Here is a 56326-nt window from a genome sequence, read left to right on the forward strand (position 1 = left end):
AGGTGTCGTCGACACGTCGGACGAATGGATCGTCCAGCGTACCGGTATCCGGCAGCGCTACATAGCCGGCGATGGCGAAACGACGGCGTCGCTTGGCGAGGCGGCAGCGCGTGCGGCGCTCGCAAATGGTGGCCTGACGCCCGACGATATCGACGTCATCATCTGTGCCACCTCCACACCTGACAACACCTTCCCGGCGACGGCGGTCAACATCCAGTCTCGCCTGGGCATGGCGCACGGCTTCGCCTTCGACGTTCAGGCCGTTTGCACCGGTTTCGTCTATGCGGTGACGACGGCTGACGCCTATATCCGCGGCGGTCTTGCCAAGCGCGTGCTCGTCATCGGCGCCGAAACCTTCTCCCGCATCCTCGACTGGAATGACCGCACCACGTGCGTGCTTTTCGGCGACGGCGCCGGCGCGGTCGTACTGGAAGCAGCCGAAGGCGAGGGGACGACGGCAGACCGTGGCGTGCTGACCGCGCATTTGCGCTCGGACGGCTCGCACAAGGAAAAACTCTACGTCGACGGCGGTCCGTCCTCGACGGGTACGGTCGGCAAACTGCGCATGGAAGGCCGCGAGGTCTTCAAATATGCAGTGGGCATGATTACCGACGTCATCCAGGCCGCTTTCGATTCGACCGGAACGACCTCTGAGGATCTCGACTGGCTGGTCCCTCACCAGGCCAATCGCCGCATCATCGACGGTTCAGCCAAGAAGCTGAACATTGCCCCGGAAAAGGTGGTCGTCACCGTCGATCTGCACGGCAATACGTCCGCCGCCTCCATTCCGCTGGCACTTGCGACGGCAGCAGGCGACGGACGCATCAAGAAGGGCGACCTCGTGATGCTGGAAGCCATGGGTGGCGGCTTCACCTGGGGTGCGGTTTTGCTGCGCTGGTAGGCACGAATCCTAAAAAACTGGCGGCGAACAAGAGCTTGACCGTGAGGCACAAGACAAATAATCTTTGCCCACTTTCACAAAATATTTCTATTGGGCGGGGAAACCATGACCGGAAAGACAGTGACGCGAGCAGACCTGGCGGAATCCGTTTTTCGGAAGGTCGGTCTCTCCCGGACCGAATCTGCTGAACTGGTCGAAACGGTTATCGACGAGATCTGCAACGCGATCGTGCGTGGCGAAACCGTCAAATTATCCTCCTTCGCGACCTTCCAGGTGCGTGACAAGAACGAGCGTATCGGCCGCAATCCGAAGACCGGCGAAGAAGTTCCGATCTCGCCCCGCCGCGTCATGACCTTTAAGGCGTCGAATGTGCTCAAGACGCGCATTCTCAAGTCCCATATTGCCCGGAAGGGCAAAACTAAGCCGCAAAATCCTGCTGCCTGATCATCTTTTTCTCCGCTGAACGGAATTTTTTGCTGCTTGGCTCCTCCGGCTGTGCGCAACGCGAAGACGTGACTTGAATTCGCGGCTCCAAACCGTTGAAATATGATGAGTCGCCGTTTGGATCGATCCGCGAGGTCGCGTAGCAGTATGACGTTGGACAAGAGCCCGGATGCGTTTCGCACCATCAGCGAAGTTGCTGATGATCTCGACCTGCCGCAGCATGTGCTGCGTTTTTGGGAAACCCGCTTTCCGCAGATAAAGCCGATGAAGCGTGGCGGTGGTCGGCGTTATTACCGGCCGGAGGATGTCGACCTTTTGAAAGGCATCCGCCATCTGCTTTACGATCACGGTTATACGATCAAGGGTGTTCAGAAGCTCCTGAAGACAAACGGCAACAAATTTGTGGTCGCGGTCGGTCATGGTGATCTTGCAAGCGTCGAAGCACTCTCGGCCAGCGTGAACGACACCGTCGCGGGTGAACCGCGCGTCGCCATGGTGGAAGAGGACCAGATCGTTGGTCGCGCCAAGCCCCCGATCACGCGCCGCTTCTTCAATTTCGTCAGCGGTGAGGACGATCAGCCGGAAATCTCGGTCGGCAAATCGAGTGTCGGCAAGGAGGATCGGGCGCTTCTCCAGGAAGCACTCTACGATCTCCTGGAATGCAAGCGTCTGCTCGATCAGGTGCGCTAAATTACGTCGCGCAAACGTGCGTAGCGGTTTTAGTAACGACATACGTGAGACAAGAATTTAAAGCGCGGCGGATGAATCTGAAAGATCGCGATTCACCTCAGACCTGCATGTCCTTCAGCGCCTTTTCGAGATCGGAGATCTGGAACGGTTTTCTGAGGACAGGCTGGCCGGAACTGCTGCCTTCCGGCGCGCTGCCATATCCCGTCGCAAAGACATAGGGTTTGCCGAGTGCCTCGAGAAGCTTTGCGACCGGCAGCGAACTCTTTCCAGCCAATGATACGTCGAGGATAGCCGCGTCGAACTCCTTGTTCCGGGCTGCATCGAGCGCCTGCTCCAGATCCGGAACGCTGGCACTGACGCGGTAGCCGAGATCCTCGAGCATCTCCTCAAGCGACATGGCGATCAGCGCATCGTCTTCGACGATGAATATATCCTTCATAGTTCCGTCCGCCCTTTACCCTCGCTTAGACCCGCGCCAGGCCCTTTGCTCGGCATTACGGCTTATCTGTCCCGAGCCGGCTACTCGTCAAGGCTGGACCGCCGCAATGCAAGAGACGGCATATTGCCTGGCCGGATTCGATGTGCAAAAGCTGGGGGACCGTTTTCGTAACGGAAGGGATGAGGCTGGGAAATGGATTTGTTGAGCGCCACGGACTGGCTGCGTCATAGGCCGGTTTTGACCTATCCGCTCGCTGTCGCCGCCGTTGCGCTCACCTATCTGCTGCGTGTTATGGCCGGCGATTATCTCTCAGGCTTTCCCTTTCTGAGCTTCTTGCCCGCGGTGCTGATCGCAAGCTTCATCGGCGGTGCCGGGCCAGGGGCGGTCGCCGCCATCTTGTCGGGCTTTGTCGTCCAGCAGTTCTTCGTCGAGCCGCACGATATCTTCTGGCCCGTCACGTTCGGCCAATGGATCGGCCTTTCGACCTTCGTCGTCAATGCACTCATCATCGTCGGGCTGATGCAGGCGATCATCGTATCACACGGCCGGCAATCGCATCTGCGTGAAGCGCTCAACGATTTCAACAGGAAGCTGGAGGAGACTGTCGCTCAGCGCACCGGCGAACTCAAGCGGGAGATGGAAGAGCATGCCGCCGCCCAGGCCCAGGTGCGCCAGTTGCAGAAGATGGAAACCATCGGCCAGTTGACTGGCGGCGTCGCTCACGACTTCAACAACATGCTGGCGATCATCATCGGCAGCCTTGATCTTGCCCAGAGGCGGCTGAACGGTAGGGAGGATCCACGCCTCCTGAACTCGATCCAGAGCGCCAGGGACGGAGCGCAGCGAGCGGCGGTGCTGACCGCGCGCCTGCTCGCCTTTTCACGCCAGCAGCCGCTGGCACCGGAAATCATAGATGCAAACAAGCTGGTCGGCGGCATGTCGGAACTGCTGCGCCGGACGCTGGGCGAGCAGATCAGGATCGAAACAGTTCTGGCCGGCGGCCTTTGGCCGACCTTCGCCGATTTGAGCCAGCTTGAAAATGCCATCCTCAACCTCTCGGTCAACGCGCGCGACGCCATGCCGGACGGCGGGCATCTGACCATCGAGACGGCCAATACGGAGCTGGACGACCGCTACGCGCGCATGCACCAGGAAGTAGAGGCCGGCCAATATGTGATGATCAGCATTACGGACACCGGCATCGGCATGTCACCCGAGGTTCTGGAACGCGCCTTCGATCCTTTCTATACCACGAAAGGTTCCGGCAAGGGCACGGGCCTCGGCCTCAGCCAAGTCTATGGCTACGTCAAGCAGAGCAGGGGACACATCAAGATCTACTCCGAGATCGATCGGGGCACGACGGTCAAAATCTATCTCCCGCGCCGTGTCGGTTCCGGCGACGCACGTTTAACGGAGCCGTCGATGACACCGATCCCGCAGGGCAGCGCCGATGATACCATCCTTGTCGTGGAGGATGACCAGAGTGTGCGTGAAATGACGGCCGAGAGCCTGCGTGAGCTCGGCTACAGCGTGTTACAGGCCGGAGGCGGTCCCGAAGCGCTGGAGGTCATGCAGAGAGAACGCGTGGATCTCATCTTCACCGATATCGTTATGCCGCAGATGAACGGCCGCCAGCTTGCTGATGCCGTCATGGAGAAGTGGCCGGAAATCCGGATACTCTACACGACCGGCTATACCCGCAATGCTATCGTTCACAACGGCGTACTGGACCACGGCGTCTCGCTCCTTGCCAAACCCTTCAGCCTGGAGCAGCTCGCTCATAAGGTCCGCGAGGTGCTGAACAGCAAGCCTCCGGCGGGGTAGGCGTGAGGCCTTGCAAGACCTCATCACCCTGCCGAGAGCCTATTCGAGAACCTGAATGATGCGGCGTGTCTGTGGCTCGACGATCACGCGGCGCTCGTTGATGACGGTATAGCCATAGTCGTCCGCGTTGGGAACACTATGGATTTCCACGGTGTCGGGAAGAGTTGCGCCGACGGCGATGTCGCCGTCATAGACGACGGAAGGCGCGCTCTGCTCCATCACATAGGTGCGTACTTCCCCCGGAAGCACGACGGTCGAACCGGTCGGCGCCGGATCGGTTACGATGACGCTGCTCTGCGCGAAGGCGGCGGAGCTGACGGTCAGCATGAGGGCGGCCGTGGCCAGCATGGTCTTGCGCATGGATATTCTCCTCTTCCTACCCAGCCACGGGGAAAACGCCACCCATGCTTCATGGTTCCGCCGGCAAAGCGCAGGTGGTCGGTTGGAATCGGTTTGATCGGTCGTTGAGTTCGGCCCTGTCGTCCCCGCGACGGTGCCTCGCACCCTGCGCCTTTAAGGTGAAGGAGAAGAACGAGTCGAGCAAGATCGAGAGCCTCCAGGGCATCCTTTGCCAGCTGCCTTTTTTGTTGCGCCCGCAAAGGTGGAGCGTGCGCGCACTTCACCAGGTGCAACTGTGGGCGAGATGTTGACCATTTGTTAACCATAGGCATCGTTTATGCCTATGGATGAGATAGGGGTTGTTGATTCGGAAATTCGTCGCGCTTTGTCCCTCAGACAGAGATAAAAAAACGGTAGCAACGGCCAGGATATGCATTTTCCGAAGACGATATCGGTGGTGGCTATTTCGGCCATGATAGCCGGCTGCACGTCGACAGGTGAAGTGCGCCAGCCGGCCGGACCTGAGACCGTAGAGCCCGAAAAGGCCCTTGTGCTGCCACCTCCGGGCGGTCCGTCGATCGTCAGCGTCATTGAGCGAAAGCGCGGAAACGGCGTGGAACAGACGATATCGCTGTTTACTTCCTCCTCGGTCCCCGGCCAGAATTTCCTCAAAGCGCAGTTTCTCGGCGCGTCCGGCGTCAATTCGGGCGCCAGCAGCGATTCCTACAGGATGATCCGGCAAGGGGATATCGCCCGCGAGATGGCGCGTTCGGTTCCCGGGGTTCCGATGGCGACATCAGCGACCTTCCTGCAGAACAGTTACGGTCCCTTCGGCTATGCGTCGGGCCGCAGTCGCGCCGGCGATAGCTGCATTTACGCCTGGCAGCAAATCCGCTCCAGCCAGTCCGCGCAGACGCAGGCGCGCAACTTCGGCATGATCCAGATCCGCCTGCGCCTTTGCGATGCCCGGGCCACCGAGCGCCAGCTTCTCGGTATCGTCTACGGCTACACGGTCACCGGCACTTTCGACGGCGATATCTGGAATCCCTATGGCGCACCGCCGCCGGCCAATCCAGCGCTTGGCCAGACCGGCGCGCCGATCTATCCGGATGAGGGCGGTTATCGCCCGAATAGCATGCCGATCGGTTACGAACCTGCTCCGGCGGTACGCCAGCCGGGGACCGTGGCCGTGCGCCGCGCGCGGACGCAGCCGCCATCTGCCGCACCGGTCCTGCAGCCGCCCGTCGGCCCTCGCGTGCCGTTGCCGAATGACGACATACATACGAATGCGATAGAGTCGTCGGCAGAAACGCCGGCGCCGATCCAACAACCGGCAAGGCCGATCGGTGCGACCGTGCCTTCGCCTGATTGCATAGGGGACGCGGCCATGACGGCCGCCTGCCAGAAATAGCAAATATCCCAATGCACGGATGCGCAGCGGTTAAGCCATTTCGAAGGAACGTTCATGCGTAAGGCTGGCAGTGTTCTCATATGGGCTGTGGTGTCGCTTTGTGTGATCGCCCTGATCACGCTGCCCGTCAATCTGCAGACCCAACTCATCGCCAGCATCACCGTCGTCACGATCATGGCGCTCATAAAGGTGGCGAAGGGCGAGGGCACATGGCGTCTCGTGGCGCTCGCCTTCGGTACGTCCATCGTGCTGCGCTACGTCTACTGGCGCACCACCAATACGCTGCCCCCGGTTAACCAGCTCGCAAACTTCATTCCCGGCCTGCTGCTCTATCTCGCTGAAATGTACAGCGTGATGATGCTGGCGCTGTCGCTCTTCATTGTCGCGACCCCGCTGCCGCCGCGTCCTTCGCGCGCCGGCAAGCTTGAGCGCTTCCCTCATGTTGACGTCTTCGTGCCGTCCTATAACGAAGATGCCGGCCTGCTTGCCAATACGCTCGCCGCGGCCAAGGCGATGGATTATCCGGCCGACAAGCTGCACGTCTGGCTGCTGGACGACGGCGGTACGTTGCAGAAGCGCAATTCCGGCAAGCTGATCGAAGCGCAGGCCGCCGCCGCTCGCCATGCCGAGCTGAAGCAGCTCTGCGTCGATCTCGATGTCAACTACCTGACGCGCGATCGCAACGAACATGCCAAGGCAGGCAATCTCAACAACGGCATGCAGCATTCGAGAGGCGAATTGATCGCCGTTTTCGACGCCGACCATGCGCCGGCGCGCGACTTCCTTCTGGAGACGGTAGGTTATTTCGACGACGACCCGAAGCTTTTCCTCGTCCAGACGCCGCACTTCTTCATCAATCCGGATCCGCTGGAACGCAACCTGCGCACCTTCGACAAGATGCCGAGCGAGAACGAAATGTTCTACGGCATCATCCAGCGCGGTCTCGACAAATGGAACGCCGCCTTCTTCTGCGGTTCTGCAGCGGTGCTGAGCCGCCGCGCGCTACAATCCACCAACGGCTTCAGCGGCGTCAGCATCACTGAAGATTGCGAGACCGCGCTTGCCCTTCACGGCGCCGGCTGGAACAGCATTTACCTCGACAAGCCCCTGATCGCCGGCTTGCAGCCGGCCACCTTCGCAAGCTTCATCGGCCAGCGCAGCCGCTGGGCGCAGGGCATGATGCAGATCCTGCGCTTCCGCCTTCCGCTGCTCAAGCGCGGCCTCACGCTGCCGCAGCGCCTCTGCTACATGTCCTCGTCGCTGTTCTGGCTGTTTCCGTTCCCGCGTACGATCTTCCTCTTCGCGCCGCTCTTCTATCTCTTCTTCGATCTGGAAATCTTCACGGCTTCCGGCGGCGAGTTCCTGGCCTATACGCTTGCCTATATGATCGTGAACCTGATGATGCAGAACTATCTCTACGGATCGTTCCGCTGGCCGTGGATTTCCGAACTTTATGAATATGTGCAGACGGTGCACCTGTTGCCGGCTGTCGTTTCGGTCATGCTCAATCCACGCAAGCCGACCTTCAAAGTCACCGCCAAGGATGAATCCATCGCTCTCAGCCGCCTGTCCGAGATCAGCAGGCCCTTCTTCGTCATTTTCGCGGTCCAGATCATCGCTGTCGCGATCACCATCTACAAGATCTATGCCGAACCCTATAAGGCGGATGTCACCCTGGTTGTCGGCGGCTGGAACATCATTAACCTCATCCTTGCCGGCTGTGCGCTCGGCGTCGTCTCCGAGCGCGGAGAGAGGGCATCCTCCCGCCGCGTGCGCGTCAACCGCCGTTGCGAATTCTGCATCGGCGATCAGTGGTACACGGCCTCTATCGAGGATGTCTCCGTCCACGGCGCGCGTCTGCACATCTTCAGCAAGCATTTCGATGCGGTGCAGGTCGGCGCGCTCGGCGAAATCCGCTTCCGGCCCTATAGCGGCGCCGATCTCGAAACCCTCCCGCTTATCGTCCGCAACATCGAACCATCGGGCGATATTACCAATGTCGGCTGCCAGTATCAGCCGAAGAGCGCGCTGGATCACCGCCTGATCGCGGACCTGATCTTCGCCAATTCCGATCAGTGGAGCCAGTTCCAGGCTTCCCGCCGCCGCAATCCCGGTCTCATCAAGGGCACCGTCTGGTTCCTCGGCCTATCGCTCTATCAGACGAGCCGTGGCCTGGTTTATTTCTTCCGCAGCATGCGGCCGGAGCGCGAGGCGCATCGACAGCAGCAGGCCGCAAAGGCGAACGCCGGATGAGAAAGCTCTTCGTCGCGTCCCTCCTTCTGGTCGGCACATCAGTTTTTGCTTATGCGCAGATCAGCCCTTTCGACATGTCCGGCGAGCGTCCGGCGGGTACGCCGCCGGTCAAGCCGCGCCTGACGCTTCCGGCCCAGCCCGCGCAGCCTTCCCAGCCCGCACCGGCCCCTGTTCCCGTCGTTCCGCAGACTGTTGCCCCGCACCCGGTCCAGCCTTCCGCGCCTGCGCAGAGCCAGGCACCCACGCCCGCAGCGCCGCCGGTTAGCGTCATTCCAGCAACCCCTGCACCGGCGCCTGCACCTCAATCGGCGCCGGCGGTGCCCTCCACCCCGGTACAGGGCCAGCCGCAGCCGGCCACCCCTGTCGTCCGTCCTGCCGCGGCCGCTCCGCAGATCGGTGATTTCAGGCGCTACATCGTGCCCTTCTCCGAACTAGGCCTCGGTGGTGAATATGACCGCAGGTCATGGTCGATCTATCTGACGACCGAGCAGGCGGCGGCGAAAGCAAGGTTCACTTTCACCTATCAGAACGCCGTCGTCGTCGCTCCCGAGGTGTCGCAGCTGACCGTGTTCATCAACAACCGTGCCATCGGCCAGCAGCAGGTCGGTTCGCCCGACAGCCCGTCGGCGGTCAGCTTCGACGTTCCTCCGGGTCTCCTGCAACCCGGTGCTAACCTCATCACCTTCGAAGCCAATCAGCGCCACCGCACGGATTGCAGCATCGACTCCACCTATGAGCTATGGTCGAACATCGATCCGGCCGGCACCTATCTCAGCTTTGCCGGCCGCGATGCCGGCCAGCTTTCCGGCACGGATGCGATCCGCGCCATCGGCGTCGACGGCACCGGCAAGACGGAATTCGATCTGGTCGTTCCGGCGATGGAACAGCCTGGCACCGCCAAGCCGCTTCTGCGTCTGGCGCAGGGCCTGTCGCTCCTGAGTGGCATGCCAAACCAGATTTTTGCCTTCGGGACCAGCTCCCTGCCGGCAGGTGGTCCCGGCAAGATGGCGGTGCTCGTCGGTACCGCGGCCGAGCTGCGGCCGATCTTCCCGAGCCTTCCTCAGGGTGCTGAAAGCGCACCGCTTGCCGCCTTTGTCACTGACCCACGCAGTGGTTCGCCCATCCTTCTGATCAGCGGTCCGTCCTGGCAGGCGGTTTCGACCGCGATCGATACTATCGTGTCTCCGACCGACCGTGCCCCCGAAATACGCCGCGACGTGCTGACCACGCAGCGCTGGACGGCGCCCGACGCGCCGCTTCTCTTCGCCGATACGCGCATCCCGCTTTCGCAACTCGGCATACGCACCGTCGATTTCTCCGGCCGCCGCTTTCGCACAGGCTTCAATGTCGCCGTGCCTGCCGATTTCTATGCCAATGCCTATGGCGAGGCGAAAATCCTGCTCGATGCCGCCTATTCCGGCAAAGTGCTTCCCGGCAGCCATATCGACGTCTATGTGAATGGCAACATCGCCTCCACAGTGCCGATCGCCACGACCAACGGCGGTATTTTTCGCCAGCTTCCGATCCGCGTGACCATGCGGCACTTCAAGCCGGGCCTGAATTCGATCGCCATCGAGGCAGTCCTGATGACTGAGGACGATGCCGCCTGCGCCCCCGGGGCGACGGCGTCGCAGGCGCCACGCTTTGCACTTTTTGACACGTCCGAATTTCACATGCCGGATTTCGCCCGTGTCGGGCAGCGACCGAACCTCGCGGCCATGGCCGGCACATCCTACCCTTACGGACGCAATCCCGATCCGACGCCGCTGTTCATCGACCGTACCGATGCCGATACACTTTCGGCCACCGCGACCCTGCTTGGCCAACTAGCGATTACGGCCGGCCATCCGATCGCAATCGATACCGTCGCCTCGCCGAGCGTGATCGGCGATCGCAGCGCGATTTTTATCGGCTCGATTTCGCAGATGCCGGCAACGGCCCTCACCCAGGTCAATGTCGCAACTGCCAGCCAGGCTTCCTGGCGTCCGGTGACGGATTCGCAGCCGACAGAGATCGACAACGGCAAGGCACTGGAAGAGTGGCGCTCGCGCATCGGCGGTGGCGCGCTGCAAAGCCGCATCGCGGCGTTCAGCGATTGGCTGCGTCGAAACTTCGACATTACCGGCGCTTCGCTGCAATTCGTTCCCAATGCCGAGCAGGTCTTCACGCCTTCGAATGTGACCTCTCTGATGGTCGCCCAGGGCAAGAGCCCGGATGGCGGTGGCACATGGACCGTCGTGACCGCGCCTTCGGCCAAGGATCTGCGCGAGGGACTAAATTCCCTGGCCTCCCAGACGAACTGGCCGCAGATTGCGGGTCATGTTACCACCTATTCCAGCCGTACCGGCAAGATCGAGAGTGTGCCGGTCACGCGCTTCGATTTCGTACCCACTGCCGGCTTATCGATCGCCAACTATCGCCTGATCGCCGCCAACTGGCTGTCGACGAATATTCTCTCCTATTCCTTCCTTTTGGTCGTGCTGTCGCTGCTCATCGGTCTGGCCACGTCCAGAATGCTCTCAAGGCTCGGCAGGTCGAAATGAAGGCCTGGATTGCCGCAGTGTTGGCAGGCACGATGATGCTTTCGTTCGCCGGTAAGCCGGCCTTGGCCCAGCAACCGCGGATCAGCGGCGAGGCGTGGGCCGCCTATAAGGCGAAGTTTCTCGATCCGAGCGGCCGCATCGTCGATAACGGCAACGGCAATATCAGCCACAGTGAGGGCCAGGGCTACGGCCTGCTGCTTGCCTATCTCGCCGCAAGCCGGGCCGATTTCGAGCAGATCTGGTATTTTACCCGCACCGAACTGTTGCTGCGCAATGACGGCCTTGCCGTGTGGAAATGGGATCCCTCCGCCACCCCGCATGTAACCGATACCAACAATGCTTCCGACGGCGACATATTGATTGCCTATGCGCTTGCGCTGGCCGGCTCCGCCTGGAACCGCGCCGACTATATCACCGCGGCCACCCGCATGGCGCAGTCTACACTGTCGGAAACTGTGGCCGATTTCGCCGGCCGCACCCTGTTGATGCCCGGCACCGAAGGCTTCTCCGGCGCGGATCGCGACGATGGCCCCGTCATCAACCCGTCCTACTGGGTCTATGAAGCGCTCCCCGTCATGGCTGCACTTGCGCCGTCCGATCTGTGGCAGAAACTCACGGACGATGGCCACTCGCTGCTCAAAACCATGCAGTTTGGTCCGCGCAAGCTGCCCGCAGAATGGGTGAGTCTGAAGCGTCAGCCGCAGCCGGCCGAGGGTTTCGAAGCCGAGTTCGGCTACAACGCGATCCGCATCCCGCTTTATCTGGTGAGGGGCGGCGTGACCGACAGGGCGCTGCTGACGCGTCTCAAAGAAGGCATGGCCGCAAACGGCGTAACCGCCACTATCGATCTGACCACCGGGCGGCCAAAGACGGAGCTTTCCGACCCTGGTTATGAAATTGTTAACCACGTTGTGGCCTGTGTATTAGACGGAACGAAGCTTCCAGCCGAAGCGCTGCAGTTTGCGCCCGTCTATTATTATCCATCAACGCTTCAGCTTCTGGGGCTGGCTTATGTCGGGGAGAAGCATCCAGAGTGCCTGTGAAATCTTCTTTCGTGGCGATCATAGCAGCAGTCCTGGTGGCGACCCTCATTGCCGGACTGAAGGACCGCGAGGCATTGCAGCAACGTTTCGGCTTTGGTGGCAGGACCCCCGAACTCATGATGATGGGCCGCATCAAGGGGCCGGATAGCACGTCCAGTCAGCCGATCGATGTGCAGACCGTGGCGGAACGCATTCAGGCCGCGACACAGGATGATAGCGCCGATCAGACCCGGAACCCGGCCCGGACGGATATGGCCCAGACAAGCCCAGCCCCGACGAGCCAAGCCAAGAGAGGCCAAGCTGAGCCAAATCAGGCCCAAACCACTCCGTCTCAGCAGCCGGCTCCGGTTCCGGTCGTCCCGCAGACCGTGGCACCCGCGGCCCCTGCCGATGCCGCCACAGCGCCGTCCAATCCGGCCCCTACAGGCACGGCAGCAGGCCAGCAGCCGGTTGTCGATGTAAGCGCCCTTCGTTATTTCGCAAGCCGCGGTGACAAGGTTCGTCTGCAGGCTGAAATCTCCCGCCTTCAGGCGCTCTACCCGAATTGGGTGCCGCCCGCCGATCCGCTCGCCATTCCACAAAACGGCGACCGGCAACTCGAAAACATGTGGCAGCTTTATTCGGAGGGGCGTTATGCCGAACTGCGCAAGGCGATTGCCGATCGTCAGGCGGCCGAAAACTGGCGACCGCCAGCCGATCTGCTCGACCGACTGGACGTTGCCGAGTCCCGGACTCGGCTGGTCAATGCCTCCGATCTCAAGCAGTATGCGACGGTCATAGACATCGCAGCCGAGACGCCGAGCCTGCTGACCTGCGCTGAGATAGATGTGCTCTGGCGCGTCGCAGAGGCATTCGTTGAGACGAACAGGCAGAAGCGCGGGCAGGATGCCTATACCTACATCCTGAAGAACTGCACCGAGCCGGCCGAACGCGTGGCGACGATCCAGAAGGCTGCCGCTCTTCTGCCCTACGGACCAATGCAGGCGCTGCTTTCTCTCGAAAAACCTGCAGATGCCAATGGTGTTAGAGAATTCGACAGCCTGCGCGATGATCTTGCCCGCCGCTTTGTTGCCGATGGCAACGACGATGCCAAGCTCGACGTCGCTCCCGAGTATATCTCCCGTGTCGAGAGGCTTGCCGAAGAGCAGGGGCTGCCATCCGACGCTTTGCTGCTCGGCTGGTATCAGCTTCGCCGCAATAACGAGGCGGATGCCGAGAAGTGGTTCCGCATCGCCCACGCCAAACAGGATTCCGCTGTTGCCTCGCAGGGCCTGGCGCTGGCGCTCATTGCCCGCAAGTCGCCGCAGGAGGCGGAGGACGTCATGTATAAATGGCGTCACGATTCCAAGGATGCCACCGCCACCTATCTCGCCGCGACCGCCAATCTGATGGCCTTGCAGCCGCCGGCAGATCTGACCGAGGACGTGCTCGACCGTATCGCCGCCACGATCATTCAGCAGAAATACGTTCCGACGGCACAGCAGTTCGGTTGGTATGCCCGTTCGTTGAACCAGTTTCAGACGGCCGCTCGCTGGTTCGAGACGGGACTGCGCTGGAAGCCGGATGACGAACCCTCAGCCTATGGCCTTGCCGTTACCCGCCAGCAGTTGAACGACCGTGCCGGCGTTGCCGAGATCCAGCGTCTCTGGGCCGGTCGTTCGGCCCGCATTGCCACATTGAACGATACGCCTGCCGGCTCCCGAACCAACGCTCCATTGCCGGCCCCCGGCTCTGCGCCCGAGGCGCAGCCGGTAGTTCAGCCCGCAGCACCGAAAGTCCAGTCTGCGCCGACCGAGCGCAGCGCGGCCTTCCAACCGGAGCCCCGGTCCCCGGCGCAATTTCAATCCCAGCAGTCGCAAGTGCAGCTCCAGCCCGTTGCGCCGGCTCGGTCCGTTGTGCCAGGAAGGCCCGCGCGGGTCATGCAGACGGTCGCGGTCGAGCGCGGCCCGCGCCAGATTCGCGGCTGCTCCACCACCACAGATACCACCCGCCTCAACCCAGGCGATGCGCTGACACGCGGCTGGTGCCTGATGGACATCAATAGGCCTATGGAAGCGGTGAAGGCTTTCGAGGCCGCGCTCGCAAGTCCTGTGCGCAAGGAGCGTGAGGATGCCGCCTACGGTCAGAGCCTCGCCTATCTGCGCGCCGGCCTTTCCAATAGTGCAGCGGTCGCGGCCACCAAGGCGCCGCAGAACCGCGACCGCGCCTCCGAACTGCAGGTAGCGATCCTTGCCGATCGCGCGCTTGCCGCCTTCGAAGGTGGCCGATATCGCGAAGCGCTCATCTATCTCGACCAGCGCGCCCAACTGCAGCAGGAGCGCGTCGATCTCATGGTGCTGCGTGGCTACAGCTACATGAATCTGAAGATGTATGGCGACGCTACGCGCGTTTTCGAGGCTGCCGCGGCCACCGGCAATCGTGACGCCACGCGCGGCCTCGCGGATGTGAAGAACATCACCCATCCCGAGGTCAACGACTAAGCGCGTCGCGATCTTTTAGCGACATGCTTTAGATTGACGTCGCCCCTACGCTCGGCTAGTCGCGGAAGGCCTGACAGCTTTCCGCTTCGCAAGGAACCTTCCTTTGTCCGTTTCCCATCGCGTTCTCGATAAGACCTACGATGCTTTCCTCTTCGATATGGACGGCACGCTGCTGAACTCCATCGCCGTCGTCGAGCGCGTTTGGAGCGAATGGGCACTTCGCCACGGGTTCGAACCCGAGGTCCTTCTGAAGACCATCCATGGTATTCGCGCATCCGACATCATCCGCCAACTCGGCCTTCCCGGTGTCGATCCGGCTGCCGAAGCAAACCTCCTTCTGAAGGAGGAGATGGAGGATTTCGAGGGCATCGTCGAAATCCCGGGTTCCATCCGCTTTCTGAATGCGCTGCCCCCCGACCGCTGGGGGATCGTCACCTCGGCGCCGATCGAACTGGCCCTCCGCCGCATGGCCGCCGCAGGTATTCCGATGCCGAAGATGATTGTCAGCGGTGAAGAAGTCTCATCAGGCAAGCCGAGCCCGGAATGTTACTTGCTCGGCGCAAGCCGCCTTGGCGTCGATCCCGCTCGCTGCCTGGTGTTCGAGGACGCGGTTGCAGGCATTCTCGCTGGCGAGGGTGCCGGAGCCGATGTCACTGTCATCACCGAAACCCATACAACGCCCTTCGAGACGCCGCATTTCACGATCGTCAACTATGCAGCCTGGAAGCCGCTTGTGGCGGCGGATGGCAAGCTCGTGCTCTGCGCCGCTTAGTCTGCAGCCCGAATAGTCTTGAAGGCAGAGGGATTCAGAATTTATAGCCCACGCCGATCATCACCACATGCTGGTCGATGTCGCCATCGAGTCCGAGCAGATCGGCGCTGCCGTAATCATTGTAGCGATATTCCAGCCGGCCGAAGACGTTATTGGTGAAGGCGTAGTCGACGCCCGCGCCAATCGTCCAGCCCGACAGCGTATCCCTGTCGTCGCCGGCGGGACCGTCGATATGCACCTGTGCACCCGTCCAGCCGGCCGCGCCATAGATCAGAGCGCGGTCGATCGCGTAGCCGAGCCGGGCGCGGACGGAGCCGGCAGTTTCGAGCCCGACTTCAAACGGGCCGACATCGGACTTGTCCCAGTTATAGGAAATGTCACCTTCGATGCCGAAGACGAAATTATTGTCGAGTTGCCAGTTATAGCCGACGAAGCCGGTGATCAGGCCACCATTCATGTCTTCGGAAAAGACGTCGAAATCGCCATTGGCCCAGGTCGGCCCGCCGCCCAGACCGGCATAGAAACCCGTCCATGTGAAGACCGGCGCGATCTCGGCTGCCGGTGCGGCCGGTATCTCATCGATGGCATCAGCCGCCATGGCCGAGCCGGCGGCGAGGCCGGTAACCAGGAAGCTGGCGACGGCGGTGGATACGAAGTGACGTTTCATGATTTCCCCCTGCCGGAAAAATCCGGCTGAAAACTCGTTTGAGATCCGACTGCCTCGGACAAACCGCATGGCGCATCGCGGCTGCGGGTAAGCCACCCGCAAAATCATGGGTTTCTAACGCGGCTTTTGAGTAAAGGTTCCGGTGAAGGGGACGACCCGACTGGATGGATCCGATCTGCTTGGCAGGACAGAAGCGGGCAAGCCCTAAAGGCATGTAGCGCAAAAGTGCGCAGCGGCTTTGCGATAACGACATGCGAAAAAACCAAAGCTTAAAGCGTGGCAAGCGAATTTGAAAGATCGCGACACGCTTTAGAACTTGATGCGATTGCCCTTGTTGTCGATCATCTGCAGCACGTTGCCGTCCGTCTTGATCGAAATGCAGTCAGTCTGCTTGTTGGGGAAAAGAACGCAGATCTGACCGTTGGAAATTTTGTAGCCATTCTTATTGCCCGGACGGTACTCATAGCCGTTCGAGGCTTTCCGCAGGTCGCTGGCGCCCTTCAGAAGCTGACGGATTTCGTTTTCCTTGGCGTTCCGGAAGCGGACGTTTTCTGCCAATGCCATATGCGAGGAGGCCAGCGTCGCGATCACGCCGATGAGAAGTGTGCGGCTGGGCAGCATGTGATAAACTCCGGCAGATGTACGCAAGCAATTGAAGAGAATGAAATGATCAGGGTCGTCCTTGCCTTAGCTTTAGCAATGCCCGCCGGTAATGCAATGGCTGTCGATCCGAGAAATCCGCGTGTCAGCGAGCAAAACTACCAGGATTGCCGCCGCTTTCCCGAACGTTGCGCCGGTGACGACCGCAACCGCAATCGCCGCGATTACTACCGCGACAACACCCGCCAGGGCTCGGGCAAGTACATCTACCGCGGCGAGCGCCGCATATGGACGGATGAATCACGCTGACGCTTGTCAAAGACCGAAAGGAAAAGTTTCCGGACTGCCCCCGGCAGCTTGCTGTCGAGTGAGCGGCGTCAACGCATGGGTTTCGTCGAACCACAGGAAAGCGTCATATTGCTGGGGCAGGGAGGTCAGCATGTAATGGCTCATGCGTTCGGTTTCCGGCCTGTAGATGACACCGATGAAACGTTGAAGCCGCTGGTCTATGAGCCCGGCATGCAGATCCTGGTTGCGCTCGAAATCGAGGAAGAACCATTTCTTTTCGACTTGATGACACAGATGCTCGTAACTTTCTGCAAGTGCCGGATTGATCCTCTTCTTCTCAGCCCGCCCGTCCCAGTCGCTTGCCGCTAGGACCTCGCCGGAATGCGTCCCGCAGCCGATGAGGCTGGTCATGCCGTCGAAACGCTGCCGGCAGAGCTGGCCCAGATTGAGTTCATCGCGAGCGGCGGCCATTTCGGCAAAGCGTGCGTCACCGATGTGGGAATTATGCGCCCATACGATCATTTTTGCGTCCGGCCCGTGGAAATCGAGGAGATGCTCGACCGTTTCGGCCATATAGGTGTCACGCAGATTCCAGGCTTTCGAGCCGCCATAGTACATGATGCGGTAATATCGCTCTGCCGCTGCCAGGAGCCTCGCCGACTGTGTGGCGTCAAGAAAACCATCGTCACTGCCATCATTCTCGCCGAGAGACCGGGCCAGAAGCTCCTGGCATTGTTGCGATACGGCGTCCTCACAGGATTTGTAGGCGTCGCTGAGGATCGCGCGCCCATAGGTCGCCGGATTGTTCTGCCAGGGGCTGAGGCAGCCGTAGCGTTCACGGGCGACCACGGCAGCATCAGGGCTGACGCGCTCAAGATAATCGATCACCATACGAATGGACCCTGCCATGTTGTAGAGGTCGAGCCCGTAAAAACGGATGGGATCCATTTGCGAGGCCTGGCGCCGGACATTTTCTGTACGCATCCACCGGATGAACTCGAGGAACTCCTCGTTGTGCCACATCCAGACGGGAAAGCGCTCGAAGGGGCGGGCTTGCGAAAGGTTTCGGCCAGCGATCAGGCGATCGATGGCGGCCGCATCGGGCCAGTCGGCTTCGACCGCAATCAGGTTGAAGCCGTGGTGCTCGATCAGATGCCGGCTGATGGCGGCGCGCGCCCGGTAGAATTCGGCCGTGCCGTGGGTGGATTCCCCGAGAAGGACGATCCGGCTGTCGGCAAAGCGATCGAACAGGTGTGTGAAGCTTTCGTCGTCGATAGACGAAAATGTCTCGGCCGCGTCCGAGATCATTTGCGCGGGTGTTCTTTCGGGTTGGGCGGCAGGGGTGTAGAGCGGATGCGCCGCGGTCCAGGCATCCTCACCGATCAACGGAACGAAGAATACGCCGCCGAGATCTTCCTCTTCGAACGTGTCCGCACCGGTGCGGATGATGCGCTTGAGACGCTGTTCGTCGTCGCGGCCGACGGGGATGATCAATCGTCCCCCAAGATCGAGCTGTTCTTTCAGAGAGGGCGGCACTTCCGGTGCCCCGGCCGAGACGATGATGGCGTCGAAAGGAGCGGCCCTGGCCCACCCTTTGCTGCCGTCGCCGATGCGGACGTCGATATTGCTGTAACCGAGCCGGCCAAAGCGTTCGCGTGCTTGCTGTGCCAGCGCTCCATGGCGTTCGACCGTGTAGACATGTCCGGCTATGCGGCTGACGACTGCGGCCGCATAGCCGGAGCCGGTGCCGACTTCAAGCACCTTGTCCCCAGCATCGAGATCGGCCTTCTCGATCATCAGCGCGACAATGAAAGGCTGCGAGATCGTTTGGCCCTGACCGATGGAAAGCGGCGCGTCCTCATAGGCGAATTCTTCGAAACCTGGATCGACGAACATCTCGCGCGGTACGGTGCGCATTGCGCGGGCGACGGTTTTGTCCTGAATGCCGCGACGGACAATGTGCTGCTCCACCATGCGGTCGCCATTGCGGATTCGGTTCATGAGAGACCTCTCTTGCCGGGCAAGTCTGCATGGGATCGTCAGATGACGCAGCTGCAATCCGGCACGAAGCTGCGACCATCTAGGCACGAATGGTCACCCAAGCACGAGAAGAGCGACCTTTCCGCGAGCATATGGTTCTCGTCGATCGCCTCGATTTCAGGACTTCGTGAGCGCCGGCGCGATGAATGCCGACCGCGCGCATCGCATGTTTCCTTTCATATCGGGGGTAAGGGCAAGCTTCTTGTCATTCGAACAAAAGCTGCCGGAATAGGTTCCCTATTCGCCGACCAGGCGCGGTGAAGGCGGGAACTTTGGCACCTAGCCCACGTTGGATGCGCATGTAGCAATCCTCGGATTACGGTCCGGTGAACAGGCTTTACGGTTCTGGCAGCCGAAGGAGGTCTTCGTGTCATTCACACTCAAGAGTTCCGCTTTCGCGGACGGCTCCGCAATTCCGAGCAAGTACACGCGGCTCGGCGAAAACATCGCGCCGCGCCTTGAATGGTCCGGAGCGCCGGCCGCGACGCGGAGCTTTGTTCTCATCGTCGAGGACCCGGATGCGCCAAACGGAACCTTCAGTCATTGGGGCGTCTTCAACATACCGGCCGACCGCAATGAATTGCCGGAAAGCAGCGATACGGCGCCGAATGGAGGGCCACGCTTTTGCGACAACGATTTCGGCAATGGCCGCTATGACGGCCCGCAGCCGCCCAAAGGCCACGGCATCCATCACTATCACTTCAGACTGGCGGCGCTTGACGTCCCGAGCCTATCAATCCCGGCCTCGGCCGGTATCCAGGCGATGTGGCGAGAGGCACGGAAACATACGATCGCCGAAACCTCGCTGACCGGCACGTTTGAACGAAAGTGACCGGTTGTCGGATTCAACTTACTCGGCTCTCGCGCGCGGAGGATATGTTGGCTATTTATAAGCATTTCCAGGAAGGTCAGGAAAAGCAGGGCGACATGGTCGTCAAGCTCTATCATTCCGGTGATGAGATACGCGGATTCGTGCGCAAGGTGACCGGCCAGGGTAAGGACGACAGTGTATTTCCGGGCGAGGAGATGGAACCGGCTGCCGCGCTTCAGATTGCCCGCAGCCACCTGCACGGAGCCAGCGAGATCCTCATCGAACTGTGCGAAGGCGTCGAATGGGATGCGCGCTGGGGTACGCTGCACTAGGCGCATTCGCGGTCCCGAACCGCGTGCATCCTCTGGACGTTCTCTCGCAGAGATCGTCGAGTGCTCCGGCGAGACTCGGATTGCACACATCAGCCACTTCAGACCTTAGTCCGTGTCGAAAGCTCGGCGACTGTGGTATTTGGCCGCCATCGGGATGGCTGAAGAAACCGAGGGGAAAGAGGTGCAGGCATCGATCATCGCTGAACTGCAGACGGCTCGAAGCAATCTTACAACGCTTGGCGCACCCGACCGCCGTGTTCTCGTGGCGCGAATCCAAAACTACCTGCAGGAATACCGGGAAGACATTCTCGGTCATGTGCCTGCAGACCGATGCATGTGGATCGAGCGACTTATCGGATCCCTTTCGATCAAGGCTCCGCAGATCGCCTCGTTGGACAACGAGGAATTCCATTCGGTGCTTTCCGAATTCGAAAAACTCCTCGTCATACTCGAAGGCCTGACGTCCTCCTGGGATGGGTTGCCCCACACCGTCCACTGAATCCCGCTCTCGTTACGCGCTGCTTGGACGGCGAACATCGTCGGCTGCCAGGGAACAAGGAAGAGCCGGGAGCAATCGCAAGTCATGCGTCGACGGCGAGGGCCGCCACTTAAGCTCCGGTTGGCTGTCGAGCTATACTGGTTATTGGACTGAGATTTCAAGGGATTAAATGGTCGGGGCGACTGGACTTGAACCAGCGACCCCTTGACCCCCAGTCAAGTGCGCTACCGGGCTGCGCTACGCCCCGACCTGCCGAAACGGCTTGCTTCTGTTAGACTCTTCGGTTTTTGGACGCAAGGGAAAAATGTCCCCATGATCATAAAACGAAACTTGTCCAGGAGAATGTCTGCAGCGGAGCTTTTTCCTGCCCCTTCGGTGCGGTTTGATATTCTCGCACCCCGATCATGACCGTCGGAAAAGTCTGCGGCAATAGTCTGCCTACGCCGGAACAGCATGGAATCCTTCCACTCGCGAGCAAGTCGCGTCAGGTGAGGTCGGTACTTTACGCAAATTGCCTAGATCTTTTGTTGTAGTTTTTAAGGTGGTAAGCTAGCAGCGCAATACTTACATAGAATTTTCATCATATATCGCTGTTAAGAGAGGTTATTTATTTGAATTAACCTGAAATCTATCCGCGAATAAAGCTTATGTCTGCGATGCCATCGGCTTTGAGTTCTTGAAATTAGAATTTATTCGCAATTTCGCTGCTGGACATATAAGGAAGTGAAATCGTAGAAAAGCATAGTTTCAGGCTCATGACGATCGACAATAACGGACAGGACTGTCGGCAGATGCTTGCCACTGCATTTAAAGCTCTTTCCGACGAGGCTGTGAAAGCCGGTTGGCCGGAAGGGGAGGTTGCCCTTGCACTGGCGGATATTGCCGAAGAGCATGTGGCCGAGATCGGCGCCAGGGTAATCGTCGAAGGCTTCAACCAGTCGCAGCTTTATGCCGCGAGCGGTCGGCTGAAATTCCGGGGCGAACTCTGATCAGTCCGTCAATCCTCATGGCAGCAGCCGGGCTGTTCTGGCAGCCGTCATGAAAGACGCCCGTGCCGCGCGAGGAATTCTCATTCCATCCATTGCATCGAGACAGTGCTGGAAGGCAAGCGGTATCCACGGCCGCGCTTGGCCGGCAAGCGCCTGAGATATTCGACAGCTTCCCAGGCAGTTGAAACGAGGAAGCCGCTGCTTGGAGATTGACCCTCACGGGCGAGGGGAAGCGTTTTTCGCTCACGGCTCTCTCATTCCAGATGGATTTCCAAACGGCCCGCAACGCACGAGACAACAGATTGTTCCCGATTTTGATTTGCGTAGTTGCTAAAGTTTTGCGCCACGCGCATAATATTTGACAAGGCTGGCAGGGAGGGCGTCGGCTACGCAAAATGATGCGTTATGCCCTCTGAGGGAAATGCGGCGCGATGTTGAAATCGTCAGTTCATCCCCAGGATTTACCGCTCTTTTCGGAAGATATCGACCTGCTTTCCCAGGTCCTTACCCAGGTTTGCGATGAGAGCGGCATCGCTCCGCGCACGCCGGAAGCCGATAGGATCGGCGCGGCACTCATCCAGCTTTACAGACAAGGCGTGAAGGATAGCGGCAAGCTGACCACTCTCGCCAAGACCTATCTCTAAAGCTTCCCGGTTCGAATGCTTTAAGCTGTGCAGAAGGATGCCGAGCTCAGTTCTGCTCGATCGAGACACTGTCCTTGCCGATGCTCATCTCGATGCCCTCCGGCTTGCTCTCCTCATGGAAGATATAGACGCCGAGGCCGACGACCGCGGGGCGACGAGCACGCCGATAATAAGGTAAACACCGCCACAGCCGAAGCGCCTGAGATGGCGCTTGGTTCCGTCAGTCGTCGTTGGCTGCGTTGAGGTTTTCGGGCCGGATGCCGTCATCACTGGATGTGCGGGTGCGCAGACGTATGCCAGGGCCGCCCTCATCCTGATTGCCGCTGGCGATGAAGATGATGCCGTAGGCCTCCAGCGTGTTGCGCACATCGATCATGGCGCGGGTCTCGCCCGCCCATTCGCCGTTTTCCAGCGCAGTAACCGTTTCAACGGAAAGTCCTGCATGAGCCGCGAGGTCCTCGATGCTCATGCCGATCATGGCGCGCGCGCCGCGTATCTGTGCCCCAGTAATCATGCCGGAAATCTAGCGCGTTTGCCGAACTTCTCAAGTGTTTGTGAACGGCTCGAGCGCTTATGGCGAGCTTCCAGCGCGGCGCAGCCCCAGACTATGCCGAACAACAGGTAAACGTGGCGCCAGTGGTCGATGTCGATGACGTTTCCGATCGCCGCGTGGCCTAGAACTGAGATCCATGCGACCATAAGGAAAGGCTGCCATGGCCGGTCGAGTAATATGTTGCGGAAGCCGAGAGTGAGCGTCCAGCACAGCAGGCCCACATAGCTGACGAAACCCAGCCAGCCATAAGTGGTCAACGACTTCAGCCAGATATTGTGCTCGTCCTCTGGAAACATGGTGCCGAAGACAAGCGGCCCAATACCGAGTGGCCGTTCCATCATCATTTGGAAGCCGATACGGTGGCGGTCGAAACGACCGAGGTGCTCACCATCATATTGCTGCACGAGCTGCGCGCGCGCCGAGAAAAGCTCGCTGACCTTGGGAACCTGCAGAGCAATCAGTAGCGAGGCCGCCATCAGGATGATGGCGCCAAGTGACAGGACCAGCACTCTGAGCCGAAAGGCGCCGCTCCGCTCCTTCAGCAGCATGATGAAGATCAGTATCAACACCGTGACGGCGAAAAGACCCCAGGCCGCACGCGAAAAGGAGAGGAAGATGCCGAGCGCCAGGATGAGCAGCGCTCCGGCCTTGAACGGCGATGTTCTGAGATTCCCGGCGAGAATGCCATGGACGAGGTAAAGCGCCGGCGGCGCGAGAAAGGGACCGAAAACGTTCGGATCCTGGAAGGCGCCCTTGGCGCGGTCGTAGAGTGTGAAGACTTGCGAACCCGGAAAGGCGTGGAAATAGCCGAGAATGCCGAGCAGAGAAGTGATAACAGCCGCAAAGCTCCACGCATTGAAGATCAGCGGCAGCCGCTTGTGGCTGTCCTCGATGATTGCGGCATAGAAGATCGAGGTCAGCGCAAGGAAGGTGGAGACGGCAATATACATCGGGCCGGTCGCCAGGTCCCGCATCTGGGTGAGCGACAGCATGCCGCCGATATTGAAGGTCAGGAGCAGTGCCAGAAGCGGAGCGGTGGTGCGGGAGATTTTCAGGCCGAGGATGAACCAGAGGCCGATCAGACCTGCCATCCAGAGTTCGTAAGGCGCCGGCTCGTCAATAACGAAACCCGAGAGAAAGACACCGAAAGCGACCGCCGCCGAACCGATGAGGCGCAGCGTCAGCCGTTGCGGCTGAGCCACGCGCGCAGAGGAGGCGCCGATCGCGCTCAATAGGCGTTTTCCGTGTTGAGTAGCCGGACGGGTGTCAGAAACAGGATCTTCAGGTCGAACCAGAGCGACCAGTTTTCGATATAGTAGAGATCATAGGCCGTGCGGAACTTTATCTTGTCGTCATTGTCCACTTCGCCGCGCCAGCCATTGATCTGAGCCCAGCCGGTAACGCCGGGTTTGACGCGGTGGCGAGCAAAATAGCCGTCGACGATATCGGCGAAAGCGCGGTCGTGCGCCTGGGCGAGCACGGCGTGTGGACGCGGGCCGACCAGCGAAAGCTCCCCTTTCAGTACGTTGAAAAGCTGCGGAAGCTCATCGATCGAGGTCTTACGGATGAAGCGGCCGACACGGGTGACGCGCGGATCGCCCTTGGTGACGGCGGCCTTTGCCGTCGGGTCGCTCATGTTGGTGTACATTGAGCGGAACTTGAAGACGTTGATGACTTCATTGTTGAAGCCATGACGCTTCTGCATGAAGAAGACCGGCCCTTCCGACGTCGCCTTCACGGCAATCGCCGTTGCCACCATAATGGGCCAGAGCAGGCAGAGCGCGATGGTGGCAAAGAAGATATCGAAGGCGCGCTTGGCAACAGAATCCCAATCGCGGATCGGCTTCTTGAAGATGTCGAGCATCGGCACCGCGCCTACATGCGAATAGGCGCGGGGGCGGAAACGCAGGCGATTGGCGTGTGCGGCAAGGCGGATGTCGACCGGCAGCACCCAGAGCTTCTTCAAAAGTTCGAAGATGCGGGCTTCCGCGGAAAGTGGCAGCGCGATGATCAGCATGTCGATGCGTGTCATCCGCACGAATTCGACGAGTTCGCTGACCGTGCCAAGCTTCGGATAGCCGGCGACCATGATTGGCGAGCGCTTTTCGCCGCGGTCGTCGAAAATGCCGCAGACGCGGATGTCGTTATCCGCCTGCTGCTCCAGCATACGGATCAGTTCCTTGGCCGGCTCGCCGCCGCCGACAATGACGGCGCGGCGCTCCATGATACCGTTGCGCGCCCAGCGGCGCACGCCCTGCGCCACGAGGAAGCGGTCGATTACGAGGAAGAGCGCGCCTGCAACAAACCAGATGGCGTAGGATTGCGCAGTCGCGGCGCTGAGACCGCGCAGGAGCGAAAAAGCCCCTGTTGTCAGCACGAAGACGATGGCGAATGCTGCGAACGCCCGCGGCAGATATCGCACACGGGCTCTGAGAGCCGAAATGGAATAGGTGTCGGCAAGCTGAAGCGCCACGACCGTCAATGCCGAAACGATCGCAGCCATGACGGCCCGCATCAGGATGCCGTCGCTGCCGTCGCCGGGCGCGGAATAAAAGCCGAGGAGACCGATGGCGAACTGCGTCAGGAATTCCAGCAGCCGCAACTGGCCGATAATGATGACAGGCGAATAGGTTCCGTTACGGAACTGTTCGGCGATCTGACGCGCGTAGGGATTGATACCAGGCGTCTCGCCGGCAGCATGCCTGGAGGCGTCGTTGCGTGTCTCGGTATCTGAGACCTGCTTGCGCAGGGCTTCCACGTCGAACTGTCCGCTCTTTTCCAGCTTGTTCATGGGGCTTCATCGCTCGTTGATGTGAGCGGGATAACAGAAAGCCCCTAAGAAACTTTTACGAGACGGCCGGGATTGCCTGTGCCGCAGCGGGATTGACGAGCTCGCCGTAGAGTTTCAGCACTTCGCGGGCCATGACCGGGGCGGAAAAGACCGACTTGACCGCGTCGGGGGAGGGCATGACCTTGTCGTGCCAGCCGGGTACCGTCAGTGCTTCAGCCATCACCCGCGCCAGATCATCGGAATCTCCCGGTGTCACCAGTGCGGGACTTTCGGCGCCGAGGACCTCGGGAATACCGCCGACGCGCGAGGCGATAACGGTCTTGCCCGCGCCGAGGCCTTCCAGCACAATATAGGGCATGGCTTCGGCGCGGGAGGGAACGACGAGGTTCTGCGCCATGGAGAAGGCATCCTTCACGCGCATGGCCGGCAGCATGCCGATGCGCTTGCCGAGGCCGCGCTCCACCATCATCTCGCGATAACGGTCGCGGTCCGGGCCATCGCCGATCATCAGCGCCGAAAGCGGGCGACCGAGCAGGCGCTCGGTCTTGGCGAACGCATCGATGAAGATATCGGGACCCTTCAAGTCGCGCAGCATGCCGACATAAATGAAATGCACGGCATCGGAACGGGTCGGGATATCGGAAAAATCCCGCGCCCCGATGCCGTTATAGATCAGCCGGTTCGTGACCCGAGGCCGGCCCACCTTGGTGGCATAGGTTTGTCGCTCGTATTCACAGATGAAGACCAGCGCATCGGTGAAATATTCCTGCAGCCGTTCCATGCGCAGCACGAACTGGCCGAGCATGGAGGCGCGGGAGTAATGCAGGCTTCCGCCGTGGGCGGTATAGAGGCGGGCTACGCGATACCTGTTGACCCGCAGGGCTGAGCCGGCAAGCCGCGCAAGCACACCGCCCTTGGCGCCGTGCCCATGCAGCACATCCGGCCGCAAGCTCCTTATTTCCTTGAATGTGTTCCAGAGTACCTTGGCATCAGCCGGACTGATGGAGCGCCGGATCGGAATGCGCGTCAGCCCGAGCGAAAGAAAAGGACGGATATCATCGAAGAGACTGTCCTCATATTCGCCGCCGGTCGAGCTGTCGCAGATGATGCCGATTTCGTGGCCCGCCCGGCTGTGCTCCTCCACCAGGTCGCGGACATGGCGGAAAATTCCGCCGACCGGCGACCGGAAGCAGTGAAGAATGCGGAGGGGCCTCTGCTCTGCCATCGGCTAGAAGAGCCGTTCACGAACATAGATCGTGTCACCGGCGATGATCGGGCCGGAAATATTGACGCGGCCGGTCAGCACCTGTCCGTTGATCTTGCGTGTGACGTCGACCATGCTCTGGTTGGCGCGGCTGGTGAAGCCGCCGGCAACTGCAATGGCGTTCTGCACGGTCATGCCGGGGACATAGGCATATTGGCCAGGCTGGCCGACCTCGCCCATGATGTAGACGGAGCGATACCGGTCGACATCGATCGTAACATCGGGATCCCGAAGATACCCTTGCTGCAGCTTCTGCGCGATCTGGCCGGAAAGCTGCTGCAAGGTGCGGCCGCGGGCAGGGACCTGGCCGATAAGGGGGAACGCGACATAGCCCGCCTGATCCACCGTATAGGTATTGGTCAGCGTCGGCTGGTCGAAGACGGTGATGCGCAGGCGGTCGCCACTGTCGAGCGAATAGGGCTGGATCGTCGCCTGGTTGAAGGCCTTCGGTGCCGGCCGATAGGTGGTGCAGCCGCCCAATGCAGCCATCATGGCGGCGACGCTCATAGCCATCAAGGTCTTGGGCTGGACGAAGGGCATCCGCTTGCTCACAGGAAGATAATTCGGTCGAGCCGTTATCGATCTATTAGGGTTAATGCCCGGTAAAAAATCCGCCGATTTTCGCAAATCCTTTTGTCAGATGCACCTCGTTTGCGAGGGAGTTGCCATTAACCGTTGAGTTACCATGGTCGTTTACGCTTGCGGCAGTTCGTATTGGAGTAATGAGTATGTCCCGCGTAGCGAGTGATCAGGATGTGGACATCGACCTCGGCCAGCTCGCGCGCGCGGTCTGGGCCCGCCGGCTGAGAATAGTGACGATCACCGCATTGGGTGCGGCTGTCGCTTTTGCCGGCGCCAAGGTAGTTTCGCCGCAATATCGCAGCGAGACGCGCCTCCTCATCGAGCCGCGCGCTCCCGCATTCGCCAGTACGCAAACGAACGACGCCAGTGCCGGACCACTGCTCGACGAGTTGAATATATCGAGCCAGGTGCAGATCTTGCAGTCGGCAGATCTCATCAAGCAGGTCATCAACAATCTGAAGCTCTATAATCTGCCGGAATTCGATGCCGCTGCGAACGGATCCGCGCTCGGCGATATTCTCGTGGCGCTGCACCTGAAGAAAAACCCGCTGGAAAATCCGCCGGAAGAGCGTGTCATCGACGCCTTCACGCAGCGCCTGCAAGTCTATCAGGTGCCAGGCTCGCGCGTCATCGGCATCACCTTCACCTCCAAGGATCCGAAGCTCGCCGCCAGCATTCCGAACGCCATGGCGCAGGTCTATCTGACAATCCAGAGCGGCGCCAAGCTCGCTTCCAATACGGAAGCCACCCGCTGGCTCGAGCCGGAGATCGACAGCCTGCGCCAGAAGGTGAGCGAGGCCGAGAAGAAGGTCGCCGATTACCGCACCACCCACGGCCTGTTGCAGACCAACGGCACCACGACCTTTACCGCCCAACAGCTCAACGACATCTCCGTCGAGCTGACCCGCGTGCGCACCGACAGGGCGAATGCCGAGGCGAGGGCGCAGGCCGTGCGCAATGCGCTGTCTTCAGGCGAAGCCTCCGATACGCTTGGTGATATCATGTCGTCGCAGTCGATCCAGCGGCTGAAGGCAACCGAATCCGGCCTGCAGTCGCAGATATCGGACCTGCAGACGAGTCTGCTCAACAATCATCCGCGGCTGAAGAGCCTGCGCGCCCAGCTTGCCGATATCCGTACGCAGATCCGCCAGGAAACACAGAAGATCCTCGCCAGCATTGAGAACGAAACGAAGGTCGCCGATCTGCGCGCCAAGGAACTGGAGCAGCAGTCCGATATGCTGCAGGCCAACAGCGCCAGGGCGGGCGAGGATGCAGTGGGTCTCAACGCACTGGAGCGGGAGGCTAATGCCCAGCGCCAGCTGCTCGAAACTTACCTCGTTCGTTACCGCGAAGCTGCTTCCCGTGCCGACCGGAATTCCAGCCCGGCGGACGCGCGCATTGTTTCGAAGGCGATCGAGCAGGTCGATCCCTATTTCCCGAAAGTCGTGCCGATCGTCGTGGTCGCAGCCGTCGCGACGCTCATCATGAGCGCGATCGTCATCATGCTCTCCGAACTCTTCAGCGGTCGTGCACTGCGCCCTGTGGAGGCCACGAATGTCGAGGCCACGAATATCGAGGAGAGGGTCGAGGAGGCAGGGCAGGGCGAGGCAGGGCAGGGCGAGGCAGGGCCAGTTCCCGCTTCGAAGCTCGCCAAGCCGAGCATGCTGACCGCCGTCGTGGATGACGAGGAGGAGCCGGAAGCCGTGCCGGTGGAGGAGACGCCTACCGACGACAACGAATTCTCCGCTTCGTCCGTCGCGAGTTACCTGACCGATTGCCGCGCTCCGCTTGCCGTCTCTATATCTCCAAGCGGTGACGATGGCTCGGCCGCAACCGTAGCCCTGGCGCGCGTACTCGCCGATACCGGACGCCGCGTGATCCTGATCGATATGACCGGCAGCGGTTACCCGAGCGAACTGATGGCGGAGAATCCCGAAGCCCTGGGCGTTACTGATCTGCTCTGCGGCGAGGCGGCCTTCGGCGAAACGATCCATGGCGACCGGATGTCAGGTGCGCATCTGATCCCGCAAGGTGTGAGCGATGTGCGCCGCGCCATGCGGGGCGTCGACAGGCTTTCGCTGCTGCTCGATGCGCTGACCTCGGCCTATGATATTGTCATTGTCGAATGCGGCGCGGCCGATGTCGCCGGCGTTTCGCGGCTGACGCGCAGCAAGGAAATCGAGATCATCCTGTCGCTGCCCGAAATCGATGAGACGGCTTTCGTAGGCTTGATGCAGGATTTCCAGAGCGCCGGCTACGAACGCGTCGTCCTGATGTCGGGCGGCGAAGAGGCTGCCACGCGCAGCCCCGCACGTCACGCCGCCTGATCTTTAAATCTTTGTTTTACGCATGTCATTGTCGCAAAACCGCTGCACACTTTTGCGTGACATGCTTACCCGACCTTCGCCCGGATGTTCTGGGCGAATTTGTAGAGACCGGGTCGGGCCTTGATGAAGACCTTGCCACGGGTGATCGCCCGGTGCAGCGCGCCGGCTACGATGCCGATCCCGGAGATCGGCAGTACCACATCGTAATGGTCGGTTTCGACCGGTGCCCAGGAGCGCTTATAGGTCTGATCGCCGAGGCCGAAATCGAAGAGTGCCACACCCTTGCCGTGCAGGCTCGATATCATTTGCCAGAAGAGGAATTCGCCGGGGCTCATATCGGCAGCCAGATCCTCGTCGATGGCGCCGAACTGGCAGATGACGTGGTCGCCCTTGCGGGAAATGCCCGACAGCGCGGCAATGCGTCCCTCATAATCGCCCTTCAGGCGCAGGGCGCGCATCTGCAGGCCGAAATTGTCGCCGTTCCGCATGTCGATCAGGCCGTGTAGAAAGGCTTTGGTTTGCGTATCGGAAAAGACGTCGGGCAGGCCGAGGGAAGCGAAGCGGGCGCTTTTCAGGCGGAAGAAGGTGTCGAGCAGTTCGTGTTGCTCCGAGGACGCTTCCGGCACGGTATCGTCGAAGCCGCCGATTGCCTCCAGCCGTCGGCTCTGCACGCGGAATTTCTTGCGCCGGCTCTTGGCGTTCAACTGTTGCAGCGTCTTATCGAACGTATCGAGGAGTGGTAGCTGATAGGCGTGGTTCTGGTTCTGCACCATGGGCAGGCCGGCAAGCATGTTGCGGCGGCTGCGCCATTCCAGTGGGATATTCTGTAAAAGAAGCAGGTCGGCCTTGCCGGCGAGTGCGGTACGAAGACGAATGGCAAGGTGATGCCCGTCCAGCGAGCCGCTGTCTTCGGCAAAGGCGTCAGAGACGAGACCGGTGTTGATGTTGCTATGATCGGCGCCGATGAATTTGGCGATCCGCATGCCGTGGGAGCTGACGATCTCTACCGGGAGGATGAAGGCGGTATCGGCGCCGCACCTGCCGCGCAGGATGGCGAGCGGCCGGCGAAAGGCTGTCACCCAGGCCGTGCACCAGTCATAGCTCTGATGCAGCGAGGAAAGATTGTCGCGTTCCAGCATGCGCCATTCTGCCTCGAGAGGCTCCATCGCATCGAAAAGCTCGATCTCGAGTTCGGCCACGGCGAGTTTCACGCTCAGCTGTCGCAGCCGCGAAATGTCGGCTTCGGCTTGCGCTGCAGCGTTGAACGATTGCTCAGGAATATCGTGCCTCTGCGTCTGCACGGAGCTTCTCCAGTCAGGAAGTTTCTGGAGGGAAAGCTAGAGCGCCAAAGACATACAATTGGTTTAACTGCAGCCGGCGCTTGGGGTTTTCCGCAGATCAGGGTTATTCTGCCGTTAATCGGCTATTGCTGCTTCGGACCTGCCATCCACTTGATGACGACCATGGCCGGCAGCACCCAGAGCAGGCCGGTGAGCGCGAAGTAAAGCAGATGTCCCCACCAGGGCGCATTGCCGAGCGTCGCAACCGCGATCGTATTCGCCACAATCGCATAGAAGAGCACGAGGATGATGATCAGGATCGTGCCGATGAATTTGCGAACGCGGATGGGCATCGTATAGCTTTCGAACGAACGGGAATGAACCGGCGCGACGGCATGCCGCAAAGGTTCGGGGCTTGTTTTGCATCAGCCGGTGGGGCAAATCAACTGCCGGATAAAAGGAGAGATCATGGCCGTCGCGAACCTGAGCCCGGAGCAGGCGATCCGCACCGAAATGCGCAGGCAGCATAACAATCGCCGCGCCGTGCGCATCTGGCTAGGCTTCGTACTTCTGGCGCTCTTCTGTCTCGTGCTCGTCGGCGGCGCGACGCGGCTCACCAATTCCGGTCTGTCCATCACCGAATGGAAGCCGATCCACGGCGTCATCCCGCCGCTGAATGCCGCCGAGTGGGAAGAAGAGTTCAAGCTCTACCAGCGCATTCCCGAGTTCCGGCAGCTGAACAGCGACATGACGGTCGATCAGTTCAAGAACATCTTCTGGTGGGAATGGGCGCACCGGCTGATCGCACGCGGCATCGGTGTGATCTTCGCGCTGCCGCTCATCTTTTTCTGGGTGACGGGTAGGATTGAGAAGCGCCTGCGCTGGCCGCTTGCCGGCATCCTGGCGCTCGGCGGTCTGCAGGGCTTCATCGGCTGGTGGATGGTCTCCTCCGGCCTGTCTGCACGCACGGATGTCAGCCAGTACCGGCTTGCCACGCATCTCGTCATGGCCTGCCTGATCTTCGCCTCCTGCATGTGGATCATGCGCGGGCTCTCACCGCATTCCGACGATCCGGCCCCGACGAAGAATTCTTACCGCTGGGCGGCGGCGATCGCCATCTTCTCGCTCTTCCAGATCTACCTCGGCGCACTGGTCGCCGGTCTCGACGCTGGCTTCACCTACAATACCTGGCCGCTGATGGACGGCGCCGTCGTGCCCGGCGATCTCTTCATTCAACAGCCCTTCTGGATCAATCTCTTCGAAAACCCGAAGACGGTGCAGTTCATCCATCGCCTCGGCGCCTACACGCTCTTTGCGCTGGCGCTCGTCAACATGGTAATCGCACTGCGCGCCGCATCTTCGACCACTCATGCACGCCGGGCCGTGGTGCTCTTCGCGCTCATCGCGATCCAGGCGGCAATCGGCATCACAACGCTGTTGCTCGAGGTACCGCTGCACTGGGGCCTGCTGCATCAGGCAGGTGCGTTGGTGGTGTTCGGTTTCGCCGTCGCCAACTGGCGCGGCTATTACGGCGAATATCCCCGTGCAACTGTTATCGCCGAGCGCGACTGAGAGACGTCCTTATCCCCTGGCTCGCGGAAGAGTGAATGGGATCAATGCAATGCTCCTCGCATGGATTTGCCGTGACATGCTAGATTATCGGCTTGGCGCATGGGCGATCCTATGAAGGGGATATTCACATGAAAGGATTTCGCGCATTCGTGATGGCAGGCGCTCTGATCACGCTTTCCGCAGTCGCTTCGGGCTGCACGTCAACGGGGAGCTACGACTATGGTGAGGATACCTCTCTGAACCCGGCTTGCGCCGGTGGTTTTCGTCCCAGTGATAATCGGCCCTGCTCTTATTGAGCCAATAGGGCTCACCAGGTTCCGGCAAAGGCCGAGGCTGCCAGTAATAGCCCCGTCAGGATGTTTGCCAGGAACAGGCGGTAATTCACTTCCGGTCGTGTAAGGTCGATCCGCCAGGTCTGCCAGATAAGGTGCGCGACGATGACGAGCATTCCGAACGCATAGGGCAGGGACATGCCCGACAGCCAACCTCCGAGCGACCATGCTGCGATCGTCAAAGCGTAGAACAGGCCAATCATGAGCTTGCCATGCCGGCCGAACAGGATGGCAGTCGATTTCAGACCGAGGCTTCTGTCGTCTTTCACGTCGACATAGGCATAGACGGTATCGTAGCCAATCTGCCACGCGATGGCTCCAGCCCACATAAGCACGGCTCCAGCAGGAATGTGGCCGCCAATTTCGGCCCAGGCCATGAGCATGCCCCAGTTGAACGCTGCGCCCAGCACTGCCTGCGGCCAATGGATGAAACGCTTGCAGAACGGATAGACGAAGACAAGCGGCAGAACGCATAGGGCGACCAGCCGCGTATAGGGCGTCAGAAACAACAGAAGAGACGCCGCCAGGGCGAGTTCGACGGCCAAAAATGTTAAAGCCTGACTGACACCGATCTGCCCGCTCGCCAGAGGCCGAAAACGGGTTCGCTCGACATGGCCGTCAAATTTCCGGTCGGCAATATCGTTGATCGTGGAACCGGCGCTTCGCATCAGCAGGGCGCCGAACGTGAAGACGGCCAGTTGCTTGATATCGGGGAGGCCATGGGCGGCCTGAAACAGCGCCGCCCAGCATGGAAACAGCGTCAGCCATATTCCGACTGGACGATCGAGCCGCGCGAGCCTTGTGTAAGGTCGCCATGGGCCCGGCAATAGCCGGTCCACCCAGTCACCCTGATGAATATCGCTCAAGTCCGGGCGGTCTAATGTGTTCATGGCGTGTTCCAGATGGTTCCGAAAATTCTCAATGAAAGCAGTTATTCGTGCCTGGATTGGCTGTCGCAGAATAGAAGTTTCAGAGGCATTGCAATGATCGTCCCCGCGTCTGACGGAGCCGATTAGCCTGCGTGAGAGAGGATGTTCAGCAGCTTGCCGGTGGGATCGCGAATAAAGAAGCGCCGCACGCCCCAAGGCTCGTCGGCCGGCCCGTACATGATCTGATGCCCGCCTGTCACAGCGCGCCGATGCACCTCGTCCACATCATCGACCTCGATCGAGATGTCGGGCACTGCGGTTCCCGATCCGCCCTCCGTTGCAATGCCGATCTGGGCGATTGCCCGCCTGTCGGAGGCAAGCGTGACAATCCAGCCATGATCCATGACGACCTCAAGATCGAACAGCGCGGAGTAGAAGTTGCGCACTTCTTCGATGGAAGCGGCCGCGATATTCGGAACGATGCGCAGCACTGTCATGGTGGTCCTCCTTCTACGTGAATAGAAATAGTATTTGGTCGATCTGCGGAACAGTTCAGGCCCCTGTCGACTGAACTGTTCCGCATGTCGTAGTTCATCTGACCTCAGATGCTCGCCTGCAGTCCATAGAGGCTGGCATAGATACCGCCGCTCTCCATCAGCCTGTCATGATTGCCTTCTTCGACAATACCGTCGCCGGTGAGCACCAGAATACGGTCAGCGTGGCGAATCGTCGAAAGACGATGGGCGATCACGAGTGTCGTGCGTCCCTTGGCAAGCGTCAGGAATGCCTGCTGCACGGCCCGCTCGCTTTCATTGTCGAGCGCGCTCGTCGCCTCATCGAAGATGAGGATGGCGGGGTTCTTGAGGAAGGCGCGCGCAATCGTCAGCCGCTGGCGCTGCCCGCCCGACAGCTTTACGCCGCGCTGGCCGATATCGGTCTGATAGCCTTGCGGCAACGCCATGATGAACTCATGCGCATGGGCAGCCCGGGCTGCGGCTTCCACCTCTTCGTCCGTCGCATCCGGCCGGCCGTAACGGAGGTTGTCTGCTACGGTGCCGGCGAAAAGATAGACATCCTGCTGCACCACGCCGAGATGCCGGCGCAGCGAGGCGAGCGTCACGTCGCGGATATCGGTCCCATCGATTTCGATCGAGCCGCCGGTGACATCATAGAAGCGGGGAAGCAGCGCGCAGAGCGTGCTTTTCCCCACACCCGACGGGCCGACGAGTGCTACGAATTCACCAGGCCGAATCGTCAGCGAAAGATTGCTGAGCACCTCGGCCCCGTCCTCATAACTGAAATCGACGTTCGAAAGCCGGATCTCTCCTTTCGGGTTACTCATCAGCCGGGCCGAGGGACGATCCACGACGTCGGGGTCGATTTCCAGGATCTCCATCGCCCGCACGAAACCCGTATAGCCTTCCTGCCAGAGCCGGGCGAGATTGGCCATACGCTTGACTGGATCGACGAGGACCCCGACGCAGAGCAGGAAGGTCAGGAGATCGGCAATGGTGAGCTCGGCAGCAAGGATACGCAACCCGCCGAGGATGACGACCAGAAGTGTGATGATCTGGGCGAAAGTCTCGGCACCGGCGGAAAACCAGGCTTCGCTCCGGTAGCCATCAGCGCGGCTCCGAAGGAAACGCCTGTTTAGAACGGCAAAGCGCTTCCGCTCCAGATCCTCGTTTGCGAAGGACTGGACGACACGGATGCCGGCCAGCGCATCCTCGACCCTTTCGTTGACCGCGGCGATCTCCTGTTTGCTCGCCTCGAGGGCGCGACTCATGCGCCGGTTGAAATGCAGCGCATAAGCCACTGCAAAAGGCGTCAAGAGAAGGATCAGAAACGCAAGCTGCAGATCGATGAAGAACAGGACCGCCATCGCTCCGCTATATTTGAGGATGGCGATCAGCAGGTCTTCCGGCCCATGGTGGAAAAGTTCGCCTAGCCAGAAGGAATCGCCGACGATCCGGCTCATCAACTGGCCGGTGCGGTGCCGGTCGTAAAAGCCGAAGGAAAGCTTCTGGCAGTGGTCGAACAGTTCCTGCCGGATATTCGCCTCGATATGCGCACCCATCATATGGCCGCGATAATCGACGAAGAAGATGGCCGCGGTCTCGATCGCCACGATGGCCAGCATGACGCCCCCCATACCGAGGATCTGCCAATAGGCCGAAGCCGTATCGTTGAACGCAATGAGATGACTCATGACGATATTAGCGCAGAGAGGCAAGGCTACCGCGGCGGCGGCGACGACGACGGCGCAGGCAACATCGGCCATGAGCAGCCGAAGATGCGGCCGGAAATAGGACAAAAACTTGCGCAGGCGCAATTGGCGCCTGTTGTAAGATTTCGATGCTGTTGAGGAGCTACGGTTAAGACGCGGCGGGTTTTTCCTCGCGCGTGAAAGCAAACTGGACATGAACACGAATATCCTGAGTGTTGATCTTGTTTTTCTGGTTGCTCAGGATCGTTTTCATCAGTGCCTCCCATCGGCGTGGAACAGGGGCTGTGCCTTTCAAGCAGCACGGCCTTGCTGGTAGCGTGCCGCTTTTACCGTAAAACGCCGCGAAAGGCGATAGCCTTTTGCTATGACGTATGACGGCGATAGGCTCGGGTCGGGTCTTCGGAGTATTTTCCCTTACGGATCCGGTCCGCTGATTTCCTCCTGCAAGCGCTCGAAAGCCGTCGGAAACAAAGTGGCGGGCGGGCTGTAGGGATTGGAGAAGGCGTAGATGAAGAAGAGGATGATGCCGGTAAAAATGCCGAAGATCGATAGCAGCAGCAGGTTGCGGGCGTCGGGCGCGTAAGGGTAGTAGCCGATAGCGGTAAAGATAACGCCAGAAACCGCGGCAAACCAGAAGATCAGGCTGATAGAGTCGGTGCCGCTGTTTTCCCGCCGATCGCGGGATTCCGAAACCGTATGGATTTCATCGAGCATGTGGCTGCGCAGGCTCTCCTGTTTGGCATTGACGGGAGCCAGTTCGAGAATTTTTAGATAGGCGATGTTCCATTGATCCCAGGCGGCTGCGGAGAGTTCGCCGGTGCGCCCGAGCTCGTTCCATTCCTGCTCGATGACGATGCGGACATAATCTTTCAACGCCTTCTGGATCGGTGCCTGCGCCTGCGGGCCAAAGCGCTCGGCGTCATAGAAGACATCGCCGACCGCATTGCTTTCCACCGCGCTTTCCGTTCGCAGTGCCTGATATTCGATCATTTCCTGCGCAAAAACGAGGGCAAGGATGAGCGCATGCAGACTGGCGATGCGGGTGATGACGGAACTCGCCAGCTCCCTGTCGCGCCCGCCCGGGTCACCGCCCATGAGCAGATACATGAAGTAGTAGGCCGCAAGCACCGTTGCGGTCGTGCCTCCAATGATGGCGATGCCGATGAGAACCGACGCCATTGAGCTCCCCTCACATGGGGGAGTTTAGGGCTTTCATGGCAGGCGGGCAATCGTATCGGGTACTACCGAAGCAGACTGTCGAAGACAGGCATGTCGCAAACGCCTGATAACAGGGCAATTGCCGGGCGTCATACGCCCAGCATCAGGTCCATGTTCTGCACGGCGGCACCCGAGGCGCCCTTGCCGAGATTGTCGTAGACGGCGACGAGCAGCGCCTGCGCGATATCGTCATTGGCAAAGACGTGCAGGCGCATGCGGTTGGTGTTGTTATAGATTTCCGGGTTGAGTTCCGGCGTGCGTTCCGACGCCTCCAAGGGGGCGATCTCCACGAAACCCTTGATGCCGGCATAATAGTCGGCGATGGCTGCGTGCAGGTCGGCGCCCTTCGGCACCTTGGGCAGATGCGAGAGTTGCAGCGGCACGGTCACGACCATGCCTTGCGCGAAATTGCCGACGACCGGCTGGAAGAACGGCACACGTCCGAGCTTGGCATAACGCTGCAGCTCCGGCAGATGCTTGTGCTTGAAGGTCAGGCCATAGGGCATGTATTCCGGCGCATCCTCGCCTTTGGCGACATAATCCTCGATCATGGTGCGGCCGCCGCCGGTATAGCCGGAAATGCCGTTGACCGTGACCGGGAAATCGGCCGGCACGAGGCCCGCCTCGATCAGCGGGCGCAGCATGGCGATCGGGCCTTGCGGCCAGCAGCCCGGATTGGCGACGCGCTTGGCCGAGGCGACGATGCCTGCCTGCTCCCTGCTCATTTCCGGGAAGCCATAGGCCCAGCCTTCAGCGACGCGATGCGCCGTCGAAGCGTCGATCACCTTGGTATGGTCATTCTCGATCAGGCTGACGCTTTCCTTGGCGGCGTCGTCGGGCAGGCAGAGGATGGCAATATCGGCCTCGTTGAGCAGCGCGGCGCGCACTGCCTTGTCCTTGCGGCTCTCGGTCGGGATCGACAGCAGTTCAAGATCGCGGCGTTCCGCCAGACGCTCGCGGATCTGCAGACCCGTCGTTCCAGCCTCGCCATCGATGAAGATCTTTGCTGCCATGATTATCCTGCACTTTCAGTGACTTCGGATTGGTTCCGGAATCAGTTTGCCATGAGCTCGAATCAATTTCATAACAGCAGTCATCCTGCCGTCGCGCGCCGTTCGGCGTGAAGACCCAGCATATACATCGCGACCGTCGCCCCCGCAATGGCGGTGATGTCGGCATGGTCATAGGGCGGAGAGACTTCGACAACGTCAGCGCCTCTGACATCGAGCTGTTTCAGCCGCTGCAGCACGGAGAGGATCTTCGCGCTGGACGGGCCGCCGGCAACCGGTGTGCCGGTGCCGGGCGCAAAGGCGGGGTCCAGGCAGTCGATATCGAAGGTCAGATAGGCGGGCGAACCCTTCGTATGCGAGATGATCGTCGAAGCGATCTCTGCCGCACTCATTTCCTCGACCTGATGGCCGTAGAGGAGATGGATACCGAAATCCTCTGGCGCATGGGTCCGGATGCCGATCTGGATCGAGCGGTCAGGGTCGATGAGGCCGGCGCGGACCGCACGGGCCACGAAGGAGCCGTGGTCAATGCGGCGCTCGTCGTCCAACCACGTGTCCTGATGCGCGTCGAACTGCACGAGCGCCAGCGGGCCGTGGCGATCGACATGCGCCTTCAGCAGCGGCCAGGTGACGTAATGATCGCCGCCGAGGGTGAGAAGGAAGGCGCCGCTGTCGAGAATGGCGCTCGCCTGCCGCTCGATGGCTACGGGCGTATCCTGATGATTGCCGTAGTCGAGCAGGCAGTCGCCGTAGTCGATGACGGCCATCTCGGCGAAGAGATCGCGCTGAAACGGATATTGCGGATCATTGTCGAAGATCGCCGATGCCCGACGGATCGCCTGTGGCCCGAAGCGCGTACCCGGCCGGTTGGAGGTCGCGGCATCGAAGGGAATGCCCCAGACGACGGCATCGGCTCCGGTCAGATCCTTGGTGAAGCGGCGGCGCATGAAGGAAAGCGCGCCAGCAAAGGTCGGGTCGGAGGCTGCCGATGTCAGGCTCCTTGCCGTGAAGGCATGGTCGATGGTCTTATTCGCCATGAGAGGCACCTTCCTCTGCGATAAATTCGTAAGCGCGTTCTACCCGCGCAATGCGAACCTTATATTGCCTGTACCAGCGCTTGCGACCGAGCTGCTGGGCGGCAAGATGGTTTGCCACCTGTTTCCATGCCTTCAGGCTTTCCTCGTCGGCCCAGTAGGAGTTGGTGATGCCGAAGCCATCGGCATCCCGCGCGCTTTCGGCTCCGAGACACCCCGGCTGCTGAAGCGCGAGCTCCGCCATCCGGTCTGCCATGGCACCGTAACCGTTGTCGCCCTCGGTGCGAATGGACGAGAAGGTCACGACGTAGTAGGGCGGTTCGGGTGTGGTGGCGAAGGGTGAGGGCTGGGTGGAGGACATATCGAGTTCCTTGTCTTTGCAGGAAGGGGTAGGCGAGCTTCCGACAGATTTCAAGCTAGGGCGGCGGATCTTCTCCGCCGCCCCCGGTCTCAGCCGCGAGCGCGGATACGGTGCAGTGCAACTAGGGTGACGATACCCATCACCGCGCAATAGCCGGCGAGCGGCCATGCCGTATCGCCGTCCAACAGCAGCACGAAGAGCGTGCCGATGCAGCCGACGATCAAGCTCTCGACGCAGAAGTAGAACGCAACCGCCGTTCCGGCTGTTTGGCCAAAGGCCGCCAGCGCCCCGTTTGCCGTGACTGCGGTCGTCAGCACGATGCCGACGGCGATCACCCACATCGGCAGGAGGAAGCTGGCGAACGAGGGCGCAAGCAGCACCTCGCCGAGGCCGAGGAGCAATGCGCCGAGAAGAAGGAGGCACATGCCGCGGGCAAGGCTGCCGGCCATTCCCCATCGGCCGACGAAACGGCCGGCAAAGCGTGCGGATATGATCATCACCGTCGCGGCCGTGGCGAAGGAAAGGCTGAAGGCGAGACCCGAAAAGCCGGCATGATCGATCAGTACACGAGGTGCGGTGGAGAAGAACACGAAGAAGGCGCCCATCGCAGCGCTGAAGCCCGTCGTGTAGGCCCAGAAATGCGCATTCGCCAGGATGGTGCGCATGCTGATCATTGCATTGGCCGATGCCGCAGGTCTCGTTTCGTGCCAGCCTCTGAACGCATTGAGGATTGCCGCAAGCATCAGTCCGCCGAGCAGCAGGAAGATGGCACGCCACCCGGCATGATCGGCAATCAGTGCGCCGCCGATCGGCCCGAGCGCCGGCACGAAGGAGAGGATCGCGCCAAGCAGGCTGTAGATGACGGCGCCTTCCGGCCTCGCGGCATAGACATCGCACACCGTCGCGAAGGTCGCCACAAGTGCCGCCGACGCGCCGGCCGCCTGCAACAGCCGCAGCGCGAGGAACAGTCCGGCCGACGAAGTGGCTGCGAGCAACAGCGAAGAGATCCCAAACAGCAGCGCGCCGCCAAGCAGCACCGGACGCCGGCCGATCCGGTCCGACAGGGGTCCGAAGAGCATCTGGCCGGCGCCGAGAATGAGCATGTAGAGACTGAGGGTCAGTTGAACGACCGTCGCCGATGTGCCGAGTGCGTCGGGCATCGTCGGAACGACGGGGAGGTAGATGTCCATGGCAAGCGAGGCCAGGATATCGAAGGGCGCCAGAAGCAGCAGCGCTGCCGGCAGGGAGCAAGTCCAGTTCCTGTTTTGGGAAGGCATAGCTATTCATCCGCTCGAATGAGTTCATCCGGCGGCGATCTGCCTTCTCATCGCAGTCTGGATTGATCGGACAGATGCCGCAACAACATCAAAAGGTTGCTGCGGCCTATCTGTCTGCGGACGGGGTGGCTCCCATGTCAGGTCCTGTCTTGTCCGGTCTGAAACGCGAGGTGGCTTTAGCAGCCAGCGGTACCGGCGACAATAGGTGAGTGTGGCGCGTTGACTTCGCAAACCGCTTCCAAGAAGCTGCGGCAGGCAAATCACCAGGGAGCCAAAGGCAATGTTCGATCACGTTTCAATCGGTGTCAAAAGCCTCGAAAGATCACGCCGGTTTTACGACGCGGCGCTGGCACCGCTCGGCTACGAGCGGCTATCGAATTTCGAAGGAACGATGGGATATGGCGCCGAGAGACCCGCCTTCTGGGTGAGTGAAGTGGAGCGCCCGGTGCCAGCCGACCGCGGCTCGGGGCTGCATTTCTGCTTCGTTGCGACGAGTGAGGAAGCCGTCAACGCCTTCTATGTGGCCGCATTGGCCAATGGCGGCGAGGATAATGGCCCTCCGGGCATCCGCCCGGATTACAGCCAGTTCTATTATGCGGCCTTCATCATCGATCCTGATGGCTACAGGCTGGAAGCCTTCTATAACAAGCCGGAATAAAGAAAAGGCCGGGCGAAAACCCGGCCTTTCCACAAAAGCATGTCCGAAAGCGATTAGCGCTTCGAGAACTGGAATGAACGGCGGGCCTTGGCCTTACCGTACTTCTTACGTTCGACGACGCGGCTGTCGCGAGTCAGGAAGCCGCCCTTCTTGAGGACCGAGCGCAGGCCCGGTTCGAAGTAGGTGAGGGCCTTGGACAGACCGTGGCGAACGGCACCGGCCTGGCCGGAAAGGCCGCCGCCGGCAACGGTTGCAACGATGTCGAACTGGCCGTCGCGGGCAGCAGCAACGATCGGCTGGCGCAGGATCATCTGCAGAACCGGACGAGCGAAATATTCTGCGAATTCCTTGCCGTTGACGATGATCTTGCCGGAGCCCGGCTTGACCCAGACGCGGGCAACGGCGTTCTTGCGCTTGCCGGTTGCGTAGGAGCGGCCAAGCGAGTCGACCTTGCGGACGTGAGCCGGAGCAGCAGCTGCTACTTCAGACGACGTGCCGAGATCCTTCAGGGAGGAGAGGTCAGCCATTTATCAGGCGCTCCTTACGTTCTTCTTGTTCAGCGTTGCGACGTCGAGGACGGTCGGCTGCTGTGCTTCGTGGGGATGGTTCGGGCCGGCATAAACGCGCAGGTTCTTCATCTGGCGACGGCCGAGCGGGCCGCGCGGAACCATGCGCTCAACAGCCTTCTCGAGAACGCGCTCCGGGAAGCGGCCTTCGATGATCTGGCGAGCGGTACGCTCCTTGATGCCGCCGGCATAACCGGTGTGCCAGTAGTAAACCTTGTCGGAATACTTTTTGCCGGTGAAAACGACCTTTTCAGCGTTGATGACGATAACGTTGTCGCCGTCGTCAACGTGAGGCGTGAAAGTTGCCTTGTGCTTGCCGCGCAGACGCATAGCGATAACGGAAGCGAGACGGCCAACGACGAGCCCTTCGGCGTCGATGACGACCCACTTCTTCTCCACCTCTGCAGGCTTCTGGGAGAAGGTTGCCATAGTAGTTACTCTCTCTTGGATCCCCATGCCCGAAGGCGAGGGGCGTTTCTTGTTGCTTGGTTGGGCTGGCTGTAAAGACGGCCCAAAAAGAAAACAGCCCCGAGAGGCTGCATTTCAGGCGCGGCTTATAGCGGCAATCGACTAGCCGGTCAATACAAGCAATTCTGACTACCGGAAAAATAGCGTAAGAAAAACAGCATATTAACTGTGAGGTATAATGATACCTCACATTATTGCGCCCAACAATAGGAAGTTTCGCATCCGGGAAGCCATGTATTGTCGTATTCGGCTCGAAATCGCCCCACCCTTGTGGCACAAGGGCGGATACAGACAGCACAGGAACATGCCATGGCCGAGATCGTATCCTTCCGCAAGGACAACAACAATTCGGGTGAGGGCGCCCTCGTGCTCCGCCAGCTTTCCGACGGCATATTGCGCCTGACGCTCAACAATCCGCCCGCCAATGCTCTCAATATATCGGTCATGGAAACGCTGATGGGCGAGCTGCAGGGTGCGGCAGATGACAAGGACGTGCGCATCGTCGTTATCGCCTCGACCGGCAATGTCTTTTCCGCCGGACACGACCTCAAGGAGTTGACCGCTCACCGCGCTGACGAGGACGATGGCGTCGCCTTCTTCGAAGAAACCTTTGCGCTGGCCGCCGATCTGATGCTGGAGATTAGCCGCCTGCCGAAGCCTGTTATCGCCGAGATCGACGGGCTCGCGACCGCAGCGGGCTGCCAACTTGTCGCAAGCTGCGATCTTGCGATCTGCACGGATACGTCCACCTTCTGCACGCCAGGCGTCAATATCGGGCTTTTCTGCTCGACGCCGGCTGTCGCCGTTTCGCGCGCCGCCCACCGCAAGCAGGCGATGGAGATGTTGCTGACGGGCGAGACGATCGACGCCTCAACCGCAAAGGATTTCGGCCTGGTCAACCGCATTGTACCGAAGCAATACCTCACCCAGGTGGTCAGCAAATACGCTTCCGTCATTGCCTCGAAATCGCCGGAGGCCCTGAGGATTGGCAAGGAAGCCTTTTATAAGCAGCTCGAAATGCCCGTAGCTGAGGCTTATGACTATGCCGCGAGCGTGATGGTCGACGGCATGCTGACCGGCGATGCGCAAGAGGGCATCGGTGCCTTCCTCGGCAAACGCACGCCCGAATGGAAGGGCGAGTAATCAGGCAAGTTTCAGGATCAGCCCGCCGAGCGCGATGATGACGCCGGCGAGGTAACGCCAGATGCTGGCCTTTTCCTTCAGCACCAGAACCGAGATGGCAAGCGCAAACAGGATGGCGGTTTCCCGCAGTGCCGCCACCGTCGCGACCGGGGCCTTCGTCATGGCCCAGAGCGCCAGCCCGTAAGAGGCGATCGAACCAGCGCCGCCGATCAGTCCGCGCCACCAATTGCGCCCGACGTGAGTGGCGACAGTCACCAGACCGCGCTGCGACAGCGCCCAGGCAAAGAGCAGAACCGGCGGCAGAAGCGACATCCACAGCGTGTAGGAAATCGCATTGCCCGAGAGCCGGGCGCCGATGCCGTCCACATAAGTATAGGTAGCGATAACGCAGGCGTTGATGAGCGCCAATGCGATCGCGTCGCGACCGCCGCGGCGGGCTTCGAAGGCGAGCGTGAGGATTCCGACGCAGATCGTCATCGTTCCCGCAAGCGCTCCACCCGTCAGATGCTCTCCCAGGATGAAGCCGCTGGTGGCGACGATGAGCAGGGGTGCGCCGCCGCGCATCAGTGGATAGACCAAGCCGATATCGCCGGCTCTATAGGCGGCGGCGACCAGCTGGAAATAGGCAAATTGCAGGACGGCGGAAGCGCCGATGAAGGGCCAGGCCTGCGGCTGCGGCAGTGGAAGCAAAGGTAGAAAAGGCAGGGAGGCGACCGCGCCGCCTGCAGAGATCAGCGCCGCATCAAGCGACTTGTCCTTGCCGGCTTTGACGATGGCATTCCATGTGGCATGCAGAAGAGCACCGAAAAGGACGAGAAGAATAACGTCGAGGGGCAAGGTGGATGGTCCGGAAGCAGTGCAACAAAATATAGGGAAACACCACAGCTTCCCCGCTTGGACCTGCCTTGAAATAACAACCTGTATTTGCGCGATTTCAGTTGGAGGGTGTACTCCGCACGGTCGCGTTTCCAATAGCATGGATTGTTCAGATGAACAATTGCCCATCATTGAAGCAATTTTTACGTGCGCTCGAAATGCGTTCAATTGCCATCGTTGGACTCAACTATGAGATGCCTCTAATAGACGCGTGAACATATCATGATCAGATTATGTATGAAAGGTGAAATTGCTCTGTAAAAAGAGAGTGCCGGCAGTCCTATGCTACTGAAATACAGATATTATTCTATAACTTTGAAATGGTTCTAAATTCACAACTAAGACGAGCTTAGAAGATATTTTATATCTGGAGATTGATCGTCCGGTCCCTTCGCAGCTGCGAAAGGACCGATGAATTTGGTAGTTGCCTACGAGTGCGAGTTAAAGATTATAGTGTGGGATGAAGAGCATCCCGTCCAGGTTGTCGATGTTCTGGCAGTTCAGCACCCGGCATTTGGGGTTGTCCTTGGAGGGAATACTCGTCCATTCCGCATAATCGGTCGCATCGCAAAAGTTGCTGTTGCGGACATATCGATCGTAGAGAGGAAGGCCGCGCGGCGAGGTGTAGCGAAAGATGACGGCGCCTTCATTGTGGATCGCCGCCCGCACGCTTTGGCAGCTCATGGCAAGCGGATTGTAGCGCGAGATCGCAAGCGCCGGCGAGGCTGATAGGACGAGCGCAAGCGCGAGGGCGACTTTTTTCATGGCACGATTTCTCCCTGGTATTTCCGGCACCTATATATACGCTCAAACAGGCCGACGGTTTCAATGAATCGCGATTGTGAAATCCGCCCCTGGTGACACCAGACTGGAGACCCCTGACATGAACCATTATGCCTACGCTGACGACTATCTCTCCGGCATTTTGAAATCCGTCAAAACCATCGCGCTAACGGGGGCTTCGCCCAATCCGGCCCGGCCGAGCAATGGTGTCATGGGTTATCTCCTGTCGCGCGGCTACAAGGTCATTCCCGTCAATCCGGGGCAGGCGGGCAAGCAGATCCACGGGCAGACCGTTTATGCCCGTCTTGCCGACATTCCCGAATCCGTCGACATGGTCGATGTCTTCCGCGCGTCCGAATACCTTGATGGTGTGGTGGACGAAGCACTCGCACTCGATCCCCGCCCGCAGGTCGTGTGGGCGCAACTCGGCGTCAGCGACGATGCGGCCGCCGCCAAGGCAGAGGCCGGCGGCATCAAGGTCGTCATGAATCGCTGCCCCGCGATCGAGTATCCGCGGCTTTTCGGCTGACGCCATCAGGCAGGACGGATTTTCCTCGGAACGTGCTGCGGTTGAAAAAGATCGCGGTTAACTTTCGCAGTCGAGCGGCTATGATCGCGCCCGTCAACAATTGCACGGGAGGACGAGATGGCCAAAAACGATCCGGGATTCAATACGCTGGCGATCCATGCGGGTGCGCAGCCGGATCCGGCGACCGGCGCGCGGATAACACCGATCTACCAGACGACGGCCTTCGTCTTCAACGATTCCGACCATGCCGCAGCCCTGTTTGGTCTGCAGCAGTTCGGCAATATCTATTCACGCATCATGAACCCCACCCAGGCGGTTTTGGAGGAGCGTGTCGCGGCGCTCGAGGGCGGCACGGCAGCGCTCGCCGTCGCCTCCGGTCATGCGGCGCAGATGATCGTTTTCCACACGCTGATGCGCCCCGGCGAGAATTTCGTCGCCGCCAGCCGCCTCTATGGTGGATCGATCAATCAGTTCGGCCATGCCTTCGAGAATTTCGGCTGGCAGGTGCGCTGGGCCGACCCAGAGAACCCCGGTGATTTCGAGAGCGGGATCGACGACAAGACGCGGGCGATCTTCATCGAGAGCCTTGCCAATCCCGGCGGCACCTTTGTCGATATTGCAGCGATCGCCGAAATCGCCCATCGCCACGATCTGCCGCTGATCGTCGACAACACCATGGCCACACCCTATCTCATCCGGCCGATCGAGCATGGCGCCGATATCGTCGTGCATTCGCTGACCAAGTTCCTCGGCGGCCACGGCAATTCCATGGGCGGTATCATCGTCGATGGTGGCACCTTCGACTGGTCGAAGACCGGTAACTATCCGATGCTTTCCAGCCCGCGGCCGGAATATAACGGCACCGTCCTGCACCAGACCTTCGGCAATTTCGCCTTCGCGATTGCCTGCCGCGTGCTCGGCCTGCGCGACCTCGGCCCCGCGATCTCGCCCTTCAATTCCTTCCTGATCCTGACCGGCATCGAGACGCTGCCGCTGCGCATGCAACGCCATAGTGACAATGCGCTCGATGTCGCCAAATGGCTGAAGGCTCATTCCAAGATCGCGTGGGTGAATTATGCCGGCTTGGAAGACGACCCGAACCACGCCCTGCAGCAGCGCTACTCACCGAAGGGGGCAGGCTCGGTTTTCACATTCGGTGTCAAGGGCGGATATGAGGCCGGCAAGGCGCTGGTCGAAGGCTTGGAGCTCTTCTCGCATCTTGCCAATATCGGCGATACGCGCTCCCTGGTGATCCATCCGGCCTCCACCACGCACCGGCAGTTGACGGATGAGCAGAAGATCTCCGCAGGCGCCGGGCCGGACGTGGTGCGCCTTTCTGTCGGCATCGAGGATGTGAAGGACATCATTGCCGATCTCGAGCAGTCGCTATCGAAGATCTGAGTCTCCTTCGCAGCATCGCTTGTATTTTCGCAGGCTGCATTTGTCGGGATACACCCATGGGATCAGCGTCCAAGTGGAATAGACTCGGGCGCGGCTTTCATGCGATCGGGCGAAAATAGTGGACAAGAAAACCTCAACATTGCCCGCCTGCTGCGGGCTTTTTGTCATTCCAGAACAGCGGGCGGCTACCACAGCGCCTGAACGGCGACGACGACGAGAAAAGCAACTATCACCGCGGAAGCAATCCGCAAGACGGTGCGATTAGCCTGGGCGAGGACCTGTGGCTTCGGGTCTCGCTTGGGATTGAATTTGTGGCGACGTTTCTGTGGGGCTCCCGCCTGAGACGATTTGTTTCCTACTGCCATGGCTGTTTCGCTTGAGATGGTGGATTTCTGGAACGCCAATCTAGCATGAAAGCTTCCTGGGGACCCGTTGAAGTTTCCCGCTATTTGACAGTTGAATTTGACCGCCGCAATCCGAACCTGGCTCTGATCGCCGCGGCAGGTGGACCAGAACTTATCGCAAGAGGGCGATAGACTTTGCTTGACTGGGCCATTTAGAGCCTGAAGCCAAACTGGTTCGGCGGCGAAAAGTCTTTTATCCCGACTCTTGGCCAATCGCATTTCCTGTCGAACTTGAGTTTAGAGACGGTGCGGTGGCAAGTCGGGTCTGTCCTGAACGCATAACCTGGGAGGGAGATGTAGCGACTTGCCGGCATGCCGAACACCAGGCAAATCGTCAATGCGGCACAAAAAGGCTTCATGAATGCCTCCCTTGTAGTGTGAAGGGAGGAATTTTCACATAGGGCAACGCTTTCGGACATATATCCATTTGTGCTAATACTGCATCTAGCCCGCATCGCGACGTCGAAATGGCCGTCTCTGTCTTCGCTGCGACGAAGGTACGAAGCCGACCTGCCGGGCGCACGCCCGTTTCAGGCGTCGGCGATACTAGGAGTTTTTTATTGTCACGATGATCGGCGAGTTTTTAACTCTGCCGATGTCGCTCTTTTTGTGCTTAATCTTTGCTGCGAAGGATACTGAGGAATAGGGTGACCATGGCAGACGCGATCCCCTTCGATATTGATGATGTCGAACCGGAAGTCGGCGCTCCCGACGCCGAGCGCATCATTTCCGGCAATCCGCAATTCCGCACCTGGAATCTGGAGGAGGCCGAAGGCGGCCTCTATGCCGGCATCTGGGAGGCGACGCCTGGCAAGTGGCGGATCGTCTATGAGGAATGGGAATATTTCAGCCTGCTGTCCGGCCATTCGATCGTGACCGAGGATGGCGGTGAGCCGGTGCATCTAAGGGCAGGCGACCGGATGATCCTCAGACCAGGCTTCAAGGGAACCTGGGAAGTCGTTGAAACGACTCGCAAGGATTACGTGATCAAAATTTGAATATCGGCCGGATAGGGTGTTTTTGATCATCCTAATTAAGGATGCCTACATCATCAAATGATAGACCCTTATCTGCAGCGCATTGCGGACATGATGTCTTCTGCCGTCACCACAGACATGGCCTTGCAATTCATCTTTTCGGGATTGGCATGTCGTCGAACCTTGCGGGTAGGCACGTTCGCACCCAAACATCTTCCATCATTGCGACAACCGTTTGCTTCCTTGTTGTCGCTCTCGTGCTGACGGGCCTCATGGCCCATGTCGTGGTCAAGATGACCCGATCTGCAAACGAGATCGATGATGCCAGGGCCACGCGCGCCGCCCGTGCGGCAATTGCAGCCTTTGTCGGCCGCTTAAGCGCGACAACCACGGACAATGCCGTTTGGGATGATGCCTATAAAGCGATCTCATCCCCTGATGCCGCGGATTGGGCCTACGAGAATTGGGGTAAAACGAGCGCGGATTATCCCCTCTATGACGGAGCGGTCGTGATCGCCCCCGACCGCTCGTCGATCGTCTCCGCATATGCCAAAGGCAAACCCTTCCAACCGGGTGTTTTTTTCGGCGCCGCCTTCTACCGGCAGATCGACAAGGCTGCCGACTCCGGACAGGCGCCGGTCGTCAATTTCGTAAAGACGGAAAAAGGCATCGCGCTGATCGTGTCGCAGGCAATCCAGCCTTTCACCGCCGAAGGCGAGCTTCCGAAGCTTAATGTGCTGAGCCTCTACAAGGAGCTCACGTCGGAAGTTCTCGATGCTCTTTCGAACGAGCACGAACTCGAAGGATTGCGCCTTGCGGCCGCGCCCGAGCCGGGCTTGCTGAGCACACCGATCACGGACATCAAGGGGGGTATCATCGGCCATCTTGTCTGGCCCAGCAAAGCGCCCGGAAAAGCCGTGTTTGACCAGGTCTATCCTTATGTTGCTGCTGCCGTGATCATCCTTGTGATGTTCCTTGGGGGCGTTTTGCTGGTGGGCGCATTCGAGGCCCGGCGCCTGCGTCAGCTGGCGCAGGCAGCGATTTTCGAAGCAAACCACGATAGCCTGAGTGGCCTGTTGAACAGGCATGGGCTTCTCGCACTGCTGGAAGAGTTGGAAGACCCTGATTTTTCGTCGCTCTGGCTCTATCTGGTCGATCTCGATGGGTTCAAGGCCGTCAACGACGCCTGGGGGCACGCCGTAGGGGATGATCTGATCCGGATCGTATCGAACGCCCTGATCGCCTGCCACCCTGAAGTCGTTGCGGCGGCCCGGCTGGGAGGCGACGAGTTCGCGCTGGTGCAGATTGGAACCGCCACGCGCGCAGAAATACAGGAAACTATTCTGGCGCTGTTTGCCGAACCCTTCAAAATTGACGGTCGGACGATCGAAGTCGGGGCAAGCATTGGGGCGGCGGGACGTGAGGGAGACTTACCGTCTTTGGAGCTTCTCCGCAGGGCAGACATGGCGCTCTACCGCGCCAAGGCGAACGGCAGAGGCCGAGCGGTCGAATACGATCCGGAGCTAGATCGGGAACGCCTCAGAGTCGCCGAAATGGAAGCTCTGTTGAAGAGCGCCATCAGCAATGGTGCGATCGAAGCCTTTTTCCAACCTCTCGTCTCTGCCACGACAGGTGCTGTCACCGGTCTTGAAGCACTTGCACGTTGGCGAGCTCCAACAGGAAACATCAGCCCGGAGATTTTCATCCCGCTCGCAGAAAGGTGCGGCCTCATTGATGCGCTCGGCGTTCATATGCTGAAAACATCGATCGAGCATGCCAGGAACTGGCCCGGCCTGGCATTGTCGGTGAACGTTTCGCCGGTCCAACTCTGCAATCCGGAATTCGCCGCCGTAGTGATTTCGCTGCTGCAGGAACTCGATTTCGATCCGAAGCGCCTGACACTGGAGATCACCGAAGGCGTTCTCATGACAAATCCGGAACAGGCCCGCCGCTCGATAGATCATCTCAAACAGGTGGGCATAAAATTCGCCCTCGATGACTTTGGCTGCGGCTATGCGAGCATTGGTGCATTGCGGCAGTTCGGGTTCGATCGAATGAAGATCGACCGCTCGCTCGTGTCTGCTCTCGATCAAGCCTCGAATGGTGCCGATGTTCTCAGAGCAACCATCTCTCTGGCGACTGCTCTGCAAATTCCCGTTACCGCTGAAGGCATCGAGAATACGCGCCAGGCGGCGATCCTGCGAGAGGCCGGCTGCGATCAGCTGCAAGGTTATCTCATCGGAAAACCAATGTCGGCAGTCGACATATCCAGCAAGCTTCAAGAGCACGCCGCGTGATGCCGCACAGATTGCGACTGCACGCTCTGTGGCGGTCGTCCCGTCTTTGAGCAGTGTGGTGGCCTACCAGGCGAGATCCAGGCGATCGAGGCCGTGGAAATGATAGACATCCTTGACGACGGGGGGCCTCATAAGCTTGAGCCCCGGCAGCCGCTCGAACAGGATCGGAAGCACGACGTTGAGCTCCAGCCGCGCCAGCTGCGCGCCGATGCAGAAGTGGATGCCGGCGCCGAAAGAGAGGTTGGGCGCCTCGTTGCGGTCGGGCTTGAAGGTGAGGGGATCGCGGAACTTTGCCGGATCGAGATTGGCGGCGGCCAGAATCATGCTCACCTTGTCGCCGCGCTTGAACTCCACGCCATCGATCTCTGCGTGTTCGAGCGCCCAGCGCTGGAAGATATGGACGGGCGCGCAGATGCGCAGCGACTCCTCGACGGTGCGTTCGGTGGCGGCCTCGTCGCGGAAAAGCTCTGCCGGGTCGTAGCCGCTGTCCAGGATGACGCGCACCGAATTGCCAATCTGGTGGACCGTCGCTTCGTGGCCGGCATTGAGCAGCACGATGGCCGTCGAAACGAGCTCGTCTTCCGTTAGGTATTGGCCCTTGTGCTCAGTATGGATCATATGCGTCAGCAGGTCGTTACGCGGCTCGGCCCGGCGTTCGGCAATGACTGTCTTCACATAGTCGGAAAATTCCCGTGCCGCCTGTTCCGCAGCGTCTTCGTCCGCGCGGGTGCGCCCGAACATATACATGCGCACATAGGCATGCGACCACTTGAGGAGCTGCGGCCCCATCTCCTCGGGGATGCCGATCATGCGGGCGATCATTGTCACCGGGATGACATCGGCAAAGGCCGAGAGCAGCTCGACCTCGCCCCTGTCGGCGAAGCTGTCGATCAGTCTGTTGGCGAGCTCTTCGATTTCCGGCTTCATCCTCTCGACATGGCGGGAGACGAAGGCGCGGTTGACGAGCGTGCGCAGCCGCGTGTGTTCCGGCGGCTCGAGCTCCAGCAGCGAATAGCGCTCGGCGAGATCGAAGGCGGCGATGTGCGGCTCGGGCTCGGGGAGGCCGAGCTTCTCCCGGCTGGCAATATGCAGGATCTGCCGGCCGAAGCGGCGGTCACGCAGCAGCCCGTTGACATGATCGTAGTTGGTCACGAACCACTGCTTCTGCTCCTCCCAATAGAAGGTGGGGCAATGGGCATGGAGCGCGGCATAGACCGCGTTCGGGTTGCCGTAGAAGGCAGGGTCGCGGCCATCGAGCGACACATGGCGGGTGGCTGGATCGATCTTGAGGAAGGGCGGTATCATCATGGCCAGAGGCTTAGCGGATTTGCCAAGCCTCGAAAAGATGGCGGTTTGGAGCAACTCCAGTAAAACTGTACCGCCTTTTGCGTCCGGATTTGCGTTAAGCAAAAGGATAGAGCTTTCCGTTGCTTGACGAGACGGAACTGCTCTATCCGGCGCGGGAGAGCACACCCATGCGGCGCAATGCTTCCACCTGATCGTCGACGGTCGGCACGAGCTCGCCGGCATGGGAGTTGGGCTCGGCGGGTGCGGGTGCCGCTGCTTCCTCCTCGCCGAAGACGACCGTGCAGTTGCGGCCGGCAGCTTTCGCCGAATAGAGCGCCCGGTCGGCGGCCGAGACCAGCCGGTCGATATTGGCGTCGATCGCTGAGGAAAGCGCGATGCCAACGCTGACGGTGGCGGGGATCAGTGCCTCGCCCGTGCTGACCGGCAGGCGGCAGAATTCGGCGCGGATCGATTCCGCCAGTGCTTCCGCTTCCGTCTGGTCGCGGACGGTCACGAAGGCCGCGAATTCCTCGCCGCCCATGCGGCCGAAAATATTGTTGGGGATATACTGACGGGCAAGGCGGGCGAAGGCGGTCAGCACGGCATCGCCCGATTGATGGCCGAAGCGGTCGTTGACGCGCTTGAAATGGTCGAGGTCGAAGAGGATGACGCCGACCTGATGCTGCTCGGCATGCGCCTTTTCCCGGATCTTGTCGAAATGGCCGAGCAGGCCGCGGCGGTTCAGCACGCCGGTAAGCGAATCCGTCAGCGTCAGCAGACGCAGATGGCGTTCCGACCGTTCCATGATGAGACGGCAGGTGAGCGCAAAGGCTATGGTGAGCAGAAAGGCGCTCGCCATGGCGGCCGCACCGCTGAAATTCGTCGCTTCCCTATCCGAAGGCAGCGTCAGCGCCATGGCCACAGCTACGCTGAAGCAGAGAAAGGCCTGCAGCACGAAGACTGCCATCAGCTTGATGCGCGTGCGCTCGCGGCGGATGTCGCCGGCGGCCACCGCCATAGCGAGCGCGGTCGCGCCGGTCGCGGAGGCGAGATTGTAGAGTATGACGCGGTTGGAGTAATCTTCGTTGATCCACGGCAGGAAGACGCCGGCCAGCCAGATTGCCGGCGGCAATAGCGCCCACCATTCCAGCTTCTTGCGGTCGAGTGCCAGAAAGCCGGTGGCCCAGGCGCCCTGGCCGAGCAGGGCAACGGCATTGCCGATTTCGATGGAGAGCAGGTTGGGGATTTCGCCGCGGGCGGCGACCAGTGCAAAGCCGATGCCGCTGAACAGGAAGCCTAGTCCCCAAAAAAGGTAGGCGGCGCTTTTCTGGTTGTGGCGCCAGGCCACGAACAAAACCAGCGCCAGTGTAAGGGCCTCGGAGCACCAGATGGACAGACCTGTAGCGACATTGAACACGGCAGCAACCCCTTGAGTGTTGGCGCATTCTTGCCGAAGAAGCTCGCCGTTTGATTAATGGCGCGAACCTCGGGCCGAGATTTCGGAGTTATCTGCCGGTAAGCTTTCTGCACGGTAAATGTCCGTAGATCTGTCGAATGTGGTAAGCCTTCCTTCATCCTGTCACCGACAAAAGCTGTGGGACGGAAAGATCTGGCCTCGCTGTTAACAGGCGGTTGGAAGAAACGGAATAGGGAAATGCCAAAGCCATATGCCACGCCTGCTTCTTAACGTTATCCTTATGCGTGTCTTGAAGAGGGGGGCGGGGACACTCTATGTAAGAACAAGGCATTTTTCTTTGATTCCCGGCATTCGCCGGAAAGACGTTAAAAGGACGCACATGAGAAACCCAGTCGATACCGCTATGGCCCTTGTGCCGATGGTTGTGGAACAGACCAACCGCGGTGAACGCTCCTACGACATCTATTCTCGCCTGCTCAAGGAACGCATCATCTTCCTGACGGGTCCTGTCGAGGACCATATGGCGACACTCGTCTGCGCCCAGCTTCTCTTCCTCGAGGCCGAAAACCCCAAGAAGGAAATCGCGCTCTACATCAATTCGCCGGGTGGCGTCGTTACTGCCGGTATGGCGATTTATGACACCATGCAGTTCATCAAGCCGGCCGTCTCGACGCTATGCATCGGGCAGGCTGCTTCGATGGGGTCGCTCCTTCTGGCTGCTGGCCATAAGGACATGCGTTTCGCCACGCCGAACTCCCGCATCATGGTCCATCAGCCCTCGGGCGGTTTCCAGGGCCAGGCATCGGACATCGAGCGTCACGCCCGCGACATCATCAAGATGAAGCGCCGCCTCAACGAAGTCTATGTGAAGCACACGGGCCGTACCTATGAGGAAGTTGAAAAGACCCTCGATCGCGACCATTTCATGGATGCGGACGAGGCCCAGACCTGGGGCGTCATCGACAAGGTTCTGACATCGCGCGTCGAAATCGAAGGCGATCAGGCCTAGTAATTAATAGGGATGGTGTTTTCGCTGCCACAGTTCTATCCCATTTGTGATTGAACAAGGGGTTTCAACTGGCGGCGGAGACGCTAATAGTAGCTATTAATGCTATGTTGAATTTTTATGACATAGCATTCGGCATTCGAAGGGGAATTCGTTGCCGCCGGCACCCGGACATGATTGATTCGGCCCGGTTCGTACCCCCTGAAGCCTTTGTCGGCAGAAACTCCGGATAGGGGCGCCGTCAGGGAGCTGATTGAGTGGACCGCGATTTCGTGTTGGAAATGCGGCGTGCTGGAAGGAAAGTGATATGAGCAAGGTCAGCGGCAGCAACGGCGGCGACAGCAAGAACACCCTCTATTGTTCTTTCTGCGGAAAGAGCCAGCATGAAGTCCGGAAGCTTATTGCTGGACCGACCGTGTTCATCTGCGATGAATGCGTCGAATTGTGCATGGACATCATCCGCGAGGAGAACAAGTCCTCGATGGTCAAGTCCCGCGACGGCGTTCCCACGCCCCAGGACATCATCAAGGTTCTCGACGAATATGTCATCGGCCAGCGTCAGGCGAAGAAGATCCTGTCGGTTGCCGTTCACAATCACTACAAGCGCCTCGCGCACGCCTCCAAGAACGGCGACGTGGAACTGGCGAAGTCGAACATCATGCTGGTCGGCCCGACCGGTTGCGGCAAGACCTATCTTGCCCAGACGCTGGCCCGCATCATCGACGTTCCCTTCACGATGGCCGATGCGACCACGCTGACGGAAGCCGGCTATGTCGGTGAAGACGTCGAAAACATCATCCTGAAGCTTCTGCAGGCTGCGGACTACAATGTCGAGCGCGCCCAGCGCGGCATCGTCTACATCGACGAAGTCGACAAGATTTCCCGCAAGTCCGACAACCCGTCCATCACCCGCGACGTGTCGGGCGAGGGTGTGCAGCAGGCGCTTCTGAAGATCATGGAAGGCACGGTTGCCTCGGTTCCGCCGCAAGGCGGCCGCAAGCACCCGCAGCAGGAATTCCTGCAGGTCGACACGACGAACATCCTGTTCATTTGCGGTGGCGCCTTTGCAGGCCTCGACAAGATCATCTCCGCCCGCGGCGAGAAGACCTCGATCGGCTTTGGCGCGACCGTCAAGGCACCGGACGACCGCCGCGTCGGCGAAGTGCTGCGCGAGCTGGAGCCGGAAGATCTGGTCAAGTTCGGCCTCATCCCCGAATTCATCGGCCGTCTGCCGGTTCTGGCAACGCTGGAAGACCTCGACGAGGATGCACTGATCCAGATCCTGTCCGAGCCGAAGAACGCGCTGATCAAGCAGTATCAGCGCCTGTTCGAGATGGAAGACGTGGAATTGAGCTTCCACGAAGATGCGCTGCGCGAAATCGCCCGCAAGGCGATCATCCGCAAGACCGGCGCCCGCGGCCTCCGCTCGATCATGGAGAAGATCCTGCTCGACACGATGTTCGAACTGCCGGCGCTGGAAGGCGTGCGCGAAGTCGTCATCTCCGAAGAGGTCGCACGGGGCTCGGCCCGTCCGCTGTATATCTATGCGGACCGCCAGGACGAGAAGGCAAACGTCTCGGCCTGAGCTTGCGTTGGGAAGCGTTATTTCAAGGGGCTTGCCTTGTGCAGGCCCCTTTCTATTTGAAAACGGGTGCCGGGCGCTGATAATAGTTGCGGGCAAGGTTGAAAACAGCCTTGGCCGATATTGCGCAAACGATGACCCTTGGCAATGATGCTGTGATTCCGTAGCCTGTTGCTGGCGTTGCTATTTTAGGCGGTTCGGAAATGGTAAGCGTCGCTCCAGATAG

Annotated in this window: 52 protein-coding genes, 1 tRNA gene and 1 pseudogene (1 of these 54 running past the window's edge); 26 read left to right on the top strand and 28 right to left on the bottom strand. The window is 60.0% G+C overall.

What is annotated here, in order from left to right; genetic code table 11:
* The 3 genes from JNB85_RS11975 to JNB85_RS11985 all read left to right on the top strand — a co-directional run.
* A protein-coding gene (locus tag JNB85_RS11975) for a beta-ketoacyl-ACP synthase III (RefSeq protein WP_220334573.1) crosses the window boundary here: on the top strand, nucleotides 1-901 show its 3' portion. 71 nt of this gene lie to the left of the window's left edge; only the last 901 of its 972 coding nucleotides appear in the window; its start codon lies beyond the left edge, outside the window; it ends in the stop codon at nucleotides 899-901.
* Nucleotides 902-1006: 105 nt separating this feature from the next.
* Nucleotides 1007-1345 carry an integration host factor subunit alpha gene (locus tag JNB85_RS11980; protein WP_112566104.1) on the top strand — a complete coding sequence of 113 codons (339 nt, stop codon included), beginning with the start codon at nucleotides 1007-1009 and terminating at the stop codon, nucleotides 1343-1345.
* Between the two features lie 147 nt (nucleotides 1346-1492).
* Complete coding sequence (locus tag JNB85_RS11985) at nucleotides 1493-2035, top strand: MerR family transcriptional regulator (RefSeq protein ID WP_220334574.1); 543 nt, start codon at nucleotides 1493-1495, stop codon at nucleotides 2033-2035.
* A gap of 97 nt (nucleotides 2036-2132) precedes the next feature.
* Here the strand turns inward: JNB85_RS11985 and JNB85_RS11990 are convergent, their stop codons facing one another.
* A complete protein-coding gene (locus tag JNB85_RS11990) occupies nucleotides 2133-2474 on the bottom strand; it encodes a response regulator (protein WP_220334575.1) in 342 nt (113 codons plus the stop codon).
* Nucleotides 2475-2666: 192 nt separating this feature from the next.
* Here JNB85_RS11990 and JNB85_RS11995 point away from each other — a divergent pair, with 192 nt between their 5' ends.
* Complete coding sequence (locus JNB85_RS11995; RefSeq protein ID WP_220334576.1) at nucleotides 2667-4298, top strand: response regulator; 1632 nt, start codon at nucleotides 2667-2669, stop codon at nucleotides 4296-4298.
* Between the two features lie 39 nt (nucleotides 4299-4337).
* Here JNB85_RS11995 and JNB85_RS12000 read toward each other — a convergent pair whose 3' ends face one another.
* Complete coding sequence (locus JNB85_RS12000; RefSeq protein ID WP_220334577.1) at nucleotides 4338-4658, bottom strand: DUF1236 domain-containing protein; 321 nt, start codon at nucleotides 4656-4658, stop codon at nucleotides 4338-4340.
* Nucleotides 4659-5067: 409 nt separating this feature from the next.
* Here JNB85_RS12000 and bcsN point away from each other — a divergent pair, with 409 nt between their 5' ends.
* The 6 genes from bcsN to JNB85_RS12030 all read left to right on the top strand — a co-directional run bounded on the left by bcsN (nucleotide 5068) and on the right by JNB85_RS12030 (nucleotide 15139).
* On the top strand, nucleotides 5068-6048 hold the full coding sequence (gene bcsN, locus JNB85_RS12005; protein WP_220334578.1) for a cellulose biosynthesis protein BcsN: 981 nt from the start codon (nucleotides 5068-5070) through the stop codon (nucleotides 6046-6048).
* Nucleotides 6049-6102: 54 nt separating this feature from the next.
* Nucleotides 6103-8301 (top strand): UDP-forming cellulose synthase catalytic subunit, encoded by a 2199-nt coding sequence (bcsA, locus tag JNB85_RS12010; RefSeq protein WP_220334579.1) that lies wholly within the window; start codon nucleotides 6103-6105, stop codon nucleotides 8299-8301.
* A complete protein-coding gene (locus JNB85_RS12015) occupies nucleotides 8298-10844 on the top strand; it encodes a cellulose biosynthesis cyclic di-GMP-binding regulatory protein BcsB (RefSeq protein WP_220334580.1) in 2547 nt (848 codons plus the stop codon). The genes bcsA and JNB85_RS12015 overlap by 4 nt, the downstream gene beginning before the upstream one ends.
* On the top strand, nucleotides 10841-11887 hold the full coding sequence (locus tag JNB85_RS12020) for a family 8 glycosyl hydrolase (protein WP_220334581.1): 1047 nt from the start codon (nucleotides 10841-10843) through the stop codon (nucleotides 11885-11887). The genes JNB85_RS12015 and JNB85_RS12020 overlap by 4 nt, the downstream gene beginning before the upstream one ends.
* Entirely contained in the window at nucleotides 11884-14367 is a 2484-nt protein-coding gene (locus JNB85_RS12025) for a cellulose synthase (protein WP_220334582.1), read from the top strand. Before JNB85_RS12020 ends, JNB85_RS12025 begins: the two co-directional genes overlap by 4 nt.
* Before the next feature lie 103 nt (nucleotides 14368-14470).
* Nucleotides 14471-15139 (top strand): HAD family hydrolase, encoded by a 669-nt coding sequence (locus tag JNB85_RS12030; protein WP_262928180.1) that lies wholly within the window; start codon nucleotides 14471-14473, stop codon nucleotides 15137-15139.
* Nucleotides 15140-15173: 34 nt separating this feature from the next.
* Here JNB85_RS12030 and JNB85_RS12035 read toward each other — a convergent pair whose 3' ends face one another.
* Both JNB85_RS12035 and JNB85_RS12040 read right to left on the bottom strand, forming a co-directional pair.
* Nucleotides 15174-15806 carry an outer membrane protein gene (locus JNB85_RS12035; RefSeq protein WP_220334583.1) on the bottom strand — a complete coding sequence of 211 codons (633 nt, stop codon included), beginning with the start codon at nucleotides 15804-15806 and terminating at the stop codon, nucleotides 15174-15176.
* Nucleotides 15807-16115: 309 nt separating this feature from the next.
* A complete protein-coding gene (locus JNB85_RS12040; protein ID WP_220334584.1) occupies nucleotides 16116-16427 on the bottom strand; it encodes a hypothetical protein in 312 nt (103 codons plus the stop codon).
* 45 nt (nucleotides 16428-16472) lie between these two features.
* Between JNB85_RS12040 and JNB85_RS12045 the strand changes: the two genes are divergently transcribed.
* Entirely contained in the window at nucleotides 16473-16715 is a 243-nt protein-coding gene (locus tag JNB85_RS12045; RefSeq protein WP_220334585.1) for a hypothetical protein, read from the top strand.
* Nucleotides 16716-16721: 6 nt separating this feature from the next.
* On the opposite strand, the gene JNB85_RS12050 is transcribed toward JNB85_RS12045, so the two are convergent.
* The gene (locus tag JNB85_RS12050) at nucleotides 16722-18695 is read right to left on the bottom strand and encodes a protein-L-isoaspartate(D-aspartate) O-methyltransferase (RefSeq protein WP_220334586.1); all 1974 of its coding nucleotides are present in this window, start codon (nucleotides 18693-18695) and stop codon (nucleotides 16722-16724) included.
* A 406-nt stretch (nucleotides 18696-19101) separates the two neighbouring features.
* Between JNB85_RS12050 and JNB85_RS12055 the strand changes: the two genes are divergently transcribed.
* The 3 genes from JNB85_RS12055 (at nucleotide 19102) to JNB85_RS12065 (ending at nucleotide 20376) form a co-directional block, all read left to right on the top strand.
* Nucleotides 19102-19566 (top strand): YbhB/YbcL family Raf kinase inhibitor-like protein, encoded by a 465-nt coding sequence (locus tag JNB85_RS12055; RefSeq protein WP_220334587.1) that lies wholly within the window; start codon nucleotides 19102-19104, stop codon nucleotides 19564-19566.
* 95 nt (nucleotides 19567-19661) lie between these two features.
* Nucleotides 19662-19877 carry a hypothetical protein gene (locus JNB85_RS12060; RefSeq protein ID WP_223216504.1) on the top strand — a complete coding sequence of 72 codons (216 nt, stop codon included), beginning with the start codon at nucleotides 19662-19664 and terminating at the stop codon, nucleotides 19875-19877.
* Between the two features lie 154 nt (nucleotides 19878-20031).
* Nucleotides 20032-20376 carry a hypothetical protein gene (locus tag JNB85_RS12065; RefSeq protein WP_220334589.1) on the top strand — a complete coding sequence of 115 codons (345 nt, stop codon included), beginning with the start codon at nucleotides 20032-20034 and terminating at the stop codon, nucleotides 20374-20376.
* Nucleotides 20377-20546: 170 nt separating this feature from the next.
* Here the strand turns inward: JNB85_RS12065 and JNB85_RS12070 are convergent.
* A tRNA-Pro gene (locus tag JNB85_RS12070) sits at nucleotides 20547-20623 on the bottom strand.
* Between the two features lie 508 nt (nucleotides 20624-21131).
* Here JNB85_RS12070 and JNB85_RS12075 point away from each other — a divergent pair.
* Entirely contained in the window at nucleotides 21132-21365 is a 234-nt protein-coding gene (locus JNB85_RS12075; protein WP_220334590.1) for a hypothetical protein, read from the top strand.
* A gap of 15 nt (nucleotides 21366-21380) precedes the next feature.
* Here JNB85_RS12075 and JNB85_RS12080 read toward each other — a convergent pair.
* A pseudogene (locus JNB85_RS12080) lies at nucleotides 21381-21612 on the bottom strand (DUF982 domain-containing protein).
* Nucleotides 21613-21796: 184 nt separating this feature from the next.
* On the opposite strand from JNB85_RS12080, the gene JNB85_RS12085 reads away from it, so the two are divergent.
* The gene (locus JNB85_RS12085; RefSeq protein ID WP_183822209.1) at nucleotides 21797-22009 is read left to right on the top strand and encodes a hypothetical protein; all 213 of its coding nucleotides are present in this window, start codon (nucleotides 21797-21799) and stop codon (nucleotides 22007-22009) included.
* 220 nt (nucleotides 22010-22229) lie between these two features.
* Here JNB85_RS12085 and JNB85_RS12090 read toward each other — a convergent pair whose 3' ends face one another.
* Genes JNB85_RS12090 through JNB85_RS12110 form a run of 5 tightly spaced genes read right to left on the bottom strand, consistent with a single transcriptional unit; the run spans nucleotide 22230 to nucleotide 27157 of the window.
* Complete coding sequence (locus tag JNB85_RS12090) at nucleotides 22230-22523, bottom strand: helix-turn-helix domain-containing protein (RefSeq protein WP_220334591.1); 294 nt, start codon at nucleotides 22521-22523, stop codon at nucleotides 22230-22232.
* Nucleotides 22520-23794: an O-antigen ligase family protein gene (locus JNB85_RS12095; protein WP_220334592.1), complete on the bottom strand. Its 1275-nt coding sequence runs from the start codon at nucleotides 23792-23794 to the stop codon at nucleotides 22520-22522. Before JNB85_RS12095 ends, JNB85_RS12090 begins: the two co-directional genes overlap by 4 nt.
* Nucleotides 23791-25353 (bottom strand): undecaprenyl-phosphate glucose phosphotransferase, encoded by a 1563-nt coding sequence (locus tag JNB85_RS12100; RefSeq protein ID WP_220334593.1) that lies wholly within the window; start codon nucleotides 25351-25353, stop codon nucleotides 23791-23793. The genes JNB85_RS12095 and JNB85_RS12100 overlap by 4 nt, the downstream gene beginning before the upstream one ends.
* A gap of 55 nt (nucleotides 25354-25408) precedes the next feature.
* The gene (locus tag JNB85_RS12105) at nucleotides 25409-26578 is read right to left on the bottom strand and encodes a glycosyltransferase (RefSeq protein ID WP_220334594.1); all 1170 of its coding nucleotides are present in this window, start codon (nucleotides 26576-26578) and stop codon (nucleotides 25409-25411) included.
* Nucleotides 26579-26581: 3 nt separating this feature from the next.
* Nucleotides 26582-27157, bottom strand: a complete 576-nt coding sequence (locus JNB85_RS12110; protein ID WP_220334595.1) for a polysaccharide biosynthesis/export family protein — start codon at nucleotides 27155-27157, stop codon at nucleotides 26582-26584.
* A 188-nt stretch (nucleotides 27158-27345) separates the two neighbouring features.
* On the opposite strand from JNB85_RS12110, the gene JNB85_RS12115 reads away from it, so the two are divergent.
* Nucleotides 27346-29526: a GumC family protein gene (locus tag JNB85_RS12115; RefSeq protein ID WP_220334596.1), complete on the top strand. Its 2181-nt coding sequence runs from the start codon at nucleotides 27346-27348 to the stop codon at nucleotides 29524-29526.
* 65 nt (nucleotides 29527-29591) lie between these two features.
* Here JNB85_RS12115 and JNB85_RS12120 read toward each other — a convergent pair whose 3' ends face one another.
* Together JNB85_RS12120 and JNB85_RS12125 are read right to left on the bottom strand one after the other, a co-directional pair.
* Entirely contained in the window at nucleotides 29592-30827 is a 1236-nt protein-coding gene (locus JNB85_RS12120) for a GNAT family N-acetyltransferase (RefSeq protein WP_220334597.1), read from the bottom strand.
* 122 nt (nucleotides 30828-30949) lie between these two features.
* Complete coding sequence (locus JNB85_RS12125; protein WP_220334598.1) at nucleotides 30950-31159, bottom strand: DUF2842 domain-containing protein; 210 nt, start codon at nucleotides 31157-31159, stop codon at nucleotides 30950-30952.
* A gap of 115 nt (nucleotides 31160-31274) precedes the next feature.
* Between JNB85_RS12125 and JNB85_RS12130 the strand changes: the two genes are divergently transcribed.
* On the top strand, nucleotides 31275-32378 hold the full coding sequence (locus tag JNB85_RS12130; protein WP_220334599.1) for a COX15/CtaA family protein: 1104 nt from the start codon (nucleotides 31275-31277) through the stop codon (nucleotides 32376-32378).
* Between the two features lie 307 nt (nucleotides 32379-32685).
* On the opposite strand, the gene ubiA is transcribed toward JNB85_RS12130, so the two are convergent.
* From ubiA to cml, 8 genes are all read right to left on the bottom strand, one after another.
* Nucleotides 32686-33600 carry a 4-hydroxybenzoate octaprenyltransferase gene (gene ubiA / locus JNB85_RS12135; protein ID WP_220334600.1) on the bottom strand — a complete coding sequence of 305 codons (915 nt, stop codon included), beginning with the start codon at nucleotides 33598-33600 and terminating at the stop codon, nucleotides 32686-32688.
* 122 nt (nucleotides 33601-33722) lie between these two features.
* Nucleotides 33723-34076 (bottom strand): VOC family protein, encoded by a 354-nt coding sequence (locus JNB85_RS12140; RefSeq protein ID WP_220334601.1) that lies wholly within the window; start codon nucleotides 34074-34076, stop codon nucleotides 33723-33725.
* A 104-nt stretch (nucleotides 34077-34180) separates the two neighbouring features.
* Nucleotides 34181-36001, bottom strand: coding sequence for an ABC transporter ATP-binding protein (locus JNB85_RS12145; RefSeq protein ID WP_220334602.1), 1821 nt, complete (start codon nucleotides 35999-36001; stop codon nucleotides 34181-34183).
* A 219-nt stretch (nucleotides 36002-36220) separates the two neighbouring features.
* Nucleotides 36221-36985, bottom strand: a complete 765-nt coding sequence (locus JNB85_RS12150; protein WP_220334603.1) for a bestrophin-like domain — start codon at nucleotides 36983-36985, stop codon at nucleotides 36221-36223.
* Nucleotides 36986-37113: 128 nt separating this feature from the next.
* The gene (argC, locus tag JNB85_RS12155; RefSeq protein WP_220334604.1) at nucleotides 37114-38037 is read right to left on the bottom strand and encodes an N-acetyl-gamma-glutamyl-phosphate reductase; all 924 of its coding nucleotides are present in this window, start codon (nucleotides 38035-38037) and stop codon (nucleotides 37114-37116) included.
* 80 nt (nucleotides 38038-38117) lie between these two features.
* Entirely contained in the window at nucleotides 38118-39071 is a 954-nt protein-coding gene (gene speB, locus JNB85_RS12160; protein ID WP_220334605.1) for an agmatinase, read from the bottom strand.
* Complete coding sequence (locus JNB85_RS12165; protein WP_220334606.1) at nucleotides 39061-39429, bottom strand: antibiotic biosynthesis monooxygenase family protein; 369 nt, start codon at nucleotides 39427-39429, stop codon at nucleotides 39061-39063. The genes speB and JNB85_RS12165 overlap by 11 nt, the downstream gene beginning before the upstream one ends.
* Nucleotides 39430-39518: 89 nt before the next feature.
* Nucleotides 39519-40706, bottom strand: a complete 1188-nt coding sequence (gene cml, locus JNB85_RS12170) for a CmlA/FloR family chloramphenicol efflux MFS transporter (protein ID WP_222858646.1) — start codon at nucleotides 40704-40706, stop codon at nucleotides 39519-39521.
* A 280-nt stretch (nucleotides 40707-40986) separates the two neighbouring features.
* Between cml and JNB85_RS12175 the strand changes: the two genes are divergently transcribed.
* Nucleotides 40987-41364, top strand: a complete 378-nt coding sequence (locus tag JNB85_RS12175) for a VOC family protein (RefSeq protein ID WP_220334607.1) — start codon at nucleotides 40987-40989, stop codon at nucleotides 41362-41364.
* 53 nt (nucleotides 41365-41417) lie between these two features.
* Here JNB85_RS12175 and rpsI read toward each other — a convergent pair whose 3' ends face one another.
* Both rpsI and rplM read right to left on the bottom strand, forming a co-directional pair.
* Entirely contained in the window at nucleotides 41418-41891 is a 474-nt protein-coding gene (gene rpsI, locus JNB85_RS12180; RefSeq protein ID WP_007819867.1) for a 30S ribosomal protein S9, read from the bottom strand.
* Between the two features lie 3 nt (nucleotides 41892-41894).
* Nucleotides 41895-42359, bottom strand: a complete 465-nt coding sequence (gene rplM / locus JNB85_RS12185) for a 50S ribosomal protein L13 (RefSeq protein ID WP_113427559.1) — start codon at nucleotides 42357-42359, stop codon at nucleotides 41895-41897.
* A 348-nt stretch (nucleotides 42360-42707) separates the two neighbouring features.
* Between rplM and JNB85_RS12190 the strand changes: the two genes are divergently transcribed.
* A complete protein-coding gene (locus JNB85_RS12190) occupies nucleotides 42708-43541 on the top strand; it encodes an enoyl-CoA hydratase (protein WP_220334608.1) in 834 nt (277 codons plus the stop codon).
* Here JNB85_RS12190 and JNB85_RS12195 read toward each other — a convergent pair whose 3' ends face one another.
* Both JNB85_RS12195 and JNB85_RS12200 read right to left on the bottom strand, forming a co-directional pair.
* Nucleotides 43542-44378 (bottom strand): EamA family transporter, encoded by an 837-nt coding sequence (locus JNB85_RS12195; RefSeq protein WP_220334609.1) that lies wholly within the window; start codon nucleotides 44376-44378, stop codon nucleotides 43542-43544.
* A gap of 480 nt (nucleotides 44379-44858) precedes the next feature.
* On the bottom strand, nucleotides 44859-45182 hold the full coding sequence (locus JNB85_RS12200) for a hypothetical protein (RefSeq protein ID WP_220334610.1): 324 nt from the start codon (nucleotides 45180-45182) through the stop codon (nucleotides 44859-44861).
* 118 nt (nucleotides 45183-45300) lie between these two features.
* On the opposite strand from JNB85_RS12200, the gene JNB85_RS12205 reads away from it, so the two are divergent.
* The 4 genes from JNB85_RS12205 to JNB85_RS12220 all read left to right on the top strand — a co-directional run bounded on the left by JNB85_RS12205 (nucleotide 45301) and on the right by JNB85_RS12220 (nucleotide 50808).
* Nucleotides 45301-45729, top strand: coding sequence for a CoA-binding protein (locus JNB85_RS12205; protein ID WP_220334611.1), 429 nt, complete (start codon nucleotides 45301-45303; stop codon nucleotides 45727-45729).
* Nucleotides 45730-45846: 117 nt separating this feature from the next.
* Nucleotides 45847-47130 carry an O-acetylhomoserine aminocarboxypropyltransferase gene (locus JNB85_RS12210; RefSeq protein WP_220334612.1) on the top strand — a complete coding sequence of 428 codons (1284 nt, stop codon included), beginning with the start codon at nucleotides 45847-45849 and terminating at the stop codon, nucleotides 47128-47130.
* A 1057-nt stretch (nucleotides 47131-48187) separates the two neighbouring features.
* Nucleotides 48188-48532 carry a cupin domain-containing protein gene (locus JNB85_RS12215; protein ID WP_220334613.1) on the top strand — a complete coding sequence of 115 codons (345 nt, stop codon included), beginning with the start codon at nucleotides 48188-48190 and terminating at the stop codon, nucleotides 48530-48532.
* A gap of 149 nt (nucleotides 48533-48681) precedes the next feature.
* Nucleotides 48682-50808 (top strand): bifunctional diguanylate cyclase/phosphodiesterase, encoded by a 2127-nt coding sequence (locus tag JNB85_RS12220; RefSeq protein ID WP_220334614.1) that lies wholly within the window; start codon nucleotides 48682-48684, stop codon nucleotides 50806-50808.
* A 63-nt stretch (nucleotides 50809-50871) separates the two neighbouring features.
* On the opposite strand, the gene JNB85_RS12225 is transcribed toward JNB85_RS12220, so the two are convergent.
* A complete protein-coding gene (locus JNB85_RS12225) occupies nucleotides 50872-52116 on the bottom strand; it encodes a cytochrome P450 (RefSeq protein WP_220334615.1) in 1245 nt (414 codons plus the stop codon).
* A gap of 142 nt (nucleotides 52117-52258) precedes the next feature.
* Complete coding sequence (locus tag JNB85_RS12230) at nucleotides 52259-53512, bottom strand: GGDEF domain-containing protein (protein WP_220334616.1); 1254 nt, start codon at nucleotides 53510-53512, stop codon at nucleotides 52259-52261.
* 379 nt (nucleotides 53513-53891) lie between these two features.
* On the opposite strand from JNB85_RS12230, the gene clpP reads away from it, so the two are divergent.
* Nucleotides 53892-54521, top strand: a complete 630-nt coding sequence (clpP, locus tag JNB85_RS12235) for an ATP-dependent Clp endopeptidase proteolytic subunit ClpP (RefSeq protein WP_220334617.1) — start codon at nucleotides 53892-53894, stop codon at nucleotides 54519-54521.
* A 304-nt stretch (nucleotides 54522-54825) separates the two neighbouring features.
* A complete protein-coding gene (gene clpX, locus JNB85_RS12240; RefSeq protein ID WP_183743905.1) occupies nucleotides 54826-56103 on the top strand; it encodes an ATP-dependent Clp protease ATP-binding subunit ClpX in 1278 nt (425 codons plus the stop codon).
* The last annotated feature ends 223 nt before the right edge of the window (nucleotides 56104-56326 follow it).

It is taken from the genome of Rhizobium mesosinicum (genome assembly GCF_019511345.1).
In the GTDB taxonomy this organism is placed as follows: Bacteria; Pseudomonadota; Alphaproteobacteria; order Rhizobiales; family Rhizobiaceae; genus Rhizobium; species Rhizobium mesosinicum.

Excerpts from the sequence above, each read along its gene's own strand:
- JNB85_RS11980 (WP_112566104.1), top strand. The coding sequence starts at position 1,007 with ATGACCGGAAAGACAGTGACGCGAGCAGACCTGGCGGAATCCGTTTTT.
- JNB85_RS11985 (WP_220334574.1), top strand. The coding sequence starts at position 1,493 with ATGACGTTGGACAAGAGCCCGGATGCGTTTCGCACCATCAGCGAAGTT.
- JNB85_RS11990 (WP_220334575.1), bottom strand. The coding sequence starts at position 2,474 with ATGAAGGATATATTCATCGTCGAAGACGATGCGCTGATCGCCATGTCG.
- JNB85_RS11995 (WP_220334576.1), top strand. The coding sequence starts at position 2,667 with ATGGATTTGTTGAGCGCCACGGACTGGCTGCGTCATAGGCCGGTTTTG.
- JNB85_RS12000 (WP_220334577.1), bottom strand. The coding sequence starts at position 4,658 with ATGCGCAAGACCATGCTGGCCACGGCCGCCCTCATGCTGACCGTCAGC.
- bcsN (WP_220334578.1), top strand. The coding sequence starts at position 5,068 with ATGCATTTTCCGAAGACGATATCGGTGGTGGCTATTTCGGCCATGATA.
- bcsA (WP_220334579.1), top strand. The coding sequence starts at position 6,103 with ATGCGTAAGGCTGGCAGTGTTCTCATATGGGCTGTGGTGTCGCTTTGT.
- JNB85_RS12015 (WP_220334580.1), top strand. The coding sequence starts at position 8,298 with ATGAGAAAGCTCTTCGTCGCGTCCCTCCTTCTGGTCGGCACATCAGTT.
- JNB85_RS12020 (WP_220334581.1), top strand. The coding sequence starts at position 10,841 with ATGAAGGCCTGGATTGCCGCAGTGTTGGCAGGCACGATGATGCTTTCG.
- JNB85_RS12035 (WP_220334583.1), bottom strand. The coding sequence starts at position 15,806 with ATGAAACGTCACTTCGTATCCACCGCCGTCGCCAGCTTCCTGGTTACC.
- JNB85_RS12040 (WP_220334584.1), bottom strand. The coding sequence starts at position 16,427 with ATGCTGCCCAGCCGCACACTTCTCATCGGCGTGATCGCGACGCTGGCC.
- JNB85_RS12045 (WP_220334585.1), top strand. The coding sequence starts at position 16,473 with ATGATCAGGGTCGTCCTTGCCTTAGCTTTAGCAATGCCCGCCGGTAAT.
- JNB85_RS12050 (WP_220334586.1), bottom strand. The coding sequence starts at position 18,695 with ATGAACCGAATCCGCAATGGCGACCGCATGGTGGAGCAGCACATTGTC.
- JNB85_RS12060 (WP_223216504.1), top strand. The coding sequence starts at position 19,662 with ATGGTCGTCAAGCTCTATCATTCCGGTGATGAGATACGCGGATTCGTG.
- JNB85_RS12065 (WP_220334589.1), top strand. The coding sequence starts at position 20,032 with ATGGCTGAAGAAACCGAGGGGAAAGAGGTGCAGGCATCGATCATCGCT.
- JNB85_RS12075 (WP_220334590.1), top strand. The coding sequence starts at position 21,132 with ATGACGATCGACAATAACGGACAGGACTGTCGGCAGATGCTTGCCACT.
- JNB85_RS12085 (WP_183822209.1), top strand. The coding sequence starts at position 21,797 with ATGTTGAAATCGTCAGTTCATCCCCAGGATTTACCGCTCTTTTCGGAA.
- JNB85_RS12090 (WP_220334591.1), bottom strand. The coding sequence starts at position 22,523 with ATGATTACTGGGGCACAGATACGCGGCGCGCGCGCCATGATCGGCATG.
- JNB85_RS12100 (WP_220334593.1), bottom strand. The coding sequence starts at position 25,353 with ATGAACAAGCTGGAAAAGAGCGGACAGTTCGACGTGGAAGCCCTGCGC.
- JNB85_RS12105 (WP_220334594.1), bottom strand. The coding sequence starts at position 26,578 with ATGGCAGAGCAGAGGCCCCTCCGCATTCTTCACTGCTTCCGGTCGCCG.
- JNB85_RS12110 (WP_220334595.1), bottom strand. The coding sequence starts at position 27,157 with ATGCCCTTCGTCCAGCCCAAGACCTTGATGGCTATGAGCGTCGCCGCC.
- JNB85_RS12115 (WP_220334596.1), top strand. The coding sequence starts at position 27,346 with ATGTCCCGCGTAGCGAGTGATCAGGATGTGGACATCGACCTCGGCCAG.
- JNB85_RS12125 (WP_220334598.1), bottom strand. The coding sequence starts at position 31,159 with ATGCCCATCCGCGTTCGCAAATTCATCGGCACGATCCTGATCATCATC.
- JNB85_RS12130 (WP_220334599.1), top strand. The coding sequence starts at position 31,275 with ATGGCCGTCGCGAACCTGAGCCCGGAGCAGGCGATCCGCACCGAAATG.
- ubiA (WP_220334600.1), bottom strand. The coding sequence starts at position 33,600 with ATGAACACATTAGACCGCCCGGACTTGAGCGATATTCATCAGGGTGAC.
- JNB85_RS12140 (WP_220334601.1), bottom strand. The coding sequence starts at position 34,076 with ATGACAGTGCTGCGCATCGTTCCGAATATCGCGGCCGCTTCCATCGAA.
- JNB85_RS12145 (WP_220334602.1), bottom strand. The coding sequence starts at position 36,001 with ATGTCCAGTTTGCTTTCACGCGCGAGGAAAAACCCGCCGCGTCTTAAC.
- JNB85_RS12150 (WP_220334603.1), bottom strand. The coding sequence starts at position 36,985 with ATGGCGTCGGTTCTCATCGGCATCGCCATCATTGGAGGCACGACCGCA.
- argC (WP_220334604.1), bottom strand. The coding sequence starts at position 38,037 with ATGGCAGCAAAGATCTTCATCGATGGCGAGGCTGGAACGACGGGTCTG.
- speB (WP_220334605.1), bottom strand. The coding sequence starts at position 39,071 with ATGGCGAATAAGACCATCGACCATGCCTTCACGGCAAGGAGCCTGACA.
- JNB85_RS12165 (WP_220334606.1), bottom strand. The coding sequence starts at position 39,429 with ATGTCCTCCACCCAGCCCTCACCCTTCGCCACCACACCCGAACCGCCC.
- cml (WP_222858646.1), bottom strand. The coding sequence starts at position 40,706 with ATGCCTTCCCAAAACAGGAACTGGACTTGCTCCCTGCCGGCAGCGCTG.
- JNB85_RS12175 (WP_220334607.1), top strand. The coding sequence starts at position 40,987 with ATGTTCGATCACGTTTCAATCGGTGTCAAAAGCCTCGAAAGATCACGC.
- rpsI (WP_007819867.1), bottom strand. The coding sequence starts at position 41,891 with ATGGCTGACCTCTCCTCCCTGAAGGATCTCGGCACGTCGTCTGAAGTA.
- rplM (WP_113427559.1), bottom strand. The coding sequence starts at position 42,359 with ATGGCAACCTTCTCCCAGAAGCCTGCAGAGGTGGAGAAGAAGTGGGTC.
- JNB85_RS12190 (WP_220334608.1), top strand. The coding sequence starts at position 42,708 with ATGGCCGAGATCGTATCCTTCCGCAAGGACAACAACAATTCGGGTGAG.
- JNB85_RS12200 (WP_220334610.1), bottom strand. The coding sequence starts at position 45,182 with ATGAAAAAAGTCGCCCTCGCGCTTGCGCTCGTCCTATCAGCCTCGCCG.
- JNB85_RS12205 (WP_220334611.1), top strand. The coding sequence starts at position 45,301 with ATGAACCATTATGCCTACGCTGACGACTATCTCTCCGGCATTTTGAAA.
- JNB85_RS12210 (WP_220334612.1), top strand. The coding sequence starts at position 45,847 with ATGGCCAAAAACGATCCGGGATTCAATACGCTGGCGATCCATGCGGGT.
- JNB85_RS12215 (WP_220334613.1), top strand. The coding sequence starts at position 48,188 with ATGGCAGACGCGATCCCCTTCGATATTGATGATGTCGAACCGGAAGTC.
- JNB85_RS12220 (WP_220334614.1), top strand. The coding sequence starts at position 48,682 with ATGTCGTCGAACCTTGCGGGTAGGCACGTTCGCACCCAAACATCTTCC.
- JNB85_RS12225 (WP_220334615.1), bottom strand. The coding sequence starts at position 52,116 with ATGATGATACCGCCCTTCCTCAAGATCGATCCAGCCACCCGCCATGTG.
- clpP (WP_220334617.1), top strand. The coding sequence starts at position 53,892 with ATGAGAAACCCAGTCGATACCGCTATGGCCCTTGTGCCGATGGTTGTG.
- clpX (WP_183743905.1), top strand. The coding sequence starts at position 54,826 with ATGAGCAAGGTCAGCGGCAGCAACGGCGGCGACAGCAAGAACACCCTC.